Source organism: Amycolatopsis sp. NPDC102522 (assembly GCF_055584485.1).
On the sequence record NZ_JBVJLY010000001.1, the window covers coordinates 356,389 to 410,271 of the forward strand.

At 68.3% G+C, this 53,883-nt stretch carries 62 protein-coding genes, 1 tRNA gene and 1 pseudogene (2 of these 64 cut by a window edge); 36 read left to right on the forward strand and 28 right to left on the reverse strand.

Annotated features, from left to right (window positions below):
- Positions 1–167: the end of a hypothetical protein gene (locus ACZ6YV_RS01285; RefSeq protein WP_465507761.1), read on the forward strand. It extends 307 nt beyond the left edge of the window; only the last 167 of its 474 coding nucleotides appear in the window; its start codon lies beyond the left edge, outside the window; the stop codon is at positions 165–167.
- Between the two features lie 106 nt (positions 168–273).
- Here the strand turns inward: ACZ6YV_RS01285 and ACZ6YV_RS01290 are convergent, their stop codons facing one another.
- From ACZ6YV_RS01290 to ACZ6YV_RS01305, 4 genes are all read right to left on the reverse strand, one after another.
- On the reverse strand, positions 274–678 hold the full coding sequence (locus tag ACZ6YV_RS01290) for a chemotaxis protein CheB (RefSeq protein ID WP_465507762.1): 405 nt from the start codon (positions 676–678) through the stop codon (positions 274–276).
- A 128-nt stretch (positions 679–806) separates the two neighbouring features.
- Positions 807–1,016: a hypervirulence associated TUDOR domain-containing protein gene (locus ACZ6YV_RS01295; RefSeq protein ID WP_465507763.1), complete on the reverse strand. Its 210-nt coding sequence runs from the start codon at positions 1,014–1,016 to the stop codon at positions 807–809.
- A 204-nt stretch (positions 1,017–1,220) separates the two neighbouring features.
- The gene (locus ACZ6YV_RS01300; protein WP_465507764.1) at positions 1,221–3,245 is read right to left on the reverse strand and encodes a CocE/NonD family hydrolase; all 2,025 of its coding nucleotides are present in this window, start codon (positions 3,243–3,245) and stop codon (positions 1,221–1,223) included.
- 3 nt (positions 3,246–3,248) lie between these two features.
- Complete coding sequence (locus tag ACZ6YV_RS01305) at positions 3,249–4,544, reverse strand: ATP-grasp domain-containing protein (RefSeq protein WP_465507765.1); 1,296 nt, start codon at positions 4,542–4,544, stop codon at positions 3,249–3,251.
- A gap of 83 nt (positions 4,545–4,627) precedes the next feature.
- Here ACZ6YV_RS01305 and ACZ6YV_RS01310 point away from each other — a divergent pair, with 83 nt between their 5' ends.
- Together ACZ6YV_RS01310 and ACZ6YV_RS01315 are read left to right on the forward strand one after the other, a co-directional pair.
- Positions 4,628–6,142, forward strand: a complete 1,515-nt coding sequence (locus tag ACZ6YV_RS01310; RefSeq protein ID WP_465507766.1) for an FAD-dependent oxidoreductase — start codon at positions 4,628–4,630, stop codon at positions 6,140–6,142.
- A gap of 90 nt (positions 6,143–6,232) precedes the next feature.
- Positions 6,233–7,243 (forward strand): iron-containing redox enzyme family protein, encoded by a 1,011-nt coding sequence (locus ACZ6YV_RS01315; RefSeq protein ID WP_465507767.1) that lies wholly within the window; start codon positions 6,233–6,235, stop codon positions 7,241–7,243.
- Here ACZ6YV_RS01315 and ACZ6YV_RS01320 read toward each other — a convergent pair.
- Both ACZ6YV_RS01320 and ACZ6YV_RS01325 read right to left on the reverse strand, forming a co-directional pair.
- Positions 7,211–7,426, reverse strand: a complete 216-nt coding sequence (locus ACZ6YV_RS01320) for a CDGSH iron-sulfur domain-containing protein (protein WP_465507768.1) — start codon at positions 7,424–7,426, stop codon at positions 7,211–7,213. The two genes, ACZ6YV_RS01315 and ACZ6YV_RS01320, sit on opposite strands and share 33 nt — an antisense overlap.
- 131 nt (positions 7,427–7,557) lie before the next feature.
- Positions 7,558–7,779, reverse strand: a complete 222-nt coding sequence (locus tag ACZ6YV_RS01325; protein WP_465507769.1) for a DUF6480 family protein — start codon at positions 7,777–7,779, stop codon at positions 7,558–7,560.
- 157 nt (positions 7,780–7,936) lie between these two features.
- Here ACZ6YV_RS01325 and ACZ6YV_RS01330 point away from each other — a divergent pair, with 157 nt between their 5' ends.
- Positions 7,937–8,350 (forward strand): DUF6292 family protein, encoded by a 414-nt coding sequence (locus ACZ6YV_RS01330; protein ID WP_465507770.1) that lies wholly within the window; start codon positions 7,937–7,939, stop codon positions 8,348–8,350.
- Here the strand turns inward: ACZ6YV_RS01330 and ACZ6YV_RS01335 are convergent.
- Positions 8,347–8,781 carry an STAS domain-containing protein gene (locus tag ACZ6YV_RS01335; RefSeq protein WP_465507771.1) on the reverse strand — a complete coding sequence of 145 codons (435 nt, stop codon included), beginning with the start codon at positions 8,779–8,781 and terminating at the stop codon, positions 8,347–8,349. The two genes, ACZ6YV_RS01330 and ACZ6YV_RS01335, sit on opposite strands and share 4 nt — an antisense overlap.
- Before the next feature lie 325 nt (positions 8,782–9,106).
- Between ACZ6YV_RS01335 and ACZ6YV_RS01340 the strand changes: the two genes are divergently transcribed.
- Both ACZ6YV_RS01340 and ACZ6YV_RS01345 read left to right on the forward strand, forming a co-directional pair.
- Positions 9,107–9,805 carry a GAF and ANTAR domain-containing protein gene (locus ACZ6YV_RS01340; RefSeq protein WP_465507772.1) on the forward strand — a complete coding sequence of 233 codons (699 nt, stop codon included), beginning with the start codon at positions 9,107–9,109 and terminating at the stop codon, positions 9,803–9,805.
- 130 nt (positions 9,806–9,935) lie between these two features.
- On the forward strand, positions 9,936–10,397 hold the full coding sequence (locus ACZ6YV_RS01345; protein WP_465507773.1) for an SRPBCC family protein: 462 nt from the start codon (positions 9,936–9,938) through the stop codon (positions 10,395–10,397).
- On the opposite strand, the gene ACZ6YV_RS01350 is transcribed toward ACZ6YV_RS01345, so the two are convergent.
- Genes ACZ6YV_RS01350 through ACZ6YV_RS01360 form a run of 3 tightly spaced genes read right to left on the reverse strand, consistent with a single transcriptional unit; the run spans position 10,388 to position 13,382 of the window.
- On the reverse strand, positions 10,388–11,980 hold the full coding sequence (locus ACZ6YV_RS01350) for a phytoene desaturase family protein (protein ID WP_465507774.1): 1,593 nt from the start codon (positions 11,978–11,980) through the stop codon (positions 10,388–10,390). The genes ACZ6YV_RS01345 and ACZ6YV_RS01350 overlap by 10 nt on opposite strands.
- Positions 11,981–11,996: 16 nt before the next feature.
- Complete coding sequence (locus ACZ6YV_RS01355; RefSeq protein WP_465507775.1) at positions 11,997–13,073, reverse strand: NAD-dependent epimerase/dehydratase family protein; 1,077 nt, start codon at positions 13,071–13,073, stop codon at positions 11,997–11,999.
- 57 nt (positions 13,074–13,130) lie between these two features.
- Positions 13,131–13,382: a hypothetical protein gene (locus tag ACZ6YV_RS01360; RefSeq protein ID WP_465507776.1), complete on the reverse strand. Its 252-nt coding sequence runs from the start codon at positions 13,380–13,382 to the stop codon at positions 13,131–13,133.
- 831 nt (positions 13,383–14,213) lie between these two features.
- Here ACZ6YV_RS01360 and ACZ6YV_RS01365 point away from each other — a divergent pair.
- Entirely contained in the window at positions 14,214–14,552 is a 339-nt protein-coding gene (locus ACZ6YV_RS01365) for a MerR family transcriptional regulator (protein ID WP_465507777.1), read from the forward strand.
- A 72-nt stretch (positions 14,553–14,624) separates the two neighbouring features.
- Here the strand turns inward: ACZ6YV_RS01365 and ACZ6YV_RS01370 are convergent, their stop codons facing one another.
- On the reverse strand, positions 14,625–15,341 hold the full coding sequence (locus tag ACZ6YV_RS01370; protein WP_465507778.1) for a hypothetical protein: 717 nt from the start codon (positions 15,339–15,341) through the stop codon (positions 14,625–14,627).
- Positions 15,342–15,990: 649 nt separating this feature from the next.
- Between ACZ6YV_RS01370 and ACZ6YV_RS01375 the strand changes: the two genes are divergently transcribed.
- From ACZ6YV_RS01375 to ACZ6YV_RS01395, 5 genes and pseudogenes are all read left to right on the forward strand, one after another.
- The gene (locus ACZ6YV_RS01375; protein WP_465507779.1) at positions 15,991–16,146 is read left to right on the forward strand and encodes a hypothetical protein; all 156 of its coding nucleotides are present in this window, start codon (positions 15,991–15,993) and stop codon (positions 16,144–16,146) included.
- Positions 16,147–16,925: 779 nt separating this feature from the next.
- A pseudogene (locus ACZ6YV_RS01380) lies at positions 16,926–17,462 on the forward strand (catalase); the annotation flags it as partial.
- 469 nt (positions 17,463–17,931) lie between these two features.
- Positions 17,932–18,273, forward strand: a complete 342-nt coding sequence (locus ACZ6YV_RS01385) for an alpha/beta hydrolase (RefSeq protein ID WP_465507780.1) — start codon at positions 17,932–17,934, stop codon at positions 18,271–18,273.
- Between the two features lie 669 nt (positions 18,274–18,942).
- On the forward strand, positions 18,943–20,697 hold the full coding sequence (locus ACZ6YV_RS01390) for a diguanylate cyclase domain-containing protein (protein ID WP_465507781.1): 1,755 nt from the start codon (positions 18,943–18,945) through the stop codon (positions 20,695–20,697).
- Positions 20,661–21,086: an EAL domain-containing protein gene (locus ACZ6YV_RS01395; protein WP_465507782.1), complete on the forward strand. Its 426-nt coding sequence runs from the start codon at positions 20,661–20,663 to the stop codon at positions 21,084–21,086. Before ACZ6YV_RS01390 ends, ACZ6YV_RS01395 begins: the two co-directional genes overlap by 37 nt.
- Before the next feature lie 85 nt (positions 21,087–21,171).
- Here ACZ6YV_RS01395 and ACZ6YV_RS01400 read toward each other — a convergent pair whose 3' ends face one another.
- Entirely contained in the window at positions 21,172–21,993 is an 822-nt protein-coding gene (locus ACZ6YV_RS01400; protein ID WP_465507783.1) for an SAM-dependent methyltransferase, read from the reverse strand.
- Positions 21,994–22,150: 157 nt separating this feature from the next.
- On the opposite strand from ACZ6YV_RS01400, the gene ACZ6YV_RS01405 reads away from it, so the two are divergent.
- From ACZ6YV_RS01405 to ACZ6YV_RS01425, 5 genes are all read left to right on the forward strand, one after another.
- Positions 22,151–23,476: a cytochrome P450 gene (locus ACZ6YV_RS01405; RefSeq protein ID WP_465507784.1), complete on the forward strand. Its 1,326-nt coding sequence runs from the start codon at positions 22,151–22,153 to the stop codon at positions 23,474–23,476.
- A 37-nt stretch (positions 23,477–23,513) separates the two neighbouring features.
- On the forward strand, positions 23,514–24,575 hold the full coding sequence (locus tag ACZ6YV_RS01410) for an alpha/beta hydrolase (protein ID WP_465507785.1): 1,062 nt from the start codon (positions 23,514–23,516) through the stop codon (positions 24,573–24,575).
- 143 nt (positions 24,576–24,718) lie between these two features.
- A complete protein-coding gene (locus tag ACZ6YV_RS01415) occupies positions 24,719–25,219 on the forward strand; it encodes a TetR/AcrR family transcriptional regulator (RefSeq protein ID WP_465507786.1) in 501 nt (166 codons plus the stop codon).
- Between the two features lie 13 nt (positions 25,220–25,232).
- Entirely contained in the window at positions 25,233–25,583 is a 351-nt protein-coding gene (locus tag ACZ6YV_RS01420) for a hypothetical protein (RefSeq protein ID WP_465507787.1), read from the forward strand.
- A gap of 163 nt (positions 25,584–25,746) precedes the next feature.
- A complete protein-coding gene (locus ACZ6YV_RS01425; RefSeq protein WP_465507788.1) occupies positions 25,747–27,162 on the forward strand; it encodes an alpha/beta fold hydrolase in 1,416 nt (471 codons plus the stop codon).
- 87 nt (positions 27,163–27,249) lie between these two features.
- Here ACZ6YV_RS01425 and ACZ6YV_RS01430 read toward each other — a convergent pair whose 3' ends face one another.
- Both ACZ6YV_RS01430 and ACZ6YV_RS01435 read right to left on the reverse strand, forming a co-directional pair.
- Positions 27,250–28,104: an NmrA family NAD(P)-binding protein gene (locus tag ACZ6YV_RS01430; RefSeq protein WP_465507789.1), complete on the reverse strand. Its 855-nt coding sequence runs from the start codon at positions 28,102–28,104 to the stop codon at positions 27,250–27,252.
- Positions 28,101–28,526 (reverse strand): nuclear transport factor 2 family protein, encoded by a 426-nt coding sequence (locus ACZ6YV_RS01435; protein ID WP_465507790.1) that lies wholly within the window; start codon positions 28,524–28,526, stop codon positions 28,101–28,103. The genes ACZ6YV_RS01430 and ACZ6YV_RS01435 overlap by 4 nt, the downstream gene beginning before the upstream one ends.
- A gap of 86 nt (positions 28,527–28,612) precedes the next feature.
- On the opposite strand from ACZ6YV_RS01435, the gene ACZ6YV_RS01440 reads away from it, so the two are divergent.
- Positions 28,613–29,206: a TetR/AcrR family transcriptional regulator gene (locus ACZ6YV_RS01440; protein WP_465507791.1), complete on the forward strand. Its 594-nt coding sequence runs from the start codon at positions 28,613–28,615 to the stop codon at positions 29,204–29,206.
- Positions 29,207–29,449: 243 nt separating this feature from the next.
- Here the strand turns inward: ACZ6YV_RS01440 and ACZ6YV_RS01445 are convergent, their stop codons facing one another.
- Entirely contained in the window at positions 29,450–30,541 is a 1,092-nt protein-coding gene (locus tag ACZ6YV_RS01445; protein WP_465507792.1) for an FAD-dependent oxidoreductase, read from the reverse strand.
- A gap of 84 nt (positions 30,542–30,625) precedes the next feature.
- Between ACZ6YV_RS01445 and ACZ6YV_RS01450 the strand changes: the two genes are divergently transcribed.
- Entirely contained in the window at positions 30,626–31,219 is a 594-nt protein-coding gene (locus ACZ6YV_RS01450) for a TetR/AcrR family transcriptional regulator (RefSeq protein ID WP_465507793.1), read from the forward strand.
- A gap of 306 nt (positions 31,220–31,525) precedes the next feature.
- Here the strand turns inward: ACZ6YV_RS01450 and ACZ6YV_RS01455 are convergent, their stop codons facing one another.
- The 4 genes from ACZ6YV_RS01455 to ACZ6YV_RS01470 form a co-directional block, all read right to left on the reverse strand.
- Positions 31,526–32,254 (reverse strand): response regulator transcription factor, encoded by a 729-nt coding sequence (locus tag ACZ6YV_RS01455; protein WP_465507794.1) that lies wholly within the window; start codon positions 32,252–32,254, stop codon positions 31,526–31,528.
- Between the two features lie 122 nt (positions 32,255–32,376).
- The gene (locus ACZ6YV_RS01460; RefSeq protein ID WP_465507795.1) at positions 32,377–33,282 is read right to left on the reverse strand and encodes a LysR family transcriptional regulator; all 906 of its coding nucleotides are present in this window, start codon (positions 33,280–33,282) and stop codon (positions 32,377–32,379) included.
- Positions 33,273–34,832 carry an MFS transporter gene (locus ACZ6YV_RS01465; protein WP_465507796.1) on the reverse strand — a complete coding sequence of 520 codons (1,560 nt, stop codon included), beginning with the start codon at positions 34,830–34,832 and terminating at the stop codon, positions 33,273–33,275. The genes ACZ6YV_RS01460 and ACZ6YV_RS01465 overlap by 10 nt, the downstream gene beginning before the upstream one ends.
- Positions 34,796–35,386, reverse strand: a complete 591-nt coding sequence (locus ACZ6YV_RS01470; protein WP_465507797.1) for a flavodoxin family protein — start codon at positions 35,384–35,386, stop codon at positions 34,796–34,798. The genes ACZ6YV_RS01465 and ACZ6YV_RS01470 overlap by 37 nt, the downstream gene beginning before the upstream one ends.
- A 205-nt stretch (positions 35,387–35,591) precedes the next feature.
- On the opposite strand from ACZ6YV_RS01470, the gene ACZ6YV_RS01475 reads away from it, so the two are divergent.
- From ACZ6YV_RS01475 to ACZ6YV_RS01520, 10 genes are all read left to right on the forward strand, one after another.
- Entirely contained in the window at positions 35,592–36,401 is an 810-nt protein-coding gene (locus tag ACZ6YV_RS01475) for a 2-amino-3,7-dideoxy-D-threo-hept-6-ulosonate synthase (RefSeq protein WP_465507798.1), read from the forward strand.
- Positions 36,398–37,474, forward strand: a complete 1,077-nt coding sequence (locus ACZ6YV_RS01480; protein ID WP_465507799.1) for a 3-dehydroquinate synthase II family protein — start codon at positions 36,398–36,400, stop codon at positions 37,472–37,474. The genes ACZ6YV_RS01475 and ACZ6YV_RS01480 overlap by 4 nt, the downstream gene beginning before the upstream one ends.
- Complete coding sequence (locus ACZ6YV_RS01485; protein ID WP_465507800.1) at positions 37,474–38,844, forward strand: class I adenylate-forming enzyme family protein; 1,371 nt, start codon at positions 37,474–37,476, stop codon at positions 38,842–38,844. The genes ACZ6YV_RS01480 and ACZ6YV_RS01485 overlap by 1 nt, the downstream gene beginning before the upstream one ends.
- Before the next feature lie 31 nt (positions 38,845–38,875).
- Entirely contained in the window at positions 38,876–39,148 is a 273-nt protein-coding gene (locus tag ACZ6YV_RS01490; RefSeq protein WP_465507801.1) for an acyl carrier protein, read from the forward strand.
- Positions 39,145–39,393, forward strand: a complete 249-nt coding sequence (locus tag ACZ6YV_RS01495; protein ID WP_465507802.1) for a hypothetical protein — start codon at positions 39,145–39,147, stop codon at positions 39,391–39,393. The genes ACZ6YV_RS01490 and ACZ6YV_RS01495 overlap by 4 nt, the downstream gene beginning before the upstream one ends.
- Entirely contained in the window at positions 39,390–40,523 is a 1,134-nt protein-coding gene (locus ACZ6YV_RS01500; RefSeq protein ID WP_465507803.1) for a beta-ketoacyl-[acyl-carrier-protein] synthase family protein, read from the forward strand. Before ACZ6YV_RS01495 ends, ACZ6YV_RS01500 begins: the two co-directional genes overlap by 4 nt.
- Positions 40,520–41,128 (forward strand): beta-ketoacyl synthase N-terminal-like domain-containing protein, encoded by a 609-nt coding sequence (locus tag ACZ6YV_RS01505; protein ID WP_465507804.1) that lies wholly within the window; start codon positions 40,520–40,522, stop codon positions 41,126–41,128. The genes ACZ6YV_RS01500 and ACZ6YV_RS01505 overlap by 4 nt, the downstream gene beginning before the upstream one ends.
- Positions 41,125–42,789 carry an AMP-binding protein gene (locus ACZ6YV_RS01510; RefSeq protein ID WP_465507805.1) on the forward strand — a complete coding sequence of 555 codons (1,665 nt, stop codon included), beginning with the start codon at positions 41,125–41,127 and terminating at the stop codon, positions 42,787–42,789. Before ACZ6YV_RS01505 ends, ACZ6YV_RS01510 begins: the two co-directional genes overlap by 4 nt.
- A complete protein-coding gene (locus ACZ6YV_RS01515) occupies positions 42,786–43,316 on the forward strand; it encodes a hypothetical protein (RefSeq protein ID WP_465507806.1) in 531 nt (176 codons plus the stop codon). The genes ACZ6YV_RS01510 and ACZ6YV_RS01515 overlap by 4 nt, the downstream gene beginning before the upstream one ends.
- Positions 43,317–43,384: 68 nt before the next feature.
- Positions 43,385–43,627: a hypothetical protein gene (locus tag ACZ6YV_RS01520; protein ID WP_465507807.1), complete on the forward strand. Its 243-nt coding sequence runs from the start codon at positions 43,385–43,387 to the stop codon at positions 43,625–43,627.
- Positions 43,628–43,770: 143 nt separating this feature from the next.
- Here ACZ6YV_RS01520 and ACZ6YV_RS01525 read toward each other — a convergent pair whose 3' ends face one another.
- From ACZ6YV_RS01525 to ACZ6YV_RS01540, 4 genes are all read right to left on the reverse strand, one after another.
- Positions 43,771–44,088 (reverse strand): hypothetical protein, encoded by a 318-nt coding sequence (locus ACZ6YV_RS01525; protein WP_465507808.1) that lies wholly within the window; start codon positions 44,086–44,088, stop codon positions 43,771–43,773.
- A gap of 137 nt (positions 44,089–44,225) precedes the next feature.
- Entirely contained in the window at positions 44,226–44,429 is a 204-nt protein-coding gene (locus tag ACZ6YV_RS01530; RefSeq protein ID WP_465507809.1) for a hypothetical protein, read from the reverse strand.
- Positions 44,430–44,664: 235 nt separating this feature from the next.
- Entirely contained in the window at positions 44,665–45,201 is a 537-nt protein-coding gene (locus tag ACZ6YV_RS01535; RefSeq protein WP_465507810.1) for a snapalysin family zinc-dependent metalloprotease, read from the reverse strand.
- A gap of 79 nt (positions 45,202–45,280) precedes the next feature.
- Positions 45,281–45,604: a hypothetical protein gene (locus ACZ6YV_RS01540; protein WP_465507811.1), complete on the reverse strand. Its 324-nt coding sequence runs from the start codon at positions 45,602–45,604 to the stop codon at positions 45,281–45,283.
- Positions 45,605–45,671: 67 nt separating this feature from the next.
- On the opposite strand from ACZ6YV_RS01540, the gene ACZ6YV_RS01545 reads away from it, so the two are divergent.
- The gene (locus ACZ6YV_RS01545) at positions 45,672–45,923 is read left to right on the forward strand and encodes a hypothetical protein (RefSeq protein WP_465507812.1); all 252 of its coding nucleotides are present in this window, start codon (positions 45,672–45,674) and stop codon (positions 45,921–45,923) included.
- Between the two features lie 57 nt (positions 45,924–45,980).
- Here the strand turns inward: ACZ6YV_RS01545 and ACZ6YV_RS01550 are convergent.
- A tRNA-Leu gene (locus ACZ6YV_RS01550) sits at positions 45,981–46,054 on the reverse strand.
- 173 nt (positions 46,055–46,227) lie between these two features.
- Here ACZ6YV_RS01550 and ACZ6YV_RS01555 point away from each other — a divergent pair.
- The gene (locus tag ACZ6YV_RS01555; protein WP_037321496.1) at positions 46,228–46,842 is read left to right on the forward strand and encodes an ANTAR domain-containing response regulator; all 615 of its coding nucleotides are present in this window, start codon (positions 46,228–46,230) and stop codon (positions 46,840–46,842) included.
- A 50-nt stretch (positions 46,843–46,892) separates the two neighbouring features.
- Here ACZ6YV_RS01555 and ACZ6YV_RS01560 read toward each other — a convergent pair whose 3' ends face one another.
- From ACZ6YV_RS01560 to ACZ6YV_RS01575, 4 genes are all read right to left on the reverse strand, one after another.
- Positions 46,893–48,110 carry an alkaline phosphatase gene (locus ACZ6YV_RS01560; protein WP_465507813.1) on the reverse strand — a complete coding sequence of 406 codons (1,218 nt, stop codon included), beginning with the start codon at positions 48,108–48,110 and terminating at the stop codon, positions 46,893–46,895.
- A 63-nt stretch (positions 48,111–48,173) separates the two neighbouring features.
- The gene (locus ACZ6YV_RS01565) at positions 48,174–48,836 is read right to left on the reverse strand and encodes a response regulator (RefSeq protein WP_465507814.1); all 663 of its coding nucleotides are present in this window, start codon (positions 48,834–48,836) and stop codon (positions 48,174–48,176) included.
- Positions 48,833–50,386 (reverse strand): sensor histidine kinase, encoded by a 1,554-nt coding sequence (locus ACZ6YV_RS01570; protein WP_465507815.1) that lies wholly within the window; start codon positions 50,384–50,386, stop codon positions 48,833–48,835. Before ACZ6YV_RS01570 ends, ACZ6YV_RS01565 begins: the two co-directional genes overlap by 4 nt.
- Before the next feature lie 10 nt (positions 50,387–50,396).
- Complete coding sequence (locus tag ACZ6YV_RS01575) at positions 50,397–51,695, reverse strand: alpha/beta hydrolase (protein ID WP_465507816.1); 1,299 nt, start codon at positions 51,693–51,695, stop codon at positions 50,397–50,399.
- Positions 51,696–51,950: 255 nt separating this feature from the next.
- On the opposite strand from ACZ6YV_RS01575, the gene ACZ6YV_RS01580 reads away from it, so the two are divergent.
- The 5 genes in view from ACZ6YV_RS01580 to ACZ6YV_RS01600 are tightly spaced (at most 41 nt apart) and all read left to right on the forward strand, a layout consistent with a single transcriptional unit that may run on beyond the window.
- On the forward strand, positions 51,951–52,418 hold the full coding sequence (locus ACZ6YV_RS01580) for an Asp23/Gls24 family envelope stress response protein (protein ID WP_465507817.1): 468 nt from the start codon (positions 51,951–51,953) through the stop codon (positions 52,416–52,418).
- A 41-nt stretch (positions 52,419–52,459) separates the two neighbouring features.
- Positions 52,460–52,636, forward strand: coding sequence for a hypothetical protein (locus tag ACZ6YV_RS01585; RefSeq protein WP_465507818.1), 177 nt, complete (start codon positions 52,460–52,462; stop codon positions 52,634–52,636).
- Between the two features lie 5 nt (positions 52,637–52,641).
- Complete coding sequence (locus ACZ6YV_RS01590) at positions 52,642–53,028, forward strand: Asp23/Gls24 family envelope stress response protein (protein ID WP_465507819.1); 387 nt, start codon at positions 52,642–52,644, stop codon at positions 53,026–53,028.
- Positions 53,025–53,552, forward strand: a complete 528-nt coding sequence (locus ACZ6YV_RS01595; protein ID WP_465507820.1) for a DUF6286 domain-containing protein — start codon at positions 53,025–53,027, stop codon at positions 53,550–53,552. Before ACZ6YV_RS01590 ends, ACZ6YV_RS01595 begins: the two co-directional genes overlap by 4 nt.
- Positions 53,549–53,883 carry the 5' portion of an alkaline shock response membrane anchor protein AmaP gene (locus ACZ6YV_RS01600; protein WP_465507821.1) on the forward strand. The gene runs 232 nt beyond the window's last position, so only the first 335 of its 567 coding nucleotides appear in the window; the start codon lies at positions 53,549–53,551; its stop codon lies off the right edge, out of view. Before ACZ6YV_RS01595 ends, ACZ6YV_RS01600 begins: the two co-directional genes overlap by 4 nt.

Below are 53,883 nucleotides of genomic sequence, written 5' to 3' on the forward strand. Positions count from 1 at the left end.
CCAGCCTGCACGCGTTCCGCGAGCGCCGGCCGGTGCTGGCCCCTGATCTGAGCGATCCGGTACAGATCGTGGACTGGCCGGTCTTCGCCAACGAGGCCGCGGAGTGGGGCTTGCGGGCGGTCTTCGCCTACCCGGTATTGCTCGGCCCCACCCCTTGGCGGTGTTGACGCTCTACCGCGGCAGCCCGGGTGCTCTGTCCCCGGTCGGTCAACGGCTCGCCGGAGTGACCCCGGCACAGCCGCGCCTGAACGGCCGTCCCCGTGATCGGCGCCATCAGGCGATGAGCATCCTGGACATCCGGGCGATCGGAACCGCGTGCGCTGCGGGCACCGCGGCCAGCACAGCCCGGGGCATACTCGCGTAAGCGGCTTCTGCGGGGTCCTGCACCATCACCGTCCCCCCTGCCCGGGACACCGATGCCGCCTCGGTCAGAAGAAAACGGTCAGGTGGGGCCACGATGATCGTGTTCGGTTCCAGCGGCATGCCATCCCGCGCATGCCGCGCCGGTAGCGGGCCCGCCCAGGACAGGATCCGCGGCAGAGTACTGACCGCGGTGGGCACGGTGTGCACGGTCACCAGGACACAGGCACCCAGATCACGTGGCAGGCCCGCTACCAGCTCTCGAAGCGGGGGAATGCTGCCGGCCGAGCCGCCCATGGCCACCACCCGTACGCCCATGAGAAACCGGGTTCCCCGACCAGGGACAGGCAAACATGGCCGAGCGCCAGAACGCCTGCCGTCCCTGGTCCCCGGAAGATCAGTGCCTCGTGCCTCGCGGGGAGAACCGGTTCGCGGGTGAGCACTTCTCAGAACTTCTCCAAGGCCTCGGGTTTGTGCACCGCTTCCCCGCCGCTCTTGTCACTGCGGACCAGATACTGAGGCTCCTCCGGCGAAGCTCGCACGGTGCGCCCGGCCGCCTCGGTGTCCGAAGTGATTTCCGAGAGTACTTCGCCTTCGCCCTGCCCACCGTGACTGTTCCAGCGGACCCTGTCCCCCTTGTGGAAACGCTGTCCCATGACCATCTCCTTCTCGCAGCCGGATTCCCGCCGTCGGGTACCCCATCCGGAGGGAGGTCACACTCAGGTGCGGTCGACGAGGTGGGCGATCTCCTCGATCGCGCGCCGGGCCTCGGGGATCGACGCGAGCATCCACGCGGGGATCATTCCCGCGTACTCGTGAGGCGCAGCCACGCGAGGAGCGACCTGGCCGTGAAGCTGGTCCTAGACCTGGTCACGGGGCACCGTCCGATGCCAGTTTCGGGAGAACGTCCTTCGCTCTCCTTCGTAGCCGTCGAGTTGGGCGTCGATCACGAACTCGGTGGGAGTGCAGGACACCCGGGTGCGGGTTTCGGACCTGGCTTCCCAGTCACCGCGGGCGAAAGTCATCGACCACGCGGTTTCCGCGACCGGGGAGCAGAAGTCGTCGGCCTTCCACGAATACGTCTCGAACACGTTCCTCGTGACGTCGAGATCGATGTCCTCGAACCGGACCTTGCCTTCGTTCTTCACGATTTCGAGCGCGGACCGGTAGTCGACCAAGTCGCGCGACACGGTCCACCGCTGCTCCCCCGGCTCGATCTGCGTCGCGGACAAGGGCTCCGCGCCCTCAGGCTCGCCGAACGGGCGCGCCGGGACCTCGTCCGCTTCGGCGATCGGCCGCACCGGCAGGGTGAGCACGCTCTGTCCGGTGTGGACGGTCACCCTCGCCGCTTCCGGCGGCGGCCAGGCCAGCGGCCAGTACGACGACGAGATCGACAGCCGGATCCGGTGCCCGGCCGGGAAGGCCTGCGCGACGGCGTTGAGTTCGACCCGCACTCGATAGCGCTTGCCCGGTTCCAAGGGCTCCGGGTCGTCGTGCCCGTCGCGGTGGGTCAGATTCAGCAGGCCGTAAGTTACGCGAGTGGCCCGGCCGTCCGGCGCGACGTCGGACAGCCGGACGGCGACCTGTGCCACCGGCTTGTCCGCCGAGACCTCCAGATCCACCACCGGCGAGCCGAGGATCTCGCACGGCTCGGTCAGTTCGTCGGTGTCGAACACCAGCGAACCGCCGTCCTCTTCACGCTGGTCGTACGGCAGATCAGGCGGGGCGCTGTAGGACGCCCACTTCCCCGCGAACTGACCGACGGACAGCGGCGATTCCACCGCCAGCTTCTCCGCCGGGACCTCCTCGCCGGGGCGGGCGATCCGGTGCCGCACCAGGCGATGCTCGGACGGGTGCACATGTGGTGAGGGCCAGGACGGCTCGCCCACCCAGCGGCCGGGCCGGTCCTCGTACGACGTCGAAGGCGGCACGCTGTCCTGCATCCAGGTCTGAAGCATCGGCCCGTCCATGACGCCGTTTTCGACGTCCTTCAGCCAGTGATCCCACCAGCGGACGAGTTCCTGCAGGTAGCCGATGGCGGGCCCCGGCTGCCCCAGATGCGGGTACCTGTGCGACCAAGGCCCGATGAGGCCGCGGCGCGGGACGTCGAGATTGGCCAGCAGCCGGGAAACGGCGTTGGAGTAGCCGTCCGCCCAGCCGCTGGAGGCGAGCACAGGCACCTGGACGTCGCTGTAGTTCTCGCAGACCGACGCGTGCAGCCAGTAGTCGTCACGGCGCTGGTGGCTCAGCCATTCGCCCGCCCAGAGGGTGCAGTTCTCCAGCCGTTCGTGCCACAACTCGCGCCACCGGTCCCCCGCCAGCGCCGGATCGGGCGGCAACGTGGCGTAGGCGAACATCGTGGACGCCTCGGCGACGTTGTCCGACAGCAGGCAGCCGCCCATGTAGTGCATGTCGTCGGCGTACCTGTCGTCGGTGAAGGACGAGATCGCGATCGCGGCCAGGCCGGGCGGCTTGCGCGCGGCCACCTGCAGCGCGGCGAACCCACCCCAGGAGATCCCCATCATCCCGGTCCGGCCGGTGCACCACGGCTGCTCGGCGATCCACTCGAGGACCTCTTCCGCATCCTGCTGTTCCCGTTCCAGGTACTCGTCGGCGAGCACACCCTCGGATTCCCCCGAACCGCGGATGTCCACGCGGACACAGGCATACCCGTGCCCCGCGAGATAGGGGTGGTGGACCGAGTCCCGCACCGAAGTCAGGTCACGATGCCGGTACGGGATGTATTCGAGGATCGCCGGGACCGGCTCGGTGTCCGAAGCGATCGGACGCCAGACCTTCGCCGAGAGCCGGACGCCGTCGGACATCGGGATCCAGACGTGGTCTTCCCCGGTGATCTCGTACGGTAGCGAAGCCACCGTCCGCATGCGCTATCCCTCCTCGAATTCGAACCGCAGCGTTTCCACGCATCGGCGGTATTTGGCCTTCATCTCTCGCTCGGTCTGCGCGGCGACGAAGAGGTGGGCGAGTTCGTAGCTGTAGCTGTCCTGTTCGGGCAGCTCCGAGAGCCGGACACCTTCCTCCGCCACCACATCGATCTTCACCCCCGGGATCTCCGACCGCAGCGTGGCGATCTCCGCGCGCGTGGGCACCCGGGTGACGAGCGCGTCCTCGAAGCGGCGGTAGTACCACTTGCCCGCGATCTGATAGTCGCCCCGGCGCCGTCGTTCGCCGGGATCCTCACCGAGGCCCAGCCGCAGCATGATCTGGTGGTTGGCCACACCATCGACGTACTCGAAGAGTTCGGCGTGCGACTGCGAATGCCGCGGGTTGATCTCCAGCAGGCACACCTGACCGGACTCGGGATGACAGAAGAACTCGATGCTGAACGTGCCGTTGTCGTAGCCGATCCGCTCCATCACGCGGACCGAGATCTCCGTCATCCGGCGGACGACGTCATCGGGCAACTGCGACGGGTACTGATGTCTTTCGAAGCAGGGCGAGCCGTCGTAGTTGATCGAGTCGAGCGCACCGTACACGGTGACATGTCCATTGTGGACATAACCTTCGGTCGCGGCCTGCACTCCGCTGAGCTCACCTTCCGCGAGGCACGCGGCACCGCCCGCGTCGGCCACCTCCGCGGGGAGTCTGACCTTGCCGAGGACGAGATCGAAGGGATCACCGACCCGCCCGACGCCTTCCCGGATCTCGGCGACGGCCTTGTGGAACTCGGCTTCATCGCCGACATGAAAGGCCAATTCGGACGAGAACGACTTCACAGGCTTGAGCCACATGGGGTAGTCGACTCCGTCGGGCGGCCGCGGGGACTCTTCGTCCAGATCGACGATCCCGAACGCGGGCACCTCGTCGATCACCTTCGCCTGTTCGAGGCGGCTCCAGTACTTGTGCTCGCATTTCAGCACGGCTTCGAGCGGCACACCGGGCAGGCCGTACTTCTCGCACAGCATCGCCACCATTGTCGAGGAAGGAAAGTCCCAATAGCTGACGATCGCGTCGATGGAGCCGTCGAAAGCGTCCAAGACCGCTTGCGCCTTTTCCATGAGTTCGATGATGCGGATTTCTCCGTGCTGGAGTTCTTCGACTGTCAACAAGGGATGGAAGTGGTACTTCTCCGCGCCCGGCATGCGCCGCAGTACCTCTTCGTTGCCCTCGTCGAGGCCGATGACGAAGATGTTCTTCTCCGGAGACCTGGGGGCTCTGTTCATGGCCGATGACTACCCGTTCGAGTGAACGTGAAAACCCGGCCGGTGCTGGTTTGCCCGCGCGTCCATACGGGAATCCGGGCGCCATGAACGAGTTGCCCGGCACACGTTCCCTCTGGCTCGACACCGCTCCCGCCCCCGACAGGACCGGCACGCCGTTGCCTCCGGAAGCCGACGTCGTCGTCTTGGGTGGTGGCATCGCGGGACTCACCACGGCCCACCGGCTGGCGAAGGCGGGCCGCTCCGTGCTGGTCCTCGAAGCCGGACGTCTGGCGGCGGGCGTCTCCGGGCACACCACCGCCAAACTCAGCACCCAGCACGGGCTGAAGTACGCCTTGCTGGCCAAGACCAAGGGCACCGAGGCCGCCGCGACGTACGCGTACACCCAGGCAGCCGCCCTGGACTGGATCGCCGCCACGTCGGCCGAACTCGGCATCGACTGCGGTTTCACGCGTGCCGACAGCTTCGTCTACACGACCAGGCCCGAAACCGTGGAAAGCCTTGAGCGTGAAGCGGAAGCGGCCGCCGAAGCCGGGCTGCCCGCCACCTACGTCACCGACGTGGACCTCGACGTCCCGGCACTCGGCGCGGTCAAATTCGCCGCACAGGCCCACTTCCACCCGCGTCGCTGGCTGCTCGGTCTCGCCGACGAGATCGAGCAGGCAGGGGGCACGATCGTGGAAGGCGTCCGAGCCGAAGGCGTCGACGAACTCGGCGGAACGAGGGTGCGGACCAGTAGCGGCGAGGTGCGGGCAGGCGAAGTCGTGGTGGCGACGCACTATCCCGTGTTCGACCGGGGCTTGTACTTCGCCCGGCTCGATCCGGTGCGCGACCTGGTGGTCGCCGGCCCGGTCGAGGGAAACCGCCCTCCGCGAGGAATGTACCTCGACGCCGACACCCACCACTCCGTCCGGAGCTACCTCAACGACGGCGTCCCTTACGCGATCGCGGGCGGCGAGCATTATCGCGTCGGCGATTCCGTCGACGTCGAAAGCCGTTACGAACGCTTGGCTTCCTGGGCGGGCGAACACGCCGGGGTGCGACGGGTGACGTATCGCTGGTCCGCGCATGATCTGTCCACACTGGACTCCGTGCCTTACGTGGGGCGCTACCATCCGGCGAGCCGTCACCTCTGGGTCGCCACCGGGTTCGGGCAATGGGGCATGACCGGCGGGACCGCCGCCGGTCTCCTGCTGGCGGACCTCCTGACCGGCCGGGACAATCCGTCGGCGGGTTTGTACCACCCGAACCGGTTCGACCTCCGCTCCGCGCTCTCCACCGTGGAGAACAACGCCACCGTGGCAAGGTTCCTGGTCGGCGATCACCTCAGCGCGTTACGGAGGCCCGATTCCTTGGAAGACCTCGTTCCCGGCGAGGCCAAGGTGACCCGCGACGGCGGAGAACTCGTCGCCGCCTACCGCGATCCCGCCGGGGAACTGCACGCCGTCGGCGCCCATTGCACCCATCTCGGCTGCCTGGTGGCGTTCAACAACGCGGAAAAGACCTGGGATTGTCCCTGTCACGGCTCGAGGTTCGGCCTCGACGGCTCGGTGCTCCAAGGCCCGGCCGTGCGCGCGCTGCCGAAGAAGGGCGCACGGTGACGCCAGGCAGCCGCCGACGGGGATGTCGCGGTGTTGCGAATGCTGAGCGAGGAGACGGTTCCGCACCCGTAGATCGGGTACTCAGCGAGCATGACCACGATCGACCGCACGATGGGCGCGACGCTGCCCGAGATCCGCGGCCCGCTCTCGTCCGCCGTGGTGGACACCTTGACGAGCGGGCACCGCGATGACTTCGACCTGAATGCCGTCCTCGACGCCGACCCGTTCGGCGAAGACCTCCAGCTGGCATTGCACGTCTGCTACGAACTCCACTACCAAGGGTTCGCCGAGGTGGACGACGGCTGGGAATGGGACCCGCGCCTCCTCGGGTTCCGCGCCGCGTTGGAGAAGGCGTTCCTCGAAGGCATCCGCGCCGCCGTGCCCGGTGGGGACGACGTCGAGGCCCTGCTCGACGAACTGCTGATCGAACCTGTCGACGGCGAAGGTGTCTCACACTTCCTTCGTGACAAAGGCGAATGGTGGCATGTCGAGGAGTACTTCGCCCACCGGTCGATCTACCACCTCAAGGAGGCCGACCCGCACGTGTGGGTGATCCCGCGGCTGCGCGGCCGGGCCAAGGCCGCGCTGGTGGCCGTCGAATTCGACGAGTTCGGCGGCGGACGGGCCGATCAGGCGCATTCACGGCTGTTCTCCGATCTGCTGGCCGGCGCCGGCCTTTCACCGGGCTACCTCGCCTACCTCGACCACGTTCCGGCCCGCACGCTCGCGACGGTGAACATGATGTCGCTGTTCGGCCTGCACCGCGGTCTTCGCGGGGCGCTCGTCGGGCATTTCGCCGTCACCGAGATCACCACCGGTCCCTCGGCCCGGCGGATGGACGAGGCACTGGGCAGGCTCGGCGGGGCGGCCGAATGCCGCCACTTCTACACCGAACACATCGAGGCCGACGCCGTGCACGAACAGGTACTGAGGCACGAGGTCATCGGCGACCTGCTGGAGCGGGAGCCGGAACTGGCCGCGGACATCGCTTTGGGCATCCAGGCCACCGAGCTGCTGGAAAACCGGCTGACCGAGCACCTCCTCGGTGCCTGGTCGGCCGGCGATACCTCACTCCTCAGACCGTTGCACCCCTTGCCGTGACCGGCGGCGGTGGCTGGTGTCGCAGAACGGATAGCACTTGCTGCGACGGCAGGCGCAGAGCGCGACCACGAAGCGATCGGACGTCACCGTTTCACCGTCCGGCGTGACGACCTCGACGGGCCCCTCCACCAGCAGGGGCCCGCCCGGTTCGATCCGGACACGGGTCCTACGGCCGGCCGGCACGGATCACCACCGGCTTTTCGCTGCGCTGCCCGCTGATCGTGGTCATGACCCCTCCGATACGCCGTGGATGTCGTTCATGGCTACCCCGGTCGTGCGGCGCCAAACGTCCACAGTGGCCTGCCGAACCTGGGTCAGGGCAGATCCAGGGCCCGAAGGACGAAGAAGCCCGCGACGCCCACGACGAAAATCCCGATCACGATGAGCGTGATCACGGCGGGCTTGCGCGAGGGGATCGGCTGCGGATGTGACAGGCCCGAGGTCTGCCCGGCGTCCGGTGGGGTGTCGCCGGGGCGTACGGAGCCGCCAGGCTCCAAGCCTGGCACGTCCTCTGGCTCTGGTCCGGGTGTGGTCATGTGTTCACCGTGACAGACCCACCGAGACCCGGCAGCGTGACGAATCCGGGTTTGAACCGGCCTTCCACGGGTCACCCTGCGCTCGGAACGGGGCGATTCCCGTTGCCGCGTCAAGCAGTCGGCGCCGCGTCGCGACGAGACGGCAAGGGGCGAGAGCATGGAATCGGAACTCGGCGAAGCGGTGGTCCGGGGATTGCACCGTTACGTACGGCTCGTGATCGAGGAACTGAGGCTGAGCGGAAACGCCTACTACGCCCAGTTCGACCCGACCGTCGGCGCGTACATCGCCTTGGACCGGCGACTACCCGGCCAGTCCGAGTGCGATGTCGCCTTGGTGTGGAACGAAAACACAGGGTGGGCCCTCGCTCTCGAAACCGACAGCCGGGAACATCTGCTCGTGGTCGACCGCCTGAGTGACGAGATCCTTCCGCCTCCCCGGGTGGTGGCCGCCTTCGCGCGAGATGCCTACGCGGGGGAACCCATGGGGGATGAAGACGATGCCCCGCCGCCGGTTTGCGACGACCTCGCCGAGCGACTGGCCGAGTACGCCTCCGCCACCCTCCCGACCTAGGTCAGTTCCCGGAGCGCGTCCGCCAGCAGCGGGTACACCGGGACGCGCAGGTCGAGGTCGAACAGCCGGATGATCCGCCGGATCGGGGCGGAGTCCGCCACCAGGCCGATCCGGCGGCGCTCGGCTGCCGCCCTGGCCGCCGCGATCTTCACGACCCGCAGGCCGGCGGCACCGAGAAAGGTGACCCGCGACAGGTCGAGCACCGTGGCGGCGGGCAGAGGCTGGGCCAGGTTCCGCTGAAGCGCGGGCGCGGTGTGCGTGTCGAGCTCGCCGGACACGTTGAGGATCAGCAGGTCGGTAGTCACGGTGTGCTCCCAGACCCGCGCCGGCGAGGCTCCGAGAGGCCGGGCGTGGAAACCCAGCCCCTCGGCGGATTCTTCGACGAGAGCGGACCGACCGTCGGCACGGTGGGGCGAGTAGGACGAAGTCATCGGTGGTCTCCCGGTGATCGGGACGACACGGCCGTCAAGCAAGGCCCGCGCTGTGTGCACGGAAGGAAAACTCGCGGATACGCGTCGCCAGGCCGCACGTTGACCCGAGGACGGGCACTGCGGCGGGCATTGGCGTCGTGCACGCGAAGCTGCGGACTGAACCCCACGTGGCTCCCACCGTACGCCGGTCGGCGGATCTTCACAGAAGACGCGGGCCGAGATGTTTACGAACCGCATGTCGCGAGGTATTTCACCGCCGGCGCTCGGGACGCCACCGCGTCCCGAGACCGACCTTGCGTTGTGAAAGGCGACGAAGGAGGCTGCAGTGCCCAGCTCTGAGGGTCTCGTGGACAACAGCGTGAGCGCGATACTCGGTTCGATCGCGCGCACGCTGCAAGCCGAACCCGACGTCGAAACGACTCTCGCGGCGATAGTGAAGGCCGCCGTGGACTATGTGCCCGGAGCGGAATACGCCGGGATCTCCCTGGTCGAACGCCGTCGCGGGATCCGGACGGTCGCGCCCACCGATCAAGTGGTGGCCACCATCGACGAGGTGCAGTACCGGACCGGACAGGGCCCGTGCATCGACGCGATCGCGGAGCACGAGATCCATCGCACCGGCGACCTCACCACCGAAGCCCGCTGGCCGGCGTTCACCCCGGCCGCCGCCGAGACCGGGGTCCGCTCGATGCTCTCCTACCGGCTGTTCGTCAGCGAATACACGCTCGGTGCCTTGAACCTCTACTCACGCGGCATCGACGCGTTCGACGATCAGACCCAGCGGGAAGGCGACGTGTTCGCCTCCCACGCCGCGATCGCCCTCATCGGCGCCCAGACCGAGGCCCACCTCAACGCCGCTCTCGAGCACCGGGACACGATCGGGACGGCCAAGGGAATCCTGATGAACCGCCACCGGATCGGGCCCGTCGAGGCGTTCCGGTTACTCGTCGAAGCCTCGCAGGCGGCCAACCTGAAACTGCACGAGGTCGCCGCCTGGCTCGTCGAGCATCACCTCGACGTGTGAACGAGCGCGAATCCGACGACGACATCGCGTGTGATGTCACTCGCTTCGGGTACCAGATGGACGGTGGCCGGCTTGTTGAGCAGACAGCGGTCGGCCACCGCCGCCACTCACGCCGGAACAGGAGAACGTCGTGACCGAGGTCAGCCGCGTCGTCGAAGTGCCCCCGGAGGCCGTGTTCGCCGTACTCGCGGACGGCTGGCTCTACTCGGGATGGGTGGTGGGGAGTTCGCACATCCGCGACGTCGACGAAGACTGGCCCGCCGTCGGCTCCCGCATTCATCACAGCGTCGGGCCGTGGCCGATGCACATCCAGGACGTCACCGTGGTGAAGGCCGTGGAACCCGGCACTTTCCTTTCGCTCGAAGCAAAGGGCTGGCCACTCGGCGCGGCGGAGGTGGGCCTCACCCTGACCCCTCATGGTGAGGGGAGGACACGGATCCGGATGACGGAAAGCATCGTGCGCGGTCCCGGCAAGGTGCTCCCGGAGGCCGTGCAGGCGCTCATCGCCACACCCCGTAACAAAGAAGCTCTGGCCAGGCTCGCCGACCTGGCGACCGGGAAGTACGCGAACCGGAAGAGCGCTCAGTCGTAGACCGCCCGGTTCGCGGCCCGGATCACCGCCGCGTAGCCCGCGCCGAGCACGCCGCCCCTGGCCAGCGCGGCACGCGCCGCGTTGGCTCCGGGCCCGCCGTGGACGGCCCCGCCGGGATGGGCCGAGGCACCCGCGAGGAACAGGCGGTCCACCGGGGTGTCGGCCCTGCCGAGGCCGGGCACCGGACGGAAGAACAACTGCTGGTGGATTGCCGTGGTACCACCGTTGATCGCGCCGCCCACCAGACCGGGATTGTGTCCCGCCAGTTCGAGGGGTCCCTGGACGTACCGGCTCCGGATCAGATCGGTGAACCCCGGCGCGTTCTTCTCGACGGTCCTCTCGATCCGCGCGACCTGCCGGTCCAACACCGTCCGATCCTCCATCACCCCACGCGGGACATGGGTGTAGGCCCACGCCGATTCGGTGCCCGGTGGCGACCGATCCGGGTCGCTCGTCGTCATCTGGCCGAACAGCAGGAACGGGTCCCGCGGGCTCCGTCCCCGGACCAGGTCGCCACCGAACGCCGAGAGACCGTCCAGATCGGCGCCGAGGTGGATCGTGCCCGCCTCACGGGCGCCTTCGGCCGTCCAGGGAACCGGGCCGGAAAGCGCCCAATCCACCTTCACCGTGGCGCTGTCCCACTGGAACCTGTCGAGGTCGTCGAGCAGCCGGGACGGCAGCCATTCCGGACCGACCATCCCGCCGTACAGCGTCGGAGCGGGCACGTCCGCGAGCACCGCCTTGCGGGCCCGGACCAGGTCACCCGCACCGGTGCGCACGCCCATGGCGCGACCGTCGGCGACGAGTACTTCCGTTACCGGGCAACGGCATCGCAGCTGCCCGCCGCGGGCGACGAGCCGTCGTACCAGCGCGGCGGTCAACTCCCCCGCCCCGCCGACCGGGACGGGAAAGCCCTCGTCCTGGCCGATCATCGCGAGCAGCCAGCCGAAGACCGCGCTACCCGCGTTGTCCACGGAAAGGTCACTGTGCGCGGCGTTCCCCGCCAGCAGCAGCCTCGCCCCTTCACCGGCGAAATGCTCCTCGCCGAAGCGGCGCGCGGGCAGGGTGAGCATCCGCGCCAGGCGAAGCGCGTCCGCGGTACCCGTGCGGCGCAGCAGCCGCACCGCCGGCCGGACCGGCGGGAACGGGGTGAACAACGCGTCCAGCAAGGGCTCACGGATGTCCTGCCATTGGGCGAACAGGCTTCGCCAGGCCGCGCCGTCACCCGGTGCGAAGTCACGGACGGATTCGGCCGTCCGTTCGATGTCCCGTGACAGGACCACGCAGCGGTCGTCCGGCAAGACGTGGGCGAGCACTTCGGGCGCGTGCCGCCAGCGCAGGCCGTGGTCCTCGAGGCCCAGCCGCCGGATGACCGGCGACACCGCGGTGAGCGGGAAGAAGGCACTGCAGAGGTCGTTGCGGAAGCCGGGTTCGGTGACCTCGTCCGTCCTCACCGCGCCGCCGGGTTTCTCCGCCTGTTCCAGCACCAGGACCGACCATCCGGCGTCCGCCAGGACGTTCGCCGCCACCAGGCCGTTGTGCCCGGCGCCGATGACGACGGCATCGAAGACTTCCGTGCTCACTGGTCTCCTCCGTTGGTCAGGACTGGGACCGATGGCTCGGCCGGGCGCGGGCGAGCGAGCGGAGCCGGGGCAGGAATCCGTCACTGCGTGGCGGGGCGAGCGGCGGGCTCGCCTCACCCGCTTCGGCCCGGAGCCCGGCGACCAGGTCCGCGACTACCTGCGCGGCGTCGTACCGAGGTCGCCAGCCCAGCGCGGTCTCGGCGAGCGCGGTGTCCACGAGAGGCGCGCTGTCGGCGAGATCCAGCCAGCCGGGATGCAGAGGCAGGACACCCGTGCGCCAAGCGGCGTACACGGCGGCGCGGACGAGCGGACGGGGCGCCGGGACACGGATCCCACCGAGCAGCCCGGCCAGCGCGTCGGCGTCGAGGACCCCGGGCGCGGCCAGGTTCACCGCGCCGGTGAAACCACTTTCGAGCACGAGCCGGATGGCTTCGGCGACATCGGCGCTGTGCACCGCCTGGGCCCGCAGGTCCGTCCACAGTGGAATGGGCAGCCACCGGTCGCCGACCATCCGAGCGGGCAGCGCCGGACCGAGCAGCCAACGCTGGAACTCCCCCGCCGCCCGCCGCTGCAGGATCGCGCACGGCCGCAACCGGGCCACCCCGACCTCCGGATGGTTCTCCTCGAACCGGTCGAGCAAGGTTTCGAGGGCGGCCTTGCCGCGACTGTAGGCGCTGGTCTCGATGCCGTCGCACGGCCAGTCCTCGGCGACCTTCTCCCAGCGCGGCGCGGGAGTGTAGGCCGCGACCGACGAGAGGACCACCACCCGGGGGACCCGGGCCGCCACCACCGCGTCGAGCACATGACGGGTCCCGTGGTCGTTGGTGTGCCACATCGGCGGCTCACCTCGTTCCGGCGAAATCGCCCACGCGAGGTGGACGACCGCATCCGCGCCCTCCAGCAGGACGGCCAGCTTGCTCCCGGCATCGGGTTCGCCGAGGTCCTGCGCGCACCAGCTCGCCGCGCGATACCGCGCGGCGGTGGTGTCAGGCAGTCTCCTGGCCACGCCGACCAGCTCGTCGCCGCCGGATCCGAGGACGTCGAGCAGGGCTGTTCCCACATTCCCGGTGGCACCGGTGATCACGATCCGCACCCCGACCGCTTACCCCGGCTGTCTCCGGCGGAAACCCCGCCGCCCGGACAGTGCCGGTTAGGCGCCGAGGCGACTGTAGAGGCGTGCGGCGAGGCTGGCGGCGAGCTGGTTGAGATGTCCGGTGGGGTTGTGGAGGGCGTACTGGCCCAGCAGTTCCGCCATGACATGGGCCTCGGTCTCCGACATCAGCGCGACGCAGCGGTCGCGGCGGCCTTGCTCGGCCAGGCGTCTGAGGGCGTCGACGTATTCCTGCTGGTCGCGAACCCCGGTCAGGCCGAACGGGTCCTGCCGTGCGGTCGAGTCGGTCATTCCGGCCTTCCCTTTCGAGTGATGTCGTCCGTCGCCGCCCCCGCAGTGACCTGCGGATCTGCCGCGCCGGCGTTCCTCCACGCCGACACAGGAGCAAATCTATGGTGGTGGGGGTAGACATTCAACCTCGGGTGTGTGTACTGTTCTCCTCATACCGAGAGAGACAACGTCAAGCAGGCGTGGGAGATGACGCAACTACCCGCGAAGTGAGACAAGGCGGTCAGGCAGGACGAAGCCAATCGGTGAACAGGTTTCGACTGGTGACCGGAGAAGTACCGGGATCGAGAAGTGAAGACGCAAGCAGCAAAAGCCGATCCCGGCGAAGTGACGCAGTAGCAGTAGACGCAGTACGCAGTTGCAAGTCAGCAAGTAGTAGTTGCACAAGCAGTAGAAGTGGCAAGTCAGCAAGTGCAGTACCGGTCAGGCGCCAGGAGCCGATCTTCGACGGGGCTCCGAGCGGTGACCAGCGGCATGACGCGTGCTGGGACCGATCAGTGAAAGGGTTCCAGCCGGTCATGTCCTCGCGAATCGCAGTACATGCAGTACCCGGCAAGAGAAAACGGTAAGAGAAACACAGGATAGAAGGGAACGGGAACATCATTGGATCGCCCGCGGCGGCTTGCAGTAGTGCCGCGCGGGTGCCGCAGGCCCATCGGATTGGAAGGTGGTTCTCGGTTACGAACAAGCGATCTCCGCATCGTCCGCCTCTCGGACGGACACCGCGGATGCAGGACTCCGGCTTCATCGCCGGTAGACAATGGTGAAGACCCAACCCCTGGGACCCCGGTCGCCACGCGTGGCGGCCGGGGTCCCTTGTGATGTGGAGGTGGAATGATTCCTGACCAACGCGAGACCCCCGCCGCGATTTCAGGCGGGGCCGACAAATTCGACGACGACCATTACCCCGCGTACACGATGGGCCGCGCCGCGGACATGCTGGGTGCCACCCAGAACTTCTTGCGCAGCCTCGACGAAGCCGGCCTGATCACCCCGCAGCGCTCGGCAGGCGGACACCGCCGCTACTCCCGGCACCAGCTGCGCATCGCCGCCCGCGCACGGGAAATGGTCGACCAGGGCACCGCCATCGACGCCGCCTGCCGCATCGTCTCCCTCGAAGACCAGCTCCACGAATCCGAGCGCCAGAACAACGAACTCCGCGCCACCGAATAAGCCGTCAGGTCAGGGTTTGCCGCCGTACCTCGCGGCACACCCTGCTTCCGGTGGCAGGTCCCGTTTCGCGGGCTACGTGGCGTGGTCGTCCAGTTGCAGGCGACGAGAGACTACGTCGCGGGCAAGGTCGGTCACCGAACGGTCGTCGCGGAAGGCATGGGCGCGCAGCCGGGCGAGTGCCTGATCGGGCGGGAGGGCAAGGGCGACGGCGAGCAGGCCCGCGGCTTGCCGAACTTCCTCTCGGTAGCGGCCGAGGCCCTCGCCGCGACCGGATTCACTCGTGACCGAGCTCGCCGCGCTCCGCAGTACCAGGGGCGACAGCCCGTCCCGGACGCGATGGAAATCGCGTGATTCCGATGCGGTCAAGGCGCCGGGCATGGCCCGGTAACCGGTGATGACTCCGAACGTGCCGTCGTGGACTCGAAGCGGGGCGGCGATGACGGCACGGGCCGGAGACCGCATCGCGGCAGGCAGGAACAACGGCCAGCGGGCCTGATCGGTGGCGGCCAGATCGGGTTCGGAAACCGTGTAGCCCTCCCGGGCGGCTTCCAGGGTGGGACCGTCACCGAGGGTGTACTGAAGACTGTCCAGCTCGGGCCCTGGCCCGTCGGCAGGGTCGCACCACACCAGTTCCGGGGTTCCGGCACCGCTGATCAGGTCGACGGTGAGGGCATCCAGGCCGAGAAGCACAGCGATGCGCAGAGAAGTGACGGCGCCGAGGTGCTGCCCCTCGGAGGCCGCGCGGTGCAGGCGAGCGAGAACGGTCTCGAAGTCATCGGGCGGTGTCATACCGCCACCACGAGATCTGCCACCTCGGGCATCGCCTCGGCGGCGGCGAAGTAGCGTTGAGAGTTGTGCAATCGAAGTCACCCGTCGAGTGGATTCCTCGACCGCGGTGGCGAACATCCAGCCACCGGCGAGCCAAGGAACGGTTACCCCGCGGAGGGGCACGTCACGCCCGCTGGCAGGTTCTCGGCTCGCCTCGTTCTGGGTGGCCCGCCCGAGGCCACAATCCGACCGGTTCCACACAGTCTGAACGACCTCACGATACGTAATCCAGTGTAGCGCTGCCGGAAAAGGGTGAACGCGGCCGGTCCGATGCCGGTGATCGGCTCGCTCCGCTCAGCTCGCACCACTGCCCGCACCGGAGTCCGCAGGGCCTTCTGCTTCGTTGCCCGTAGTGGTGGGAATGTCGTCGCCGTTCAGGCTCACGTCGGTTCCTTCGGATGGTCCGACCGGTCGCCGGAGAAACCATCGCGCGGCTACCCGCTAGAAGGCCGGTACAAACCTGATTCACCGAACACGAACGGGTTTCGGTGGCGAACCTCATGTCTTGCCACCGTGGAGGTTTCGCCGGGCGCGGGGCGGGGCAAAGTGCAGTCAACGGTCCCCAACGCCAGGCCGGTTCGTTCCGGTCACAGGAAAAGAGAGAGTCATCGTGATCATTCTCGGAATCATCATCCTCGTCATCGGCCTGATCGTCGGCATTCCTGTGCTGACCACGATCGGCGCGGTGGTCGCGGTCGTGGGCGTCGTTCTCGCGATTCTCGGCGGAACCGGACGCAAGGTCGGCGGCCGCGCTCATTGGTTCTGAGCGACACCTTTCCGAAAAGCGGTCTCGGTCCACTTCGGACCGAGACCGCTTTTCGCGTGACCCGTGCGCCGGAGGCCAATTCCATTTCTCCCGCAACGAAAGCGGTCCAGATGGCCTAGCGGCTCTACCCCGAAAGGGACAGACCACTTCACGCGTCGACGAGGCACTGCGGCTGACCGGAGCGTCGCCGACTGGCGGCGATCGCGATCTCTGACAAGATCGATTCCAGTCGCCGATCGGGGCGGCGAGAAGATGGGGCCGGGCTACCCGGGCCGTGCCGCGCGCCCGGCCTCATCCACGGATAGCGACCCCAGGAACGCCTTCCGCACCGGATGCGGCTCACCCTCCGCGCCAGGCCCGCGACCCTGGTCACAGCCCTTTTCGCGCTGAACTCTCGGCCGTCATCCGGGGACTCCGTTCCGGTCGCGGCCCGCCCTCGTGGAAACGAGCCAAAGCATGCCGGCCATCGTGAGGACGAGGCCCGCTATCGCCCACCAGGACCACCAGGTGAAGAACGTGACGACAGGCCCGACGGCGAGCAAGGTGCCTACGCCCACTTCCACGACTTCGGAAGACGGTGGGACGGTGGCTCTCGGCGTCATGGTGGCTCTCCGGTTTTCGCACGTTCGGGTAGGACGAGCCGGATACCCCGTTCCGGGCCCTCGTACACATCGGATCGATCATCACTCTTTTCGGGGAAATGTAAGGAAAAGCGCACGCTTAGGCGCCATGAAGGCGGGGTATCTGCGGCGTACCACTACTTTCGGCAAGGAGACCCGATGCCCCCGAAACGTCGAGGCGAGCAGGCAGAGCCGACCGAGCCGCGTCCCGCGGCGGGCCGTGAAGGCCATGGCCAGCGCGGAAAGTATTTGACGACGGCTCAAGGGGTCCGCCTGCCGGACACCGATCATTCCCTCAAGGCCGGTCCGCGGGGGCCATCCTTGATGGAGGATTTCCACCTCCGCGAGAAGATCACGCACTTCGACCACGAGCGGATCCCGGAGCGGGTGGTCCACGCGCGAGGCGCCGCCGCGCACGGCACTTTCCGTGCTTACGGGAACGCGTCCTCGGTGACCAAGGCCGGCTTCCTCCGGAAGGGGCGCGAGACTCCGGTCTTCGTGCGGTTCTCGACGGTGCTGGGCTCTCGCGGTTCGGCGGACACTGTCCGCGACGTCCGCGGCTTCGCGGTGAAGTTCTACACGGACGAGGGGAACTTCGACCTGGTCGGCAACAACATGCCGGTGTTCTTCATCCAGGACGGCATCAAATTCCCCGACGTCATCCACGCCGGCAAGCCGCACCCGGACACGCAGATCCAGGCGCTGGAGCGGCTGATGGGCTGACCGCTGTCGCTGCGCTCCACTCATCGCGTGGAGTTGACGTTGGCCGGTGAGGCGCTGCTCGGCGCCGCTGTGCCCCTGCTGGCCGACCTCGACGACGCCGTTGCCCTGACCCGGTCGGCCGGCGGCGAGGTCGCCGCCCGTGTCGCGCAGCTGTGGGACTCGGTCGCCGAGGGCGGCAAGCCCGGCCTGCCGCAGATGCGGGAGGCCTACGAGGCGCTCAACGACCAGTTCCCGGTCCCGGAAGGCACTCGTGTGCGGCCCGTGCAGGCCGGCGGCGTGTCCGCGCTGGCCGTGTCGGCCGGCACTGACGGTCCGTCGACCCTGCTGCACCTGCACGGCGGCGGATACATCTCGGGCTCGGCCATCGGCTACCGCCCGCTGGCCGGCGCGTTGGCCGCCGCGACCGGGGCGGGCCGTCCTGCTGTGCCCGTCGGTCAACGTCGTGGACCCACCCGACGGGACGCCGGTGGCGCGGTGGCTTTCGCTCTATGTCGGCGATCACCCGCACACCGATCCGTTGCTGAACGTCTTCGAGGCCGACCTGTCCGGTCTGCCGCCGCTGCTCGTGCAGTCCGGCACCGGCGACATGGTGCTGCCCGAGACCCGCCGCTTCGTCGATCACGCCGCCGCGCACGGCGTCGACGTCCGGCTCGACCTCTACCCGGTGGGCACGCACGTGTTCCACCTGTTCTGGTCGTTCCTGCCCGAAGCCGCCACCGCCCTCGACCAGATCGCCGGCTTCTTGCTCGAACCCGCGGCCGACACCACGGCCGAAGCCGGCTGACAGCCGAATCAACGGGATATCGACCGCGAAACAACAGCGGCTTTCGACGTCGTCGGAGAGCCTTGCGGGAGTCGCGATTCCCGGCGCTGAAACGATGGGTGATCGGCGACACTCGAAGACTGATGCTTTTCGAGAAGTCTGCCCCCCGACAAAAAGGACGCGATTCACCAACTTCGGGTCCGTCGGGAAATATTCTCCAGCAGACCGAGATCCACTCTATCGGTTGATGCGCCGTCACACCGATGGACCAGTCACGAACTCGGCGGTAATGAGTACGCTATTGCCTCAAGCCGAACGAGCTGCGCGGTGACGGCACCACCATTTCCGAGTCGATCGGTACGCCGCGGAGCAGACCGAGAAGATCATGCCCGGCATCCGGGACATCGGGGCAACCGTCGCGGTCCGCTACCACGAGGTCGAGGTATTCTACGAGGACTTCACGATGATCGAGCTGGGACAGGCCGGCCACGCATTGCGGTAGATCGGGGCGGGAAAGCCGATATTTCGGAAATCCTCGAAATTGATTCGCATATCCACGGCGGCGTCGCCAAGAAGATCCGCTAGGCATCACCCGGTGGTGAGTCTGCCGTACCCTGGCCGATCTCGGACGAAAAGCGGAATCGGCGAAAGCGGCCGGTCGAGAACACGGAGATCAAGGGGTCGAGCGTCATGACCAGGCCACTACCTTCCGGCGAACAGGAGCGGCCCACCCGAACGCAGCCTCTGGCGTCGCGGCGGGAACGCGTCAAGGTCGCGCGAAAATGGGCCTATCTCGTCAGTAGCACCACCTACGTGCCCTTGTCGCACGACCGGCTCGAACGAGAGTTGCTCGGCCTGCTCGATCGGCTGCTCGAGGCGGTGGCCGGGGACAGGCCCGCCATCGAGAGCGCGGCGGAGGTCGGCGCCGAACTCGTCCGGATGCACTGTGTCGGCAAGACGAGCCTGCAGTGCACGGTGGACGTGCTCGCCGCCGCCTTGCTGGCGCCGTCGGATTCACGCTCCGCCGATCGGTTTCCGGAGCACGTCGCCAGGTTGCTCGGTGCGCTGGCGTCCGGTTACGTGGAGGCGATCCGTTCCGCGACCGTCGAGCAGCGGGGCACGAGTGACCAGGCGTTGCTCAACGCGGTCCGGGAGTCGCAGCGCGAGTGGCGGGCCAGTGAGGCTCAACTGGACGAGATCTTCCTCGGTTCGCCGAGCGGGATCGCGGTCACCGGGCCCGATGGGCGGCTCGTCCGCACGAATCCCGCCCTGCACCGGATACTGGACCGGGAGTCGAGCGAGGTCGCGGGCCGCGTCCTGGTCGAGTTCGTGCACGAGGCGGATCGGCCGCTCCTGCTGGAGGGCTACCGCGATCTCCGGGACGGCAAGGTCGACCGGCTGCGATCGCGCCCGCGCTTCGTCACCAAGGACGGCGACCTGTTCCAGGCCACGCTGACCGCTTCGCTTTTGCGCGGTTCGCACGGCTACGTCACGATCGTGGCCGACGACGCGGAGCTGAAGCTCCTGCAGAACCAGCTTCGACACCAGTTGTTGCACGACATGCTCACCGGGCTGCCGAACCGGCAGTTCTTCAGCTCACACCTTGAGCATGTGCTGCACCAGCCGAATCCGGCGACGTTGTACCACGTGGATCTCGACGGGTTCTCGTTGGTCACCGATGGTCTCGGCAGGAGCGCGGGAGACAGCCTGCTGCGGATCGCCGCGGACCGGCTCAGATCCGTGGTGGCGGGCGAGAACGCGATGGTCGCAAGGTTCGAGAGTGACAAGTTCGGCATTCTGCTGGAGAACTCGGCGAGCACGCCGGACGTCCTCACGATGATCGAGCGGATCAACGAGACGCTGTCGGAGCCGGTCTACATCGACGAGAAGGGCCTGGCGGTGACGGCGTGTTTCGGCGTGGTCGAAGACCTTTCCCGCACCGTCGAACCAGCCGAGTTGTTGCGTTCGGCGGACCTGGCGATGCGGCGGGCCAAGAGCAAGGGGCCTGGCCGGTGGGAACGGTACGACCCGGTATGGGACAGCCAAGCCAGGGAGGCCATCGGCCTGGTGGCCACCATGCCCGGCGCCTGGGAGAACGGCGAGCTGGGCATCGGCTACGAGCCACTGGTACGGCTGGCCGACGGCGAGATCGTCGGGGCCGAGGCGCAGCTGAGGTGGGAACATCCCGAGCTGGGGCTGCTGCCGAGGGAACGGTACCTCGGGCTCGCCGAGCGCACCGCGCTGACCGGCGCGCTCGGCGCGTGGCTGGTCGAGCGTGGCTGGACGGACAAGGCCGCGGGCGGCGGCGCGGACATGCCGCTGGTGGTACCACTGACACCGAACCAGCTGGCCGATCCTCGGCTGGCCGGGACGATCCGGGGAGTTCTCGACAGCGCCGCGCAGACCGGTTGTGGCTCGGCCTGCCGACCGGGGCACTGCTCGTAGCCGGGCACGAGCTTGTCGACAACGCGCGCGTGCTCGCCGCCCTGGGGATCGGAGTGGTGCTGCTCGACTTCGGCGTGACGCCAGGCGAGCTGGCGTTGGTTGAAGACCTCCCGGTACGCGCCGTACGACTCGACTCTCGTCTCGTGTGGCATGCCGTCGATGAGGACTCGATCGCCGTCGCCGGGGCGAGGACGATGATCGCACTGGTTCGTCAAGCCGGGATCACCGTGCTCGCCGGTGATCTCGAAACCAGCGCGCAGGCACGGTGGTGGCAGCGGGCGGGAGTCGAGCTGGGAATGGGCCCGCTGTTCACCGGCGACGAGGGACCGGTGACCGACATCGGATCCCTCATCGGCGGTGGACGAGCCGGTCCGATTCAAGGCTGGTGAGTCTCAGTGTCCTGAGTGGACAGTCGCCTCGGCGGAAGACCGCGCGGGGCGCGGGTCGGTTTGTGGACCGCTCCGGCTTCCCGCTTCAGGGTTTGCGTGCCATTCCGGCGTAGAGGACCTGGTTCAGTGTCGGGTCTTCGGCGATGTCGCCAGGCCCGGCGGGGCGCCAGGTGCCGCACCCGACCAGGCCGGGTTCGAGCAGTTCGAGGTCGCCGAACATGGCGAGCACCTCGTGGTAGGGGCGTGACGTGACCTGGTCGCCGCCCCTTGTCGCGAGCCTGAGGCCTTCCCGAACCTGGTAGGGCAGGTAGTCCTCGGTGATGTGTGTGATTGCCAGGTAGCTTTCGGAAGCCATCGCGTTGACGTAGTGGCGCATGAGGCCACCCGGGTCGGATTCGTCCGGGATCCAGTGCAGCATGCACAGGAACAGCATGCCGATCGGCTCGTCGAGATTCAGCTGCCGACGCAGCTGAGGATCACTGAGGATCCGTGAGGGGTCACGGGCGTCGGCCTTGAGCGCGGTGGCGTGGTCGTTGCCGGCGAGGATCAATCGGCTGTGCGCGACCGCGACGGGGTCGTGGTCCACATACACCACCCGGCATTCCGGGTCGGCGTCCTGTGCGATTTCGTGCACGTTGCCGACGGTCGGCACACCCGAACCGATATCGAGGAACTGGCGGATGCCCTGATCGATCATGAACCGGACAGCCCGTCGGAGGAACGCGCGGTTGAGTCTCGCCACACCCCGGGCGTAGGGCACGACTTGCTCGGCCCGCGTGGCGGCCTCGCGGTCGACGGCGAAGTTGTGGCCGCCGCCCAGCATGTAGTCGTAGATCCGGGCGGCACTGGGCACCGTGTCGTCGGTGCCCGGCGGGACCCATTCCGGCAGTCGCGTCAGTGTCAACACCCCGATCCCATCGCTTTTCCTCGGAGAGCCATCGAGCTTACTCAGCCCGGCATGGTGGTCGGGTCGCGGCTACGCATTCACCTGATCGCGTGCTGTGGGCCGCCGCCGAATGGCGCTAGCGTGTCCTCTTCCCTTCCTCGTCGGCGATGGAGTGCGGATGCCTGTACCGATTGCGCCCGGTCGATGGCCGTTGATCGGACACACTCCGGCGATGCTGCGGCGTCGCTTCGGATTCACGTCGTCGTTGTACGCGCACGGAGACGTGGTGCGGGTCTACCTCGGCCCGATGGAAACGTATTTCCTGACCAGTCCGGAATTGACGCACCAGGTGCTGACCACCGACGGGGGTAAATTCCGCAAGGGTGCGATGTTCGAGAAGTTCCGCCCGTTCGTCGGCAACGGTCTCGCACTCTCCGACGGTGTTCTTCACTTGCGGCAGCGCCGGTTGATGCAACCCGCTTTCCACCACGCCACCATCGTGGGGTACGCCGAAATCATGGCGAGAGCGGCCACCGAACTGGTCAGACCGTGGAGGCCGGGTGAGGTGCGTGAGGTTGACCATGACATGCAGGCACTCGCGGTCGCCATCGTCGGCGAGGCGCTGTTCTCCACCGAACTGGGCAAGGCCGCGATCGAAGAGGCCCGCAGGTCGATCCCGGTCATCCTCAAGTACGGCATGATCCGCCTGCTCTCGCCGGCGTTTGTGGAGAAGCTCCCCATTCCGGCCAACCGGCGGTTCGACGAGGCCGTCGACCGCATGCGCACGATCGTGGAAAAGCTCATCGACAACTGGCGTGCCGAGCAGGCCGATCGGAGCGACCTGCTGTCCATGCTGCTCCTGGCCAGGGACGCCGACACCGGTGAGGGGATGACCGACGAGCAGGTGCGCGACGAGGTCATCACCCTGCTCACCGCGGGGATCGAGACCAGCGCGCTCGCGCTGTCCTGGCTGTTCCACGAAATCGCCCGGCACCCCGAAGTCGAGCAGAAGCTCCAAGACGAGATCGACGAAGTGCTCGGCGGCCGGGAGGCCACCGCCGAGGACGCGCCACGGCTGGTCTACACGCGGCAAGTCGTCAACGAGGTCCTGCGGATGTATCCACTGTGGATCCTCATGCGCCGGGTCGCCGCGGAGGTCGATCTCGGCGGTGTGCGCCTGTCACCGGGCACCGAGGTGATCATCAGCCCGCACGCCATGCATTTCGATCCGAGGTTCCACGACCACCCCGATCGTTTCGACCCGGACCGCTGGGCGGGCGAGCGGGCCAAGGATCTGCCCCGCGGCGCCTACATCCCGTTCAGCGCGGGTGCCCACCAGTGCATCGGGAATTCCTTCGCCCTGACCGAGATCGCGATCGTCGTGGCCACGATCACGGCGCGATGGCGGCTGGTTCCCGTCCCGGGCAAGCCGGTCCGGGTGAAGTACACGACCACCGCGTACCCGAGCCGGCTGCCGATGACGGTCGTCCCGCGCTTCCGATAATCGTCGAAACACACTATTTCAGTGGAGGTTTGTTTTCATGCATTGGCGTCATGGCAGAGTGAAGCGCCATTCTCTGCGCCGTGCCGGCGCGGTGACGTTCGCCATCCTGCTGGCCGGGTCGCTGCTGACGCCCGCGCAGGCTCAGGCCGATACGGCGTCCTGCCACGAGGTGACCATCCCGGTGCAACTGGCCGGGCTGCTTCCCCAAGTCGTGCACGGCAGACTGTGTGAACCATCGGGAGGCGCGCGAACCGTTCAGGTGCTGGTCCCAGGCGCCACCTACAACAGCGTGTACTGGGACCCCGCACCCACCCCGGAAACCCATTCGTTCCGGCTCGCGATGAACAACGCCGGCTACGCCACCCTTGCCATCGACCGCCTCGGCACCGGCGCCGGCTCCAAACCGCCCAGCGCACTGCTGACCGCGTTCACCGAAGCCAACGTGGTACACCAGGTGATCCAGGCGATCCGGCACGGCGACCTCGGCTCGCAGTTCACCAAGGTGATTCTCGGCGGCCACTCGCTCGGTTCCGCCATCGCCGTGCTTGAAGCAGGCACCTACCACGACGTGGACGGCGTGCTGATCACCGGACTGGCACACCACATCAATCCGCCCGGCGCGCTGATCGTCCTCGGCTCGTTCATCCCCGTCGCGCTCGACCCGGTGATGTCGCTGCGGGGGCTCGACCCCACCTACCTGACCACCCAGCCAGGCACCAGATACGCGGCATTCCACGCACCCGGGCTCGACGTCCCCGAAATGACCGCCTACGACGAGGCCACCAAGGACGTCGTCGCCCCCGGCGAACTGCTCGACGCCGCCGCCCTCGCCACGGTGCTCCCCTACACCTTGCAGATCACCGTGCCGGTGCTGGTCGTGCTCGGCGGCGGGGACGGCGGCCTCTGTGGCCCGCTCGCGACCGACTGCACCTCCTCGGCCGGCCTGCTCCAGTCCGAGGCGCCGTACTACTCCGCAGCGGCACGACTGCGGACCTACGTACTGCCCGGCTACGGCCATTCGATCAACTACGCACCCAACGCACCCGACTACCACCAAGCCGTTACGCAATGGGCCGACACCATGGAACTGTCGCAGTAACAACGTGCTCGGCGCGGTATCGGCCACGCTGACATCCCAGGCGAACCAACCGGCGGTACGATCGGACGCCACTTCCTGCGCGCCCGACCTTTGAGGAACGATCGTTCTTGACTGATCGTTCCTCAAAGAGCTACTGTCGTGGCGTGGGCAGGAGACGAGCGTTCGACGAGGACGAGGTGGTGCGCGCCGCCGTGGGGTTGTTCGGTGGCCGCGCGTACGACGGGGTGTCGATCGACGACCTCGTCGCCCACCTCGGCGTGCACCGCAACAGCCTGTACAAGACGTTCGGCAGCAAGCGCGGCCTCTACCTGGTCGCCTTGCGCCGCCACCTCGCCGACGACGTCCGCCCCTTGGCCGAAGCGCTCGCCGCGGCGACGGATGCCGCGACAGCGCTGCGGCTCGTCACGTCGGCCGACCTCGGGCTGCTGCTGCTCGCGGCGGTCGAACGGGCGCCGGTCGACGAGGAGGTGACCGCCGAGGTGACCGCGGCGTTGGCCGCCGTCGACCAGGGGATCGCCGACGCGCTCGGCATTTCCACCGCCCTGGCCGCCGCCCTCACGGCGGCCGCACTGGGCTGCCTCCTGCGCGGCAACCCCGACGGTGTCGGCGCCGCGCTGGCCCAACGCCTCGACCCTCTTGACTGACAAGGAAAAAGACATGGCACTGGTCAACATCGACGCCGGCGACCTCGTCGTCGTGATCGAGGGTCTCGACAAGCTCTGGGCCTTCAAGAGCAGCCTGACCATCCCGCTGACCAACGTCCGCGGCGCGACAGCCGATCCCGGCATCGCCGCCGACCCCAAGGGAATCCGTGCGCCGGGCGCCCACGTGCCCGGCATCATCACGGCGGGCACGTTCCACCTCGACGGCGAAAAGGTCTTCTGGGACGTCAAAGATCCGTCGAAGGCCGTCGTGATCGAACTCGCCGACGAGCGCTACACCCGCCTGGTTCTCCAGGTCGACGACCCGCGCGCAACCGTCGCGCTGGTCGAGAATGCCTTGCGCTGAAAGGTAAACCGATATTCTCCCGGCACCCTGCGCATTCCCGCGCACCGTGCCGGGCAGCGGTCGCGCGTCGCAGCGCTGCTGCCCGGACGATTGGCCGATCGCCGCCCTGGGGTGGCCGATCGGCTGATTGGCCCGGACCCGGCGGGCTGCCACCATGAGCCGCATGTCGATCAAGAAACTCGCCGGACCGGTACTTGTCGGCCTGCTGCTCGTACCGCTGTCGCCGGCAACAGCGACGGCTGCGGACGGCCTGTCTTGGCAGCCGTGCCGAACCATCGCGGACGGCTGGCCCGCGCAGGACCAGCGCACCGAATGCGCCATGATCACGGTGCCGGTCGACTACGCGAAACCGGACGGGCGCACGTTCGAGCTGGCGGTGAGCCGGATCAGGGCCACCGGCGGCCGGGACGGGGCCATCCTGGTCAACCCGGGCGGTCCCGGCGCATACGGCATGAGCATGCCGCGGGAACTGCTGGCCTCGAAGGCCGCGGGACTCGGCGTGCACCACGACATCGTCGGTTTCGCCCCGCGCGGAGTCGGCTACAGCGCGGGGCTGTCCTGCCCGCAGGACAGCACGCCGCCGGACCCTTCCTTGTCCGACAAGGAAAAAGCCCGCTTCCTGTCCGACCGCGACGCCCGGCACTACCAGGACTGCGTGGCGCGTGACCCGGAGTTCACGGCGAATCTGACCACCGCGAACGTCGCCCGCGACATGGACCGGATCCGGCAGGCGCTCGGCGAGGAAAAGATCGGCTACTACGGGGTTTCCTGGGGCACCGCGCTGGGCGCCGAATACCGCACGCTGTTCGACGACCACGTCGCCGCGATGCTGCTGGACTCGGTCGTGATATCCACTTTCGACCTCACCTCGGTCGACCGCGACCAGATGACGGCGCTGGAGAACTCGTTCCATGACTTCGCCGGCTGGCTGGCGGGCAACGACCGCGTCTACCACTTCGGCGCCACGAAGGAGGCGGTCACCAAGGCCCTGCTGGACCTGCGGGCGAAGGCCCCCGACCGGAACACGGTCGACAGCCTGCTTCTGGGAGCCCGCCGCAAATGGCCGGCCTCGGCCCAGCAGCTGGTAAAGCTCCGCTCCGGCGGCGAGGTGCCCAGTGCGGCCGTACCCACCCGCACCGGCTTCGGCTGGGACGATCCGAACCCGGCGTTCAACACGGACCAGCAGAACGCGTTGATCTGCAACGAATCAAGCGGCCCCCGCGACTTCGAAGCGCACTGGCGCAACCACCTCGCGCTGTCCGCCGAACTCCCGGTCGCCGGCAGCCACGGCTCCCACGACGGCCACTGCGTCGGCTGGCCGTTGCCCGCCACCACGTGGCACTTCAAGCCAGGCAAGAGCCCACTTCAGCTCGTGGGTCACGCCTACGAGTCGATCACGCCACTACCGTGGGCCCACGACCTGCGCGCCCACATCGGGGGCTCGCTCCTCACCGTCGAGGACGACATGCACGGCTCACTGTCAATCCTGCCGTGCGCCTCGAAAGCGGTCGAGTTCTTCGGCACCGGCAAGACCTCCAACGCCATCTGCCCAGGTGCTCCGATCCCCCCGGCGACCTAGGGGCTCACCCGTCGTCCGAGCCTCCGTAGACGACCAGGCCGAGATTGCGCAGGGTCTCGAACCAGAACTGCTGATCGTCCTGGAACATCAGTTGCCGCAACGCATCTCTCTCTCGACGAGGACCCGGAAGGTGTACGGGGGCCGCCCGGTGAGCCGCTCGACGGTGTCGGTGATGCGGCCCTCCTCCCCTTCGGCGATGGCACGGTCCATGCCGGCCAGCATGGCGGCGAACTCCACCGGCACCTCCGCTGTGAGGCGATCGCGCATCCGCTCGTAGGACAGACGGCGGTGGACGACGGGCCGTCCGGTGACCTCGGTGATGATCGTGGCGATGTCGTCGTGGTCGAGTACCTCGGGTCCGGTCAGGACGAGATCGGTGTTGGGGGCCTGCTCGTCGGTCAGCGCGCGTACGGCGACGGCGGCGATGTCCTCCGCGTCGACGAAGCCGACTCGGCCGTTCTCGGTGGCGGTCCAGATGATGCCCTCGTCGCGGATGCTGCGGGCGTGCGCGTGCGTACCGGTGAAGTTCTGCATGAACCACGAGGGCCGCAGTACCGCCCACTGTTCGAAGAGATCGGGCAGGGCCTGGTGCACCTTTCCCACCGCCGGGCCGCCCTCGGGGATGGCCGAGGAGCTCAGCAGCACCGCACGGTGCACACCGGCGGCGCGGGCCTGCTGGAGGAACGGAAACATGGTCGCCGCGGGGTCGGAGTCCCCCAGCGGCGGTATGAGGTAGACACGGTCGGCGCCGTCGAGGGCGGCCGCGTAGGTGGCGGGGTCGTACCAGTCGAAGGAGACCGTCTCGGCGCCGGCGACCGGGGTGGCCCGGCGGCTGGCGGCTTTGACGCGGTGGCCTGCGGCCGTCAGCTGTGCCGCGGTGCGGCTGCCGGTGGTACCGGTGGCACCGATGACCAGAGTGGTGGTGGCAGCGGTGGCTGTCATCGGCTGCTTCCGGTGAAGTCGGCGCCGGGTTCCTGGACGGCGAGGGGATTCCAGTAGTCGCGGTAGGAGGTGATGTGCCCCTCCTGGACGGTCACGACGGCGATGTACGTCATGTCGAGGGGAGCATCCGTCTCCACCAGGCGGCCGACGCCGCGCATCTCGACCACGATGGTCTCCGGATCGTTCGTCTGATGGATCCGCAGGACGGGGAAGTCGTGCAGTTCGATGTGGTCGGGGTAGTGGCGCATGTAGGCGGCGACGGCCTCCTTGCCCTCCAGACGCCGGGGCCAGCCGTCGGGCGCGAAGGGGAACTCCATGATGCCGTCGTCGGCCCACAGGGCGACCCACTCGGGAATGTTCTTGTCGAGCAGCAGCCGCAGGCTGTGGCGGTAGAGCTCCGTTGGTGAAGTCGGTGCGGACATGGGTATCCTCCAGCTCACAGAATCCGGACCTCGGGTCCGTTCCGACAATACGGACCTTGGGTCCGCTTTGTAAAGTGAGGAGGAGCATGCCGGAGCCCAGGTCCCGGAAGGACGCCGCCCGCAACCAGGAGGCCGTCCTCAAGGCCGCCGACACTCTTTTCGCCCGCCACGAGAGCCCCGAAGACGTCACCATGGCCGACGTCGCGGCTGCGGCCGGCGTCGGCAAGGGCACGCTCTTCCGGGCCTTCGGGGACCGCGCCGGACTGCTCCGCGCGCTGTACGAGGCACGGCTCGAACCGATCAGGGAGGCCGTCGAGGCCGGCCCACCGCCCCTGGGGCCTGCGACCCCACCGCAGGATCGCGTGCCCGCCCTGCTCGATGCCGTCCTGTGCTTCAAACTCGACAACCGGCGCCTCGCGCTGGCCCTGGAGGAAGGCGGGAGCAGCAGCCCGTACCGGGCCGAGCACTACGAGCGGTGGCACCGCCTGCTCCGAGCCGTACTGGAGCAGATCCCCGGCCTGACCGACAGCGACTTCACCGCCCATGCCCTGCTCGCCGCCACACGAGCCGACCTTGTCGAGCACCTGACCGGAGAATCACGTATTCCACGGGAAAGAATGCGGGCACAGTTGGCGAACTTCGTCACCAGAGTCCTACCTGCCGCGTCAAGGCGAAGGTGAAGGTGAAGGCGTTCTCCGGCCTGCCGACACGATGCCGCGACTTGGCGTCCACCGCCAGTCGTCCAGTGCCGGTGGACAGCAGATAGTACGGAACAAGCAGTCGCTGCCGATAAAGCTCACGCACAATATGTGTCATCGTCGCCGCCTGCCCCCAAACAGGGTGCAGGGAAGTTCCCGGGCCGACGGGATCACCGGGGCCTCCACCCGCCGTAGGTGAGCGTGAGGAACCTTCCTACCCTCGGGTCACAGACCCCGAGGCCAGGCGCGAGCAGCGATGTTCCTGGCCGCTAAGCCCACCTTGGTCTTCGGCACGAGCATGGCGGCGGCGAGCTTGACGGAGCGCTGCTTGGGTTTGACTCGGGCGCGGTGCTCGACCTCGTACCGGCCCAAACCAGCGGCCGGGCTCGCCGCGAGCGCGGTGGCGAGCGTGTGCGCACCGGCGATCGCGAGGCTGGAGCCTTCGCCCAGCAGGGAAACACAAGAGGCCGCGTCGCCGACCAAAGCGATCCGGCCGTGTGACCATGACGGGAGGTCGACCACGCTGACCGCGTCGAAGAAGACGTCCTCTGCGTGTCGTAAGCGTTGCAGCAGCTCCGGAACCCGCCACCCGATATCGCCGTATGCCGTGGCGACGATCTGCTTGTGACGCGCCGTGTCGCGGTGGTCCACGTGGTCGAGCCGGGCGCGGAAGATGAAGGCGACCCCACCCTCGTCCCGGGACGGGTGAAGGGCGACCAGCCTGCCTGGCGTGTTGCAGAGGAGCACCTCTTCGGGATGGTCGACCGGCTCTCCGAACGATGTCGTGGCGACATGGATTCCGGTGGGACGCACGAAAGAACGCTCCGGTCCGAAGGTGAGTCGCCGGACGGCGGAATGCAGGCCGTCCGCGCCGATCACGAAGTCGAAGCGGCGCGGTGCCGCGCGGTCGAAGGTGACGTCGACGCCGTGCTCGTCCTGGCGCAACTCGGTGATCGTGTCGTCGAACAGGAACTCGGCCTCGCCGCCGGCCGCCTCGTACAGCACGGTGACGAGATCGGATCGAGGGATCTCGAGCTCATCCCCCTTGACCGAGGGCAGGCCGACGGTGGCGATCCGTCGGCCGTCTCCGTCGAGCAGACGCACTCTTTTCGCGCTCGTCGCGACGTCCCGCAGGCGGCCTACGACACCCATGGCCTCGACGACCGGCAAAGCGGGCCCGCGGACGTCGACCGGATTACCACTGGAACGCATCCCCGGTGCCCGCTCCACGACAGTGACCTTGAAGCCGTTGCGAGCCAGCCAATAAGCGAGGGTCGAGCCGGCGACCCCAGCGCCGCAGATCAGCACGTTCTCCATACCGAGCCACCATATCAGCAGTGAGTGCAGATCAGCAATGACTGCGAGTTTGCACTCATTGCCGACACGCGTATGCTGCCCGGCATGTCCCTCCGTGATCGAAAGCGAGCACGCACGCGCCAGGCACTGATCGACGCGGCGACGGAACTCTTCGAGCGCAAGGGTTACGACGAGACGACGATCGCCGACATCACGGCGGCCGCGGAGATCGGCGCTCGGACGTTCTTCAGCTACTTCGCCAGCAAGGAAGAGCTGTTGTTCCCGGACGCCGACGAGCGAGTACAGGCCGCCATCGACGCCATCGCCACCCGCGAACCGGCCGAAGGCCCGGCCGACGTGCTGCTGCGAGCCCTGAGCGAGGTCACCGCCACCAGCGACGAACTGGTCAGTCCCCTGGCGGCATTGCGACTCCGGATGATCCAGACCGTGCCCACCGTCCGCGGACGCGCGCTCCAGGAACAACTCGGCGCACAACGTGAGATCGCGAAACATCTGGCAGACGCCTTCCCCGACCAGATCGACCCGGTAGGGGCCGCGGCACTGACAGGGGCGTTCGTCGGCGCCGTCGCCGGCGCACTCCAGGCCCTCCTCGACGACACCGACGGAACAGACCCCGCCACCCTGCAGACCGCGATGAGGACCGCGACCGAAGTCGCACTCGCGCCCTGGCGGCGTTGACCGCGACGGAGCCGGGCCGTCCGTTCCGGCCCGCGACGCGGCCAAGTAGGTATACGGCGAGAGATGCCTCAGCCACTCGGCGGCGCGGCGCTCAGCACCGGCGGCCTGCTCGCACGGGTACCTCGAACCGAGAACCTGCCGAATCGGCGCCCTGAGGTCAGCGTCCTCCCCGCACGTGCGAATTTCGATCGAATTCGGACCCGGGAGAATGGATCACCCAAAGGGATCCCTGCCCGAAAGAGATACCGGCTCGCGTTGACCTTGTTCAACGATCGCCCCGCGATTGCGCAGATCCTTGCCGACTATCTATGAGAATCGGTCAAAGGGGACATAGCCCAGCCGGTATCCCACACTGTGCACAGTGGCGATGACTTCACGCCCCAGCTTGCGCCGCAGGTGGTAGACGTAGGTGTCCACGATGGATTTGGCGTGCCGTTCCGGGAACACCAGCGCCTGCAGTCGCGCCCGTGACACCACCCGCCCCGGTTCGCTTCCGAGTACGGCGATCACGGCGCATTCCCGCCGGGTCAGCGTCACCCAGGTCCCGTTCTCGTGCATCACCACTCGCCGGGCGACGTCGACGCGCGCCGCGCCCAAGTGCACCGTTCCGGTTCTATGGGGACTTCTGCGGTGTAATGCCCTCACCCGGGCCAACAACTCCTCGGCCTCGGTCAGGTCGTCCACACAGTCGTCCGATCCGGCCTGCAAGCAGGCGACTCGATCCTGCACCTGCCCACCCGCCGTCAGCATGATCACCGGGGTGAGCACCTGCGCCCGCCGAAGCTTTCTCATCAGAGCCAGGCCACGTCCTGCCTGGAGTCTCCTGTCGAGAACGATGATGTCGAATTCCCTCGAGAGCGCTCGGATGAGCCCGTTTCCGGCGTCCGCGACTCGTTCAGCGGAACAATTCGTGCGACCGAACGCATCGGTGAGCCGAGCCGCGACATCCGGATCTCCGGTGATCAGCAGGACCCGCATCTCCGCGCTCGCCAGCCGCTCGTCGATCACAAGCGTATGGCCGGCGTACCCGCCCATGGATTTCCTCCCACCGTGCTTCTCTCATCAACAGCGAGACTCCGCGAAGATTCGTTTCACTTTCAACTATTAGCACGGTTCCGGAAAGTTGACATACCCCCTTTGGTCGGGCCCGCCCCTTTTCAACCGGTCCGTTCGCCGGCGGGTCGCAGCAGTTCCGACAGCCGCGCCGCCAACGGTGCGATCAGGGAATCCGGCAACCAAAGCAGACGAGTCCGACGCCATAACCCTGGATCACTCAGCCGTACCAGGACAACCCCGTCGCCCGTGGGATCGTGCGGCGACATCAAGGCCACCGCCTGACCCAGCCGGACCAGGGTCTCGGTACTCACGCGATCGACTCCGCGGTGCCGCAGCCGTGGACTGAACCCGACCCGGATACAGGCTTCCTGAAGGCTTCGCCACTCGTCCTCGGACTGATCGAGGGACTTCGCCCAAATCTCCCCGGCCAAGTCGGAAAGGCTGACTGACTGTCGCGAAGCCAGCCGGTGCCCGGCGGAAAGCGCCACAAAGAGCGCTTCGCGGCCCAGATCGTGGTCGAGGAAGCCGCCCAGCCGGGGGCGCGAGCGGTATGCGTGCTCAGTGATCACGACGACGTCCCAACGGCCTTCTTCCGCCGCGGCGAGCGCCTCGTCGGATTCGCCGACCACGAAGGTCTCGTGTTCACAATCCGGGAGCAACTCGACGAACGCACTCATGATCCGCGGCAGGTGACGGCTGTCCGTCGCGCCCACCCGCAACGTCCTGCTCGGGTCCACCCCGCGGCCGAGCTCGCGGGCGCTGGAGATGAGTTCGTCGAAGCGGGCCAGAAGATCCCGGGCCTCGGCGATGAACTGCATGCCGAGTGCGGTCGGCACGACCCCCTCGGCGCGGCGCTCGAACAGTTCGGCGCCCAGGTGCTGCTCGATGCGTTTGAGCTGTGCGGTCACCCCCGGTTGGGTGACCCCGATGGTCATCGCCGCTCGCCTGATTCCGCCGGCGTCGGCGACAGCCACCGCGAGCGCGAGGTGCCGCAAGGTCAGCTCCATCGCTCTCCGATCCGGCGCAGACCCGGGGCGACAACGGCGCACCCGGCGAGAGAAAGCACTGTGGCCCAACCCGCCGTGACATGCATGGCGTGCACGTAAGCGGCGTCGGCCGCCGCGGCGAGCTCCGGCCGGGCCAGATCCGCCGCGACCGCCCGGGCGCTCTCCGCCGAGTCACGCGCCCGCTCAGCCGCAGGTCCCGGCAAGCCGCTCAGCGCGGGTCGAACGGCTTCGCCGTAGGCCAGCGTCAACACGGAACCGAGTACGGCGACGCCGATCGTGCCGCCGAGCGGCCGGGTGACCGTGACCAGCGCCGCACCGGCGCCGACGCGGTCGTCCGGAAGCCCGCCGACCAGTCTGGAGGTCAACGGTGCGAACGCCAGGCCCGCACCGAAACCCTGGACGAACAACATGACGATGATCCACGCGATCAGCGTGCGCTCGTCAAAGAGCAAGTAGGAAGCGTAGGTCAGCGACGCGGTCACGAGTCCGGTCAAGACAGTGTTCCGCGCGCCGAACCGCTCCGCGGCGCCGGAACACACACGATTGCCGATGACGATGCCTGCCGCCGCGGAGAACATCACGAATCCTGCCTGGTCCGGCGTCAGGTGCCGCACCCCTTGCAGGAAGAACGCACAGTAGAACAACTGCCCGGCGAGCCCGGCGAAACTCAGCAACAGGCCGAGGACGCCCCTGCCGAAACCCCGATTCAGCAGAAGCCGGACATCGAACGCCGGATTCCGCGCGCGCGACTGGGACCACCCGAACAAGGCGAGCAAGGCCACCCCCGCGGCCACGACGAGCAGCGCGGGCGCCGAGGCCTCACGGCCGCATTGGACGATTCCGCCCACCAGGACCGCGAGTCCAAGGCCGGCCAGCGCCGCACCGCGCAGATCGAGGGGCCGAAGCCGTCCGGGTGCCGGGAGCCGCGGCAGGAACGCGCCCGCCAGCAGAAGACCCGAGACGATCGGGATGTTCACCAAGAAGACCGCCTGCCACGCGAAACGCGCCAGCAACAGCCCGCCGAGCACCGGACCCACCGCGACGGCCACGCCTGCCGCGGACGACCACAGTGCCACCGCGCGGGCACGTCGATCGGGCCGGAGCCCGGCGGTGACGAGGGTCAGCGTGGCAGGCGCGATCAGTCCGCCGCCCGCTCCCATCACCGCCCTGGCCACGATCAGAGCCACGCCGTCCGGGGAGATCGCGGCGGCCGCCGACGCGGCGCCGAGCAGACCCAAGCCCGGTAGGAGTACCCGAGACACACCGAACCGATCGGTCAGCGCGCCTCCGGCGAGGGTCACCGCGGCGAACACCAGGGGATACGCGCTGACCGCCCATGCCAGTTCACCGGTTCCGGCGCCGAGCCCGCGGACGGGGTCCGCCAGCACTTCGACGGCGACGTTGACGATCGTGTTGTCGAGCAGGACCAGCGTCTGGGAAACCAGCGCCACGGCCAGCATCAGCCGTCGGGTGCTCCGGGTCACCTCGCAGCCGGAAACGGCGAAAGCACCGGTCACGACTCGCGGCCGAGCACGAACCGCTGCGCGCACCGAGCCACCCTGGCTCCCAGGTGCTCGGCTGTCGCGAGATCCGAGGCATGCATGGCCGCGGGCTTCTCGTCCACATTGGATTGTGCCGCCGCGCCCAGATGAAAGCCCAGCCGATTGAGGTCGCCGGGGCCGCCCTTGGTGGAGTTCCAGCCCGGCGGCAGGCCGAGGCTGACCCACAACATTCCGTGCTGCGCGGCCAGGGTGGCGAAATAGGACAACGTGCTCGATTTGTCGCCCGCCTTCGATCCGGAGTTCGTGAAACCGGCGGCGATTTTGTCCACCCAGCGTGCGGTGAACCAGCGGCGGCTGCTGGCCTCGGCGAATGTGTGGAACGCCGCGGACGCCGTGCCCATATAGGTCGGAGCGCCGAAGACGATCGCGTCGGCGTCATCGAGCCGGAACCAGTCCCCCGGGGTGATCCGGCCGACGTCGATCGAGTCCACCACGACACCGTCCCTCGCTTTGGCCCCGGCTTCCACCGCCTCCGCCAACCGCGCGGTGTGCCCGCGGCCACCGTGGTAGGCGATCGCGACACGGACATCGGAATTCACCATTGCTCCTTTCGCCGGAACGGTGAGTGGAATATCCCACGGAAACCTGAGAATCCGATCAAGAACACCGGTCAGCGCACCTTAGCGATGTCCTCAAAGCCTGATAACCGCCGAGTTATCACCTGCTGGTATTTGATTTTCCCAGATCGACCTGACCAGACTTTTGACACGTTCGAAAAATCTCATCCGCAACGCGATAGGAGGTCCGGTGACCGTCGATGGCAAAGCCCTGCGAATGCGCAGGCTTTCGCGCACCGGGGACGGTAAACATCTGTTCGTCCCGCTCGATCACAGCGTCTCGGACGGTCCGGTCGTCGGCCGCTCCAGCTGGGAAGGCCTGGTCAGCGCGATCGCGGACTACGGCGCGGACGCGGTCGTGCTGCACAAGGGCCGGGCTCGTGTCCTGGCACCTGCCGCGCTCGGTGCCTGTGGGCTCATCGTGCACCTGTCCGCCAGCACCACGCATGCCGCGGACACCGACGCGAAGGTCCTCGTCGGCGATGTGGAGGACGCGCTTCGGCTCGGCGCGGACGCGGTGAGTGTGCACGTCAACATCGGTTCCGACACGGAAAGCCGGCAACTGGCCGATCTCGGGCTGGTCGCGGGAGCCTGCCAGCGGTGGGGCATCCCGCTGCTGGCGATGATCTATCCACGGGGACCTCGTATTCCCGATCCCCGGGAAGTCAGGCTGTTGTCGCACGCGGTGAACATCGCCGCCGACCTCGGGGCCGATCTGGTGAAGACGTCGGCGCCCGCCGATCCGGCGCGGATGGCCGAGGTCGTCGAGAGCTGCCCTATCCCGGTGTTGTGCGCCGGTGGCGCACCCGGCGTCCGAGATCTGGTGAAGACCGCGGCCGAACTGATGGTCGCGGGGTGCGCCGGACTCGCCGTCGGACGCCGGATCTTCACCTCGGACGACCCGGCCGCCGTCGTCGCCCGGCTGGCCTCGGTGGTACACGCGACCGCCCCCGCTTCCCTGTCCGAAACCCTCCCTCCTCTCACGGCAGGTGTCGTATGAAGCACGCATGGATCGATGTCCGCGGCATCCCGGCCGCGCAGACCGAAGCCGTGATCGACGCGGCCATCCACGCCAAAGCGCAAGCGATAGTCAGCGATGACGCGGAACTGCTCGCCAAACTGCCGCCGACGATCATCGGCGTGACAAGCGGTGAGGGCGCCTCTCAGATGCGAGTGACGACGGTCGACGACGAGAAGCAGCTCGCCGAACTGGTCCGGGCCTCGGACGACCGGGCAGGCTGGGTACGAGTCGTGGACGACCGCACACTGAAGCTGGCTTGTGCCGCCGCGGTCCAGCTGCCGCACACGATCGTCGAATTCGCCGACCCCACCAAGATCCCCCTCGAGATCGTGCTGGCCGCCGCCGACAAGGCTCCCGGTCAGCTGATCACCGTCTGCCATGACATCGAAGAAGCATCCATCGTGGTCGACGTGCTTGAACGTGGTTCCGAAGGCGTACTGCTCACCCCGCGCTCCGCCGACGACGTGTTCGCGCTGATCCGGCTGCTGTCTGAGTCGACCCCGCACCTGGACCTCACCACGCTCACCGTCGATCGGATCGAGCACCACGGCCTCGGCGATCGCGTCTGCGTGGACACCTGCACGCACTTCCGCGAAGACGAGGGCATCCTGGTCGGGTCCTACTCGACCGGATTCATTCTGTGCTGCAGCGAAACCCACCCGCTGCCCTACATGCCGACCCGGCCGTTCCGGGTCAACGCGGGCGCTCTGCATTCCTATGTGGTCGGTCCCGACAACCGCACCAACTACCTTTCCGAACTCGGTTCGGGCAGCGCCGTACTCGCCGTCGACTCCGATGGCAAAACCCGCCGGGTCGTGGTCGGGCGCGCCAAGCTCGAATCGCGCCCGCTGTTGACCATCACCGCGCATTCGGCGGACGGAACGGTGGTCAGCCTCACGGTGCAGGACGATTGGCACGTCCGGGTGCTCGGCCCCGGTGCCAAGGTCCGCAACGTCACCGAGCTGCGGAACGGTGACGAGCTGCTCGGCTATCTCGCCGTGGACCAACGGCATGTCGGGTACCCCATCGGCGAATTCTGCCGGGAGTCCTGATGCCTGCGGCCATGGTGGATCTCCTCACCCGCCTGTTCGACGCGCATCCGGACGAGACCCCGTACCTCGCCCACGGCGATGACGTGCGGACCCGCGGCGACGTCCGCGCTCAGGTCGCCGCGGAGGCCGCGGTGTTCGCCGCGGCGGGCATCACGGAAGGCAGCACCGTCCTGCTGCAGGTACCGCCGAGCTACACGCAGGTGCAGGCGATGTTCGCGCTGTGGACGCTCGGGGCCCAGGTGATGCTGGTCGACCACCGGCTCAAGACCGCCGAAGTCGAGGCGATCAAGCGGGTCAGCAGGCCACAGTTCACGGTGCGAGGAGGTTCCTTCGGCGCCGCGCTCGGATTCGCCCGCGAGTACGAACTCGTCACGGCCCGGAACGCGGGCGGGTCCCCGACGGCGACCGATCACCGGCTGGTGCAGTTCAGCTCGGGGTCCACCGGGGTGCCCAAGACGATCGGCCGGACACCGGCGTCGATCGCCGCCGAGATCGACCGGTTCGCCCGGATCGAGGGAATGCCGGTGGCCGGGGAACGGGTGCTGCTGCTCAGCTCGACGGCGCACAGCTTCGGCCTGATCGCCGGGCTGTTCCACGGTCTCGCGCGGGGTTCTGGCGCCGTGTTCGCGACCAGCCTGACCGCGGCCGACCTGCTCGCGACGGCGGCGGGGCATGACGTGCACGCCATCTTCGGCACACCGTTCCACTACGCACTGCTGACCACGGCCCGGACGATCCCGCCGCTGCCGTCCCTGCGAGCGGCGGTGAGCGGCGGCGAGATCATGGATCCCGCGGTGGCGGCGGAGTTCGCTCGCCGGTTCGGGGTCGGCGTCGGCGAGTCCTACGGGAGCACCGAAACCGGCGTGATCGCGATGGACGTCAGCGGGCGGCTACGTCCCTCGGTCGGTCGCGCCGCCCCCGGAGTGGTGCTGCGGATCGACAACGGCGAGGTGGACGTCCGTCTCGACGAGGGTTCGCCGTATCTCAACGGGGACGAAGACCGGTACGCCGATGGCTGGCTACGGGTACGCGACCGGGCCGAACTCGACGCGGACGGCTGTCTTCATCTGCGCGGGCGCGGCGATTCCCTCGTCGCGGTCGGCGGGCTGAAGGTGGACCTCGGCGAGATCGAGGCCGTGCTGCGCACCCACCCCGGGATCACCGAGGCGGTGGCCGTGTACAGCGGGACGATCGAAGCCTACGTCGTCGGCGACAGCGCCGCGCCGGACCTCGTGGTGTGGTGCCATGAGCGGCTCGCCGACTACAAGATCCCCCGGGAGATCCATGTGCTCCCCCGTCTTCCCCGCACCTCCAACGGAAAGCTCGTCCGAAGGCACGACGTCCTCCGGGCGGCGGCAGTACCAGCCTGACCACTTCTGGCCGGAACGAAAGGCGAAACCCATGCAGCCGACGCTGGAACACGAGATCCGGAAGTTCGTCCTCACCACCATCGTCCAGGACCTCGGGCAGCCGCTGGACGTGGACGCCGTCCGCGACGACGCGCCGCTCGGGGCGGCCGGGCTGGACCTCGATTCGCTCAGCCTGATCGAGCTGACGATGCGCATCGAGCGACGGTTCGCGGTGGAGTACCCCGAGGACAGCATCGAGCCGGTCGGCGCGATGAGCCTGGCCGAACTGGTGGCCGACACGGTGGCCCGGGGCGCGACGGCATGAGCGGAGCCTCCGGTGTGCCGATCTCGGCCGCACAGGTGCGGGATCTTCTGTCGGATCCCAAGATCTTTCCGCGGCTGGCCGACGACGACACCGAGTTCGTGTTCGACTCCCTCGGCCTGGTCTGGTTTCTCCACTTGCTCGAACTCCGTTGCGAGGTGCTCGCCGAGTCCACCGACGAGTGCTTTTCCGGGCTGACTTCCGCGCGCCGGATCGCGACCTACCTGGGTGAGACGGCAGTGCGATGAGCGAAATCGTGGTGACCGGTCACGGCGTGCGGACCGTGTTCGGGGACGGCGCCGATGCGCTGCGCTCGGGTGTGTTCGAAGGGCGCGCGGGCTTCGGCCCGATCACCCGGTTCGACACCGCGAACCTGCGCACGGGCGTCGCCGCCTGCGGCCCGGGGCCGGGCACCCCGCCGCTGCGGACGGCACTGACCACGGTGGCCGACGCCGCGGTGGCGATGGCCGGAGTGGTGCCGGACGGGCGCACCGCCGTCGTGGCCGGTGCCGCCGGTGATTTCACTGCGGTGACCGGATTCTGGGCCACCGGGCAGACCGGCCGGATCGGCGACACCGTGGCGAGCGGGTTCGCCGACGCGCTGAGTGAACGGCTGGGGGCGAGCGGACCCCGGACGACGTTCACGACGGCCTGTGTGGCCTCGGCGAGCGCGATCATCCACGGTTGCCGTCTGATCGCCGCCGGCGCCGCCGACACAGCCGTCTGCGCCGGTGGCTATCTCGTCGAACCCGAGAACCAGGCGAAGTTCGATTCAGGTCGCGCACTCGCCAGGGACGGCGTGATACGGCCGTTCAGCGAGAACCGGTCAGGGCTGCTGCTCGGCGATGGTGTGGCGGCTGTGGTGCTCGAGTCGAAGGCGTGTGCCGCCCGCCGTGACGCGGAAGTGCTCGCGCGGGTCACCGGCTGGGGCATGGCGTCGGACGCCCATCACATCGCCCGTCCACATCCACGGGCGCGCGGGCTCGTCCTGGCGGCGCGGAAAGCGCTGCGGCAGGGCGGAGCGTCGAACGTGGGTTATGTCAACGCGCACGGCACCGGCACCAAGCACAACGACAGCGCGGAGACCGCCGGCCTGCACGACCTGTTCGGTGCGGACGCGCCGGAAATTCCGGTCAGCTCCACCAAGAGCACGACCGGGCACATGCTCGAAGGTGCCGGTGTCGTGGAATTCGTCGTCACGCTGCTGGCCTTGCTCGACCAGACACTGCCACCGACCGCGGGTTTCACCGGGCAGGACGGGGAATGCGATCTCGACTATGTGCCCCATGAGGCGCGCGCGGTGACGTTGCGCCGGGCGCTGACCGTGAACGCGGCGTTCGGCGGAGCCAACACCGCGATCGTCCTGGAGCGCCCGTGAACATTCTCACCGCGGCGACGGGCTCGGCCGCGACGGCTCCCCCTGTCGCGGGGTTCATCGAGTCGCCGTTCAATCCGCTGGTGCACCAGGTCGCGACGACGCTACTGGACCGTTGCGTCGTCGACGGCGCGCGCACGGGGATGGTGCTCGCCAGTGAACTGGGCGACAGCGTCACCACGGATCTCGCCAGCAGGCAACTGGCCGAGGGGAAGCCTGCCAACGCCCTGCTGTTCATGCAGGCCACGGCGAACGCGATCCTTGGGCGAATCGGTATCGAGCACGGCATCACCGGCCCGGCACTGTCGATCTCGCCGAGCAGGCACACCGGCCACGGTCCGCTCGACCTGGCCGCTCTCCTGCTCGAGGACGATCTGGACCGGATCCTCGTACTGGGCGTGGAACTCACCGGCACGCCGCGGACCGACGCGGCACACCGGGCGCGCGGCACCGAACCGCCGTCGGTCGACCTCGCCGCCGGATTGCTCGTCGGCCCCGGCTCCGCTCTCACTCACCCCTATCCCGAAGACGTCGCCGGCCTCCTGGCACTGGCTCGCTCGGCGACCACGACGGCGCCCTTTGGGCGTGCCGAAGGAGAACGACCGTGATCACGAAGACCGAACGTGCCACGATCATCGCCGACACCACGCTCGGCGCGGGGAACGTCCTGCACCGCGTCATCGCGTACGGCCATCCACTGGACGGTGAGGCCTTGTGGACGGACGGCACCTGGACCGCCCCGGACGGCACGCGACCCGAGCGCCTCACGCTCGGCGAGCTCCATGACACGGTCAAGGTCTACGCGTCCTGGTATCACGCGCGGGGCGTGCGGCCACGGGACCCGGTGGCGATCCAGACGTTCTCCAGTACCGAGTTCGCGGTGAACTACCTGGCGTTGACTTCGCTCGGCGCGATCCCGTCGTTCGTCAACGGCAAACTTCGCCCGGAGGTCGCCCGCGAGTACGTGCGCCGCCAAGGCGTCGTCGGCGTGCTCACGGACGAGGCGCATCGCGAGGTGTTCGCCGGGTACGTCGACGAGCTCGCGTTCCGCTTCGGAGTCACCGCGACGGACGTCGGCCCCGCCGGTGCACTTCCGGAAAAGTTCCCGTATGCCCACGACCCCACCGACCCGATCATCATCTCGCACTCGTCCGGCACCACGGGGATGCCGAAAGCCGTTCCGCACACGCACGAGACCTTGCTCTATGCCCAGCTGCATCGGCTGAAACTGTCGCTCGGGACTTCGATGAACAGGTTGCTGGTCGCACTGCCCGGCTCGCACAACGCCGCGATCTCCGTGCTGTTGTTCGGCCTGCTGTTGCGTTCCCCCGTGTACCTTCAGTCCAGTCAGCTCGGCGGGGACGTGCTCGACGCCGCGGAGAAGTTCAAGCCCACCACCATCTTCGGCTTCAGTGGCACCTACGCCGAGATGGCCGCGCATGACTTGTCGAAGCGCGACCTGTCGTCCGTGGAGGGCTGGTACAACACTGGCGACGCCGCCCATGAAGCGCACGTACGCGAGTTGATCGCGCAAGGCAGCCACGAATGGATCGATTCCGAATTCGCACGGGTCCGCGTGCCCGGTTCGGTCTTCACCGACGGGCTCGGCTCCTCCGAGACCGGATACTCGATCTTCCACAATGGACACCGGCCGGGTAGCACGTCGTACAACCGGTGTATCGGCAAGCCGATGAGCTTCGCGAAGGCCGCTGTGCTCTCCGAAGACGGGAAGGCCTTGCCGCCGGGAGAGGTCGGGCGGCTCGGCGTCAAGTCGCCGACGCTGACCCCCGGCTACTGGAACGACTCACTGACCTTTCATCGTCTGCGGCTCGGCGGCTACTGGCTCACCGGCGATCTGGCCACGCGAGACGAAGCGGGGAACTTCTACCACCTGGACAGGGCTCCTGACGCGATCCGCACGGCGGACGGGCTCGTGCTCAGTACCAGCACCGAAGAACTCCTGCTGCGGGAACTGCCGGAGCTCGACGACTGCACGGTCGTGGCTGTCGCACCCGGGAACGTGCGGGCCGACTGGGACGGGGACGGGATCGCGGAGGCGTATGTGCTGCTGCAGACCACCGCGTCGCGAGCCGACGAGGAGTGGACCCGCGTGGTCAACGAGACGCTCACGAAAGCCGGGCTCCCGGCGCTTGCCCGCGCGTTGGTGACGGACGCCGGTGAAGTCGCCAAGGGAGCGACCGGAAAAGTGCTCAAGCGCACGCTTCGAGAGCGGTTCCGCGCGATCACGGTTTCCGAGGAGCGTGCATGACGAGCGCTCCCGAGCCATTGGAGGTATCGCCGCACCTGCGGGCCATGGACGCCTACCGGGCGTGGTGGTTGCACGACGCCCGTTGGTATCAGGGAGTCGCCAGCCGGTTCGGGGCCGAGGTCGCGAACGAGATCAACGCGGAGGCACTGCGGTACGTCGCGGAGAACATCGGCCGAAAGGTGGCCAAGCGCGCCGGTGGCGTCGATTCCGATATGGACGGTCTACGCGAACGCTACGAGGAGTGCGCGGAAGCGATGTTCCCGTCGGAACTGCGTGACGGCGGCGTCCAAGTGGTCGACGACGACCTGCTGGAACTGACCATGCGGCGGAACTTCGCGGTGACGATGGTGCGAATGGCCAAGGCTCTGGACAGCTATGAGTGCCCGTGCACCGACATCCATGCCGGCTGGGCGGCCGGGCTCGGGGTCGAGCTCACCGAGAACCGCGCGGTCGCCTGCCTGCGGCACGGCGACCCGGCATGCCGGCTGCTGATGCGTTTCCGCGGAGCGCCGGAGGGCGAAGGCTGAAGCACAGGCATTGACGACCGAGTCGCCAATGCGAACCCGGGCGCTCGGGCAGGGTGACCCAGCCGGTCGTGGCGATCTCCTTGACCTCGACCGGCGCCGGACGCCAGGCCACCGGCGCGGCTCCGGGGGCATGGCGGACGACGTCGTCGAACAACCAGTCCGACGCGATCGCGGCCGGCGTCCCCGGCGTGCAAAGCGCGCTCCGCGGCCGATCCCCGGTCGAGCAACTCGCGCAGGCTCTCCGACTCGGCGTCCGGATGCCACAGCACCACCGACCTCGATCCGGCAGGTCGCCGCCGTCACCCTCATAGCGGGCATCGGCGGCCGCACGTCCACCGGATCGTTCTGCTCGACGAACTCGTTGAAGAGCTGCCTGCGGCCCATGTCGCCCCCAGGGCAACCGTGAGCCTTCTGGACGTGCAAGTGAGCAGCGAGCTCGACGCGGTTCCCGCAGTCAGCAGCGCGCCGGAACCGGGTAGTACGGCCCGTCCCTGCCGACCCTGAACAGCACCGTCCGGTCCGGCCCGTTTCCGCCTGTCCACGCCGGAACGGCGGTTTTCACGGCGAACCTGTCACCGTTACGGAACGAAGTCCGCGATCCCGCCAGGCTGAGCTGCTCACCGTCGGGGAACCGGACGTCATACATCATCTGACCGAGTTCCCGGCCCGCCGAGCCGTCACCCCGCCTCGCGGTCACGATTCCCTTGCGCCGGCCCGCGGCCAGGACAGCCCGGTAGCGCGAAGACCAGGTGTACCGCGCGATCACGGTCATAACGAGAGCTGCCCCGCCGACAGTGATCGACACCGCGGCGACGCTTTGGTAATTCCCGCTCTCCGGCCCCCATCCGGGAAGCGGCGATGTCCTGAGTCCTGGATCCGAAGGGGCGCCGACCAGGGCGATGAGACCACTCACCAACGGCAGGAGGGCATCGGCGAGATCCTCTTTCGCTCGCCTGCCGTAGAACGCCGCCCGGCGAAGACCGCGACCGCGGCCAGGACGAGCAGAGCGGCGATCGCGATGATGCCGTCGAACTCGGTCGGCCCTGCGGCACCGGCGAGCGCAGGCAGGATCTGAACGGCCACGAGCACGAGCAACGGCCCGATGAGACTCAAGACGGCGCAGGTGGTCAGATACCACGATCTCCGGCGGCTGGAACACCCGCTGCCCCGGGCAGATGCCGCCGCTCCCGGAGTACCGTCGCCGCACCCTCGGCAGTCCGGATGCCCTTCTTCAAGAACCTTGCCGGCCAGGGCCTGGGTATCGACACGTCTCGATACCCAGGCCCTGGGGTGCAAGCCCACAGGAGCCAAAGCTAAAAGGAATGACGAATGGAGATACAGAAATGACCTACTGCTGAACAGACCAAGTGGTGGAAACCACGGCCCCGTTGGCCCACATGCGGTCCACCTGTTGACGTTCCTGGGAATTCGGGCTGGAGTTGTGACACGACGTTCCCGCACCGCCGCCAGACATCAATTCCGAACACGGGCCCCGATAGTTGTCCTTGAGACCGAGTGCGTGCCCGGTCTCGTGAGCCGTGACGCGGACCTTGTCGTACTTGGACATTTGCTGGTAGTCGATGTAGATCGTGCCCTGCCCGTGTCCGTTGGTCACCGCGTGTGAACCCTGCTGACCATAGTTACCCTCCACATAACGAAGGGTAGCGCCCGAGCACTCCTGCAGCTGAACGTTGCGCACGGCCTCGTTCCATTTGCCGAGCCCGGCAAGGATGTACTGCTTGAACTGGGGCGCACTCGAAGTGCTCACGCACACAGCTTTCGCGGCGGCTTCGGTCGCCGGTGCGGCAAGCGCTGTATCGGCGACAACCGGGGTGAGGAACACAGCCACACCCAGTGCGCCGAATGTCAGTGATTTGATCGGCATCAGAGGATCTCCTGACCGTTGGGGAAATTGCTCTCCACATAGTGCGGAGCGCAGACCAGAAGCGGTATATGTCAACTAGCTATAAGACTTGCCTATGGTTTACCGTCACCGTCGCGACCGGAATCTCCATCCCCACCGCAAGAGCGTTCTCCTGGCCGAGAATTCGCAGAAACGCGGGATCACCGTCGAGCACCACCTCGATGGCTGGTTTGAGCTGCATGGTGTCGTGAGTGAAGAGGACTTTCCCGGTCGTGGGAGGCTGCCGCTCCAGCACGACGGGCCGGAACCAGAGGCTCGCGTCCTCGGTGCCGTGGCAGGTCACATCCAGGATGATCCTGTGCTTGCCGGGCGCGACATAGTCGGGGGTCGCGCGCCTCGACTCGATCCCGCACCACCAGGCCATCCGCCTCGACCACCTGCACCCAGCCGAGGTCACCGGTCGACGTCTCCGGAATCCACACACCATTGCCGTGCAGGCGATCTGGTTGAGATTCCGAAAACCGAAGGGGATGTCACCAGACGACCTGCCTCTGATCGACGCGCTGCCCTACCTCGCGTTGAACCTGGAGATGGCGCCGGGACCATACCTGCAAGCGCTGTTCGAAGCCGTCCAGCTCGCCATCATCGTCCACGACGACGGTGAACATGCGACAATCACGATCAAGCTCCCGGCAGACGAACTGCCAGAGATCACTCATGCAGCGGAAGGGTCGCCGACGTGAGCCCCTCCCACGAACTCCCGCGCGAAGCCGCGCCTGAGCTTGTGGGGATGTTGTCTGTGCCCCCGGTGAGATTCGAACTCACACTGGACGGGTTTTGAATCCGTTGCCTCTGCCAGTTGGGCTACGGGGGCGATGCCCGGTGAACTTTACGGGATCGCGGGAGCGCGTCTTCCGCCGGGCCCGGGAGTGTGACGACCGTCTGACGTGGTGAACGCCATCTAGCCGACTGGATCGTTCCCGGTAGGCTTCAGGTTCGCGGACAGCCCGCGAGCCGAACTGCCCGACGACCTTCAGGAGGACCCCGGTGACCGAGCAGGCTGCCGAGGCCAACGGTGCCGTCGCCGCACCCCAGCGGCGGGTGCTCGTGGCCGAAGATGAGGCCCTCATCCGTCTGGACCTCGTCGAGATGCTCCGCGAAGAGGGCTACGAGGTTGTCGGTGAGGCCGGAGATGGCGAGCAGGCCATCAACCTGGCTACCGAATTGAAGCCCGACCTGGTGATTCTCGACGTCAAGATGCCCAAGCTCGACGGTATCGAGGCCGCTTCCAAGATCACCGGCGACCGGATCGCGCCGGTCGTCATCCTGACCGCGTTCAGTCAGCGCGACCTCGTCGAACGGGCCAGGGACGCCGGCACGATGGCGTACCTGGTCAAGCCGTTCGCCAAGCGTGACCTGGTGCCCGCCATCGAGCTGGCCGTGAGCCGGTTCGCCGAGCTCCAGGCCCTCGAGTCCGAGGTCGCCGGCCTCACCGACAGGCTCGAGACGCGCAAGGTCATCGACCGTGCGAAGGGTCTGCTGATGAGCCGGCAGGGACTCACCGAGCCGGACGCGTTCCGCTGGATACAGCGCACCGCGATGGACCGCAGGACCACGATGAAGGCGGTGGCCGAGGCCGTCGTCGAGAGCATCGGCGGCTGACGAACCCGAGAAAAGGCCACCTCCGGCGACGGAGGTGGCCTTTTCTCTGTTCAGGAACCGCTTGCCGCCCGCATCACCCAGTAGACGTCGGTGTTCTCGACCGTGCCGCCCAATCGGGCGGAGCCGGGGCCTTCGGCGGTGACGGGGGTGTCGGCACCGGTGTGGCCGTGGGTCGTCCAGTCCACAGTGAACTGGAGCTTCGAGCCCGGTACATCGAACGGACCGTCCTGGTCAGGGTCGGTTTCGTCGGTGTCGTAGTTCTCGATGCTCAGCCCGCCGGTCTCGTGGTCGCCGCCGATGATCACCAGCGTGTCGGGATGCGTGCGGACGAAGCGCAGGACCTCGGCGATCGTGGCGTCGAGCGCACGACCGGCGTCGATCACGCCGTGCGCGTTGTTCTCGTGCGACATCCCGTCGGTCCCTTCCTCCTCCAGGAAGAGGAAGAATCCGCGCGGGTTCTTCGACAGCGTGTCCAGCGCCTTGCGCGCCATCTGCTCGAGCGGTACTCGCGGCGCGTACTTCCCGACGCCGTCCGGGCCGTAGTCGACCATGTCCTCGTTCGAGAACAGGCCGAGGATCCGGTTCGCCCGCGTGTTCCGCAGTTCGTCGCCGTCACGCACGTAGGTGTAGCCCGTTCGCTGCGCGCGTTCGACCAGGTTGCCGTAGGGGCTGCGGCTCTCCTCCCCCGGCTTGTCCGGCCAGAGCCCGGGGTTCCCCTTCGGGTACCACCAGTCCTCACCGCCGCCGAGCAGGACGTCCGGACGGCTGTTCTCGATGTACTGCTTCGCGATGTCGCTCTGCGAATCCCGGCTCGGCACGTGTGCCGCGAAGGCCGCCGGCGAAGCGCCCGTCACCTGCGCGGTGGTGACCAGGCCGGTCGACTTCCCGGCCCGCTTCGCCCGTTCGAGGATCGTTTCCAGCGGACGCCCGTGGGCGTCCATCCCGACAGCGCCGTTGCGCGTCTTGTGGCCGGTCGCGAGGGCGGTGGCCGCCGCGGCCGAGTCGGTGACGATCTCGTCCTCGTCGTCGGACGACGTCCGTACGAGGCCGGTAGCCGCTAGCCCGTCCATCGCCAGTTCGCCACGTTTGCCCTTGAGCGCCAGCCGGAGCAGGTCACGCTGACCGAGCCCGAGACCGTCGCCTTGGATGTAGATGATGTTGCGGGCCGTCCGTGCCCCGGACCCCGCCGTCGTCGGCTCCGCGACGGCCGCGGAGCCACCGCACAGGACAACCAGAACCATCGCCGCCGCCAGACCACGTCCGCGCACATCGCCTCCCGTTAGTTAGGAACCTTTCCTAACAGAGAAGTCACGCGAAGGCCAGGGGTCCGCTCAGCCGCGCAGCATCCCCGCGTCGTGGGCGAGGATCGCTGCCTGGACACGGTTCGCGCAGCCGAGCTTGGCGAGAATACGGCTGACGTGGATCTTCACCGTTCCGCTCGACAGCCGCAGTTCCCCCGCGATCTCCGCGTTGCCCAGCCCCCGCCCCACCCGCACCAGGACGTCGAGCTCGCGAGCGGTCAACGCGTCGAGCCTCCGCCTCGCCCGCGCGACACTGTCGGCGTCGGCCGCGTCGGTGGCGCGGAACCGGTCGATGACCTGCTTCGCGATCCGGGGTGACAGCACCGCGTCGCCGGTGGCCGCGGACCGCACGGCTTGGATGAGTTGCGCCGGATCGGTGTCCTTGAGCAAGAACCCGGCCGCTCCCGCGCGCAGCGCCCTGGCCACGTACGCCTCGTCCCCGAACGTGGTGAGCATGATGACCCGCACCCCCGGCGCGATCCGGCCGAGCTCCTCCACCGCGGCGAGCCCGTCCACCCTGGGCATCCTGATGTCCATCAGCGCGACGTCCACGGGCGTCCGCCGGACGGCGTCGATCGCTTCCGCGCCGTCGGACGCCTCGGCCACGACGTCGATGTCGCCCGCCTGGTTCAGCAGGAGTCGCGCGCCCACCCGCAGCAGCGGTTCGTCGTCGGCGAGCAGAACCCGGATCATCGTGGCACCGAGAGTTCGAACCAGGTCTTCCCCACCAGCCCATTGTCGCCGAAACAGAACCGGAAGATCGCGGCGGTTTCGGCGTCGGGCGGATCGTCTGCCGGGACGTAGACGCAGTAGGTGTCCTCCGGGATCGGCGGCTCCCGGCCCTGCGCGGCGACCTGCGCGGCGGGTTCGTTCGGGCCGAACCAGGCCTCGACCTCCTCCGGTGTCATCCCGATCTTGACGCTGGCGAGCGGATCCTCGTGGTCGGCGGGCGTGAGCGGCGGCACGAAGGCCAGCGTCGTCAGCAGCAGCGCGGCGACGGCGGCGAGGCCGGTCGTCAGCATCAGACCGGACAGGAGCCGGCCCGGTCGCTTCTCGCCATCCGCGACAGGCGGCTCCTCGCCCGTCTCTTCGGCGAGAGGCGCGTCCGACCGCTTCGGCAGATCCGCCGTGACGGCGAAGCCGCCATCCGGATCCGGCCCGGCCGTGAACGTGCCGCCGAGGAGACGGACACGCTCGCGGAGCCCGACGAGCCCGCGCCCGGTGCCGGGCAACCGCTCCCCCGCGACCGGCTCGGCACCGTTGCGCACCAAGATCTTCACCAGGTCGGGGCCGTGGTCGACGACGACGGAGACCGCGGCCGCGGAGGCGTGTTTGTGGACGTTGGTCAGCGCTTCCCGCACCACCCGGTGCACGGCGCGGCGAACCGGTGGCCGGACGCCGTCGAGGTCCGTCCCGAGCCACTCGAACGTCACGTCGAGGCCCGCGTCACGCGAGGATGCCACCAGATCGGCGATGTCGGCCTCGGTCCCGGCGGCGTCGGTGGCCTCCGCGGGTTCCGCCGGTTCCCCACCCGGCCGCAGGATGCCGAGGGACTGCCGCAGTTCCTCGAGCGCGACCTTCGCCGTCGTCCGGACGTGCCGCGCGGCCTGCCGTAGCTCCGGATCCTTGCCCTCGGCGGCGACCTCCAGCGCGCCCGAGAACATCGTGATGAGGCTGAGCCGGTGCCCGAGCTGGTCGTGCATTTCCTCGGCGATCCGCGAACGTTCCTCCAGCCGAGCCTGCGCCCTGGTCACCTGACGGGCTTCCTCGAGCGATTCCGCCCGCTCCCGCAACGCCACCACCAGCCGGGCCTGCTGCGCCTGCATCGCGCCGACCAGCGCGGGCAGGACGAGGCAGGACACCGTCGAGACGGCGATCACCACGAGCACGTACTGCCAGCGGAAAGCGGGCTGGGTGAGCAGGACGACGGCGGCCGGGAGCAGCGCCGCGAGGCCGAACAGCGGCCACCGCCTGCCCCGTGCCCCCGCCGTATGCGCGATGACCGCGAGAGCGACACCGGTGGCGGGGAACAGCCCGAACAGCACCGTCGCGGCCAGCAGCACGGCCACCGGGAACCGGCGGCGTGCCACCATCAGCACGACGGCGCAGGCGATCACCGCGGTCAGCACCGGAACCGACGGGGAGAACACCTCCGGCCAGCCCCACGCGGGCAGCAGATCGGCGAGGAAGATCGTCACGCCCGCGACGAAGCCGGCGAGGAGTACCTCCGCGAGCACGGTCACGCTTCCAGCATCACACGGGGCCGGTGGCGCAGCGGGCCGGGGCGGCGGGAATCGCCAAGTCGATCAGATACCGGTTGACCCCTTCGTCCACACAGGACGATCCGCCGCCGTAGACGGCGTGCCCGACGTCCTCATTGGACAGCAGGACCGCCGATTCGAGACTGCCGGCCAGATGCCGCGCCCAGCCATAGGGTGTCGCGGCGTCCTTCGTGGTCCCGACGAGCAGGATGGGCGGTGCGCCGCCGGCTCGGACCGTCCGGGCCGGAGTCGTCGCGGTGGGCAGGAAGGCGCAGCCGAGCGCCTCCGTGCCGGAAGAGAGCCGGGAAGTCCGGCGCAGCTCTCGCGCGGCGTCCTCGTACACGTTCAGCTCGGTGGGATGCGCGCGGTCGAGGCAGTTGACGACGGTGAGCGCGTCCGTTGTATCGGTCGAGGTCTCCGCCGGGCCATCGCCCGGTGAGTCGTCCGCCGGGGAATCGGCGCCGAGGATGATCCCGGACAGCTCCGCCCAGTCCGCCGGAAAGGTGAGCTTCGAGGAGATCTCCTCGCGGAGAGCAGCTCCATTGCCCGCTTTGTCCGCTTCGGCCAGTACCCTGTCCACCGTGGCGAGGATTTCGGTCTCGTCCCGGCCGGGGCACTGCTCGCCCGTTCTGACCGCACACTGCTTCGCATAGGTGAGGAGCGTGTCTTCGACGCTCTTCGCCTGCTCGATGGTGTCGGCCCGCCAGTCGAGGTAGGTGTTGTCGACGTCGTCGGTGCCCAGATGCCGCAGCACCTCCTCGCCGGTGCCCCGCAGGCACGCCTCGGCGTACTGTCGCGTTTCCGGGACCTCGGCGCCGATCAGCGGGAGTCCCTCAGGCGCCTTCGACGTGGGTTCGCCTTCGGTGTCGCACCGGATCCGCGGTTCACTGCCGCCGATTCCCCGCGGATCGAAGCCGACCAGGTCGAACCGTTCCCGGACCACGGCAGGCCACGTGCCCGCGACATCCTTCACCATGGCGACCCCGGATTGACCGGGCCCGCCCGCTCCCGCGACGAGCGTGCCGAGCCGCCCCTCCGGCCGGGTCGCCGCGGCCTTGATCAACGGCAGCGTGAACTTCGGCCCGTCCGGTCGCCGGTAGTCCACCGGCACGGTCAGCTTCGCGCATTGGAACGCCTCACACGGCCGCCAGTCCAGGGTCTGCCGGTAGTACGACGCCAACGTGGCCTGGTGTTCCGGTTCGTCCACTCCGGTCACCGGGGCCGGGCTTCCTTGCGACGTCGTGCATCCGGCGACCAGCGCGACGGACAACACCACGCACTTCCAGCTCACTCGAAACTCCTGCCTTCGGGACACCGGACGATCCAACCCCGTCGCCCCTCCTCGCACGACCCTCGACAGGCTGAAAGTCCGGGCCGTCGTCGGCCACGAGGACTAGCCCGAAAGACATACCCACGAACGGTGAGATCCAGACCACACGATCGGGTCGTGACGATCTTCGTCCCGCTGGGTCTATGGAGTGTGGGAGCGAACGGGACACCGCGAACTTCCGCCACAGGCAACGGAATACGAACCGAGGAGATCGCGATGACGAACACCGCCACCACCGCCACCAAGCCGAACTCGAACTCCGCCGCCCCCGCCGCGAACGGCGCGCTCACCTCCACCCAGGGCGTCACCACGATCGCCGACACCGTCGTGCAGAAGGTCGCGGGCCTCGCGACCCGTGAGATCACCGGCGTCCACGCGCTCGGCGGCGGTGCCGTGCGTGCCTTCAACGCTCTTCGCGAGCGCATCCCGGGCGCCACCGCGTCCGCCGGGCAGGGCGTCTCCGTCGAGGTCGGCGAGCGCCAGGCCGCGGTCGACCTGCAGATCGTCGTCGAATACGGCGTCGCGATCGCGGATCTCGCCAAGTCGGTGCGCCGCAACGTGATCGGCGCGGTCGAGCAGATGACCGGACTCGAGGTCGTCGAGGTCAACATCAACGTGTCCGACGTGCACATCCCGGGCGACGACGACACCGACGAGCCCACCGAATCCGGCCGCGTCCAGTGACCACCGGCGCCGGTCCGCGCCCGAAAGCAAGGAGAACGTTCATGAACGCCACCCATCTCGGCCTGTTGACCGGTCTCGTGCTCGGCGTGGCCGGCGCGTTCGGCGGCTTCGGCGCCTTCCTCGTCGTGCTCGTCCTCGCCATCCTCGGCCTGCTGGTCGGCCGGTTCCTCGACGGCAAGCTCGACCTTTCGGCCCTGGCCGGCCGCGACAGGGGCTGACAGCCATGACGACCATGACCCCCGCCGCGCCGGACACGGACGGGCGCGGCGGGCTGACCGTGGCAGGCGGCGCCGTCGAACGGATCGCCGCACGGGCGATCACCGAACTCGACGGCCTCGGCGGCGCGGCCTCACGGGTGCTCGGGATCGCTGTCGGCGGCGAAGACCTCGACCAGGGCGCCAAGGTGAGCGCGAACGTCACCGGCTCGACGGCCACTTTGGACGTCCGGCTCTCGGTGACGTACCCGCTTTCGGTCCGTGCCACCACCGAAACCGCGCGAGAGCACCTGATCCACCGCGTCGGCGAACTCTCCGGCCTGACAGTGACACGCGTCGACATCACCGTCACGGCCCTGCACTCCGCGGAGACCGAAACGAGGAGGGTCCGATGAAACGGCGCCCCCGCCGCAGCCTCCCGGCTGTGCTCGTCGCCCTCGTGGTGCTCGCCGGCTGTGTCCTGGCCGCCGCCGTCGCGGTCCAGACGATCCTCGGGGAGAAACCGTGGATCAGCTACGACGCCGTCGCGTCCGCGCTGCACGGCACCCGATGGAGTGATCCACTGCCGGCGATCGCCGGTGGTGGGGTCGCGCTGATCGGTTTGCTGCTCCTCGTGAGCGCCGTCGTCCCGGGGAGGCCGACCGTGCTGCCGCTCGGAGGCGGCACGGATTCCGGTGCCTCCCGGCGCAGCTACCGGTCGACACTGCGCACAGCAGCCTCCACTGTGGACGGCGTCTCGGCGGCGAAACTGAAGCTCAAGCGGCGCGGGATCGTCTCGGTGGTGACCACGGGGCGGACGAACACCGCGGGAATCGCCGACGCCGTCCGCGCCGCCATCGAGCATCGCCTCGCCCAGATCGGCCCCGCCACCGTCCCGGCCGTGCGGGTCCGGGTCAAGGCCACCAGGAGCGCGTCATGACCGATCTCAACCGCCCCGCCCGGCTGAACCGCACCCTCCTGGTGCTGACGGGGCTCGTGCTGCTCGCCGGTGGCGTGTTCGCCGTCGGCACCCATTTCGGCAGGATCCCGCTGATCGAGCCCGGCAGCGCACTCGTGCCCGGCACGGCCCTGCCGCCCGGCTGGGCCTGGTACGCCGTCGCCGGGGGCGCGGTCGTCGTCGGGCTGCTGACGCTGCGCTGGCTCATCGCGCAGCCCGCCCGCAAACCCAAGTCCCACACCTGGCGCTTCGAGCAGGACACGGGCCGGACAGCGCTGGCCGCGAGCACCGCGGTGGAACCGTTCGTGGCGGA

Coding starts and splice junctions, on each gene's coding strand:
- ACZ6YV_RS01290 (WP_465507762.1), bottom strand. CDS start 678: ATGGGCGTACGGGTGGTGGCCATGGGCGGCTCGGCCGGCAGCATTCCC.
- ACZ6YV_RS01295 (WP_465507763.1), bottom strand. CDS start 1,016: ATGGGACAGCGTTTCCACAAGGGGGACAGGGTCCGCTGGAACAGTCAC.
- ACZ6YV_RS01300 (WP_465507764.1), bottom strand. CDS start 3,245: ATGCGGACGGTGGCTTCGCTACCGTACGAGATCACCGGGGAAGACCAC.
- ACZ6YV_RS01305 (WP_465507765.1), bottom strand. CDS start 4,544: ATGAACAGAGCCCCCAGGTCTCCGGAGAAGAACATCTTCGTCATCGGC.
- ACZ6YV_RS01310 (WP_465507766.1), top strand. CDS start 4,628: ATGAACGAGTTGCCCGGCACACGTTCCCTCTGGCTCGACACCGCTCCC.
- ACZ6YV_RS01315 (WP_465507767.1), top strand. CDS start 6,233: ATGACCACGATCGACCGCACGATGGGCGCGACGCTGCCCGAGATCCGC.
- ACZ6YV_RS01325 (WP_465507769.1), bottom strand. CDS start 7,779: ATGACCACACCCGGACCAGAGCCAGAGGACGTGCCAGGCTTGGAGCCT.
- ACZ6YV_RS01330 (WP_465507770.1), top strand. CDS start 7,937: ATGGAATCGGAACTCGGCGAAGCGGTGGTCCGGGGATTGCACCGTTAC.
- ACZ6YV_RS01335 (WP_465507771.1), bottom strand. CDS start 8,781: ATGACTTCGTCCTACTCGCCCCACCGTGCCGACGGTCGGTCCGCTCTC.
- ACZ6YV_RS01360 (WP_465507776.1), bottom strand. CDS start 13,382: ATGACCGACTCGACCGCACGGCAGGACCCGTTCGGCCTGACCGGGGTT.
- ACZ6YV_RS01365 (WP_465507777.1), top strand. CDS start 14,214: ATGATTCCTGACCAACGCGAGACCCCCGCCGCGATTTCAGGCGGGGCC.
- ACZ6YV_RS01370 (WP_465507778.1), bottom strand. CDS start 15,341: ATGACACCGCCCGATGACTTCGAGACCGTTCTCGCTCGCCTGCACCGC.
- ACZ6YV_RS01390 (WP_465507781.1), top strand. CDS start 18,943: ATGACCAGGCCACTACCTTCCGGCGAACAGGAGCGGCCCACCCGAACG.
- ACZ6YV_RS01405 (WP_465507784.1), top strand. CDS start 22,151: ATGCCTGTACCGATTGCGCCCGGTCGATGGCCGTTGATCGGACACACT.
- ACZ6YV_RS01410 (WP_465507785.1), top strand. CDS start 23,514: ATGCATTGGCGTCATGGCAGAGTGAAGCGCCATTCTCTGCGCCGTGCC.
- ACZ6YV_RS01420 (WP_465507787.1), top strand. CDS start 25,233: ATGGCACTGGTCAACATCGACGCCGGCGACCTCGTCGTCGTGATCGAG.
- ACZ6YV_RS01425 (WP_465507788.1), top strand. CDS start 25,747: ATGTCGATCAAGAAACTCGCCGGACCGGTACTTGTCGGCCTGCTGCTC.
- ACZ6YV_RS01430 (WP_465507789.1), bottom strand. CDS start 28,104: ATGACAGCCACCGCTGCCACCACCACTCTGGTCATCGGTGCCACCGGT.
- ACZ6YV_RS01435 (WP_465507790.1), bottom strand. CDS start 28,526: ATGTCCGCACCGACTTCACCAACGGAGCTCTACCGCCACAGCCTGCGG.
- ACZ6YV_RS01440 (WP_465507791.1), top strand. CDS start 28,613: ATGCCGGAGCCCAGGTCCCGGAAGGACGCCGCCCGCAACCAGGAGGCC.
- ACZ6YV_RS01445 (WP_465507792.1), bottom strand. CDS start 30,541: ATGGAGAACGTGCTGATCTGCGGCGCTGGGGTCGCCGGCTCGACCCTC.
- ACZ6YV_RS01450 (WP_465507793.1), top strand. CDS start 30,626: ATGTCCCTCCGTGATCGAAAGCGAGCACGCACGCGCCAGGCACTGATC.
- ACZ6YV_RS01455 (WP_465507794.1), bottom strand. CDS start 32,254: ATGGGCGGGTACGCCGGCCATACGCTTGTGATCGACGAGCGGCTGGCG.
- ACZ6YV_RS01460 (WP_465507795.1), bottom strand. CDS start 33,282: ATGGAGCTGACCTTGCGGCACCTCGCGCTCGCGGTGGCTGTCGCCGAC.
- ACZ6YV_RS01470 (WP_465507797.1), bottom strand. CDS start 35,386: ATGGTGAATTCCGATGTCCGTGTCGCGATCGCCTACCACGGTGGCCGC.
- ACZ6YV_RS01480 (WP_465507799.1), top strand. CDS start 36,398: ATGAAGCACGCATGGATCGATGTCCGCGGCATCCCGGCCGCGCAGACC.
- ACZ6YV_RS01485 (WP_465507800.1), top strand. CDS start 37,474: ATGCCTGCGGCCATGGTGGATCTCCTCACCCGCCTGTTCGACGCGCAT.
- ACZ6YV_RS01490 (WP_465507801.1), top strand. CDS start 38,876: ATGCAGCCGACGCTGGAACACGAGATCCGGAAGTTCGTCCTCACCACC.
- ACZ6YV_RS01495 (WP_465507802.1), top strand. CDS start 39,145: ATGAGCGGAGCCTCCGGTGTGCCGATCTCGGCCGCACAGGTGCGGGAT.
- ACZ6YV_RS01500 (WP_465507803.1), top strand. CDS start 39,390: ATGAGCGAAATCGTGGTGACCGGTCACGGCGTGCGGACCGTGTTCGGG.
- ACZ6YV_RS01515 (WP_465507806.1), top strand. CDS start 42,786: ATGACGAGCGCTCCCGAGCCATTGGAGGTATCGCCGCACCTGCGGGCC.
- ACZ6YV_RS01525 (WP_465507808.1), bottom strand. CDS start 44,088: ATGACCGTGATCGCGCGGTACACCTGGTCTTCGCGCTACCGGGCTGTC.
- ACZ6YV_RS01535 (WP_465507810.1), bottom strand. CDS start 45,201: ATGCCGATCAAATCACTGACATTCGGCGCACTGGGTGTGGCTGTGTTC.
- ACZ6YV_RS01540 (WP_465507811.1), bottom strand. CDS start 45,604: ATGGCCTGGTGGTGCGGGATCGAGTCGAGGCGCGCGACCCCCGACTAT.
- ACZ6YV_RS01565 (WP_465507814.1), bottom strand. CDS start 48,836: ATGATCCGGGTTCTGCTCGCCGACGACGAACCGCTGCTGCGGGTGGGC.
- ACZ6YV_RS01580 (WP_465507817.1), top strand. CDS start 51,951: ATGACGAACACCGCCACCACCGCCACCAAGCCGAACTCGAACTCCGCC.
- ACZ6YV_RS01585 (WP_465507818.1), top strand. CDS start 52,460: ATGAACGCCACCCATCTCGGCCTGTTGACCGGTCTCGTGCTCGGCGTG.
- ACZ6YV_RS01590 (WP_465507819.1), top strand. CDS start 52,642: ATGACGACCATGACCCCCGCCGCGCCGGACACGGACGGGCGCGGCGGG.
- ACZ6YV_RS01595 (WP_465507820.1), top strand. CDS start 53,025: ATGAAACGGCGCCCCCGCCGCAGCCTCCCGGCTGTGCTCGTCGCCCTC.